Below are 48,944 nucleotides of genomic sequence, written 5' to 3'. Positions count from 1 at the left end.
AGCGCGCGGCGGCCGTCCGCACGGCCCCGCGGGCCGCGTCGGCCTCGACGACGTGCAGCGTGTCGGTGATCCGTCGGACGCGCGTCCAGGGGGACGGCCGTGCGGTGACGTCGGTCGCGGCGGTCGGGGGCGAAGCGTAGCGGACCAGGACGCGGTCCACCGGTGCTTCGGCCGCCTCCGGGCAGGTCGGGCCGGTGGGCCCGACGGCGGCCCCGCCGGGGCCGGCGGACGCGTCCTGGGCCCGCCGCCCGTCGTCCTCGGGACGCGCGTTGGCGTTGCGCACGACCGCGACGGGGCCGTCGGGGGTGGTGCGGACGCCCACGTCGAACCGCATCGCCGGCCTCGCGTCGGGCGCCGCGACCCACGCCGGGTGGTCCGCGGCGGTGAGGACGTCGACGTCCACGTTCCGGCGTTCGTCGGGGAGGGCGGTGCTGGCGACCGTGATCCGGGTCGCGCCCGCCGCGACGCCGGTCACGGTGCCGTCGTCCGCGACCGCCGCAACGGCCGGATCGAGGCTCGTCCACGCCAGTCCGGGGTCGGCGGCGCCGTCGGCCGTGACGTCGACGTCGAGGGTCCTGCGTTCCTCCACGAGCAGCTGGACGTGGTCGGGTGCGTCGATGCGGACGTACCCACCCCGCCCGTCGCACCCGACGACCCCGAGCGCGAGCAGGACCGCGAGGGCGGAGCGCCCGAGATACGGTGCGGTACGTCGCACGGTTGGCACGACCGCACCGTACCACCACGTCGATTCGGAGTATCGGTACGCGCACGGGCGCTCGGCGTCGGACTTCACGGTGTCGGGCCGCCCGGCGTGCGACACTCCGGGGATGGAGTTGAACCCCGCCGCCCACGATCCGCGCCGCCGGGCGTGGATCCTGGCGGCGGCCTCGCTCGGCGCGTTCGTCGCGACGTTCACCGGGACCGCCGTCAACGTCGCGCTCCCCACCCTCGCCAAGGCGTTCGACGTGCCGTTCGCGGCGGTGCAGTGGGTGGTGCTCGCCTACCTCCTTACCACCGCCGCGCTGATGCCGATCGTCGGCCGGATCGCCGACATGGTCGGCAAACGCGTCGTGCTGCTCGTCGGCTTCGCGACGTACGCCGGCGCGACCCTCGCCGCCGGCCTCGCCCCCGACCTCGCGTGGCTGATCGCGTTCCGCCTCGTCAACGGCGTCGGCAGCGCGATCCTGACCAGCATCGGGCTGGCGATCGTGACCGACGTCTTCCCCGCCGCGCAGCGCGGCCGCGCGATCGGCATCAACGGCGCGGTGTTGTCGGTCGGGGTCGTCATCGGCCCGACCCTCGGGGGGTTCCTCGTCGACCTCGGGTGGCGCTTCGTGTTCCTCGCCGGCGCCCCCGTCGCGTTGGCGGGCCTCGTGCTGGCGGCGTTCGCGGTCCCGCCCTACCCTGCGGGCGCACGGCAACGCTTCGACCTGCCCGGCGCACTGCTGCTCAGCGCCCTGCTCGCCAGCGGGTCGTTGGCGTTGACGCTGGCGCCGGAGCGCGGCGCGCTCGACCCGTGGATCCTCGCCGCGACGCTGGGTGTCGTCGTCGGGCTCCCGCTCTTCCTCGCGTGGGAGCGCCGCACCGCACAACCGGTGCTGGACCTCGCGCTCTTCCGCAACGCGGAGCTCACGATGGGCCTCGTCATCGCGCTCGGCGTGTTCGTGTCGATCGCCGGCACGATCTTCGTCATGCCGTTCTACCTCGAGGACGTCCTCGGGCTCGCGCCGCGGAACGTGGGGCTGTTGATGTCGGTCACCCCGATCCTGTTGGTGATCGTTGCGCCGCTCGCCGGCACCCTCGCCGACCGGTTCGGGGCGCGCCGCGTCACGGTCGCCGGCCTCGCGTTCGCCTTCGTCGGCTTCTCCCTCGTCGCGACCCTCGACGCGGACACGACCGCGTTGGGCTTCGTCCTGCGGTTCACGTTCGTCGGGCTGGGGATGGCGACCTTCCAAACCCCGAACAACACCGCCATCATGGGCTCCGCCCCGGACGGGCGGTCGGGCGTCACGGGGGCGTTGCTGGGCTTGACGCGAGCGTTCGGGCAGTCGGGCGGCATCGCCGTGCTCGGGACCTTCTGGGCGGCGCGCGTCGTCGCGCGCGCCGGCGGGGAGGCGGACACCGCGACGTCCGCCGTCCTGACGACCGCCCGCGTCGGCGCGGTGCACGACGTGATGCACGTCGTGCAGGTCCTCGTCGCCGCCTCGCTCGCCATCGCCGTGTGGGACCTCTGGCGCCGCTCCGCGCGACGGACCGGCGCGCCGGGCGTCACCCCCGCCGCGCACGACTGAGCGCCGGCCAGACGCGCTCCGGGAGCGGTAGGCTCGGGCCATGAGCCACCCCGACCCGCTCGACGCCGCCGCGCCGGTCGCCACGATCGACCTCGACGCGATCGCCGCGAACGCGGGCCGCCTCCGGGCGCGCCTCGAGGGAGGCACCGAGCTGCTCGCGGCGGTCAAGGCGGACGCGTACGCGCACGGGCTCGTGCCCGTCGCTCGCACCCTCGAGGGGGCGGGCGTCGGCTGGTTCGGGGTCGCGACGCCGCACGAGGCGCGCGCCTTGCGCGACGCCGGCGTCACCGGCCGCATCCTCCTCTTCGGACCGCTCCCCGAGACGGTCCTGGCGTCGCTGCTTCCGCGCGGCGTCGACCTGAGCGTCGCGACGACCGCGGACGTCGCCGCCGCCGCCCGGGCCGCCGCCCCCCTCCGGGCGGCCGGCGACCTTCCCCACGACGTGCCCCTCCACGTCGCGGTCGACACCGGCATGGGCCGCATCGGGCGCGGCCCCCACGACGCCGCCGCCGTCGCGCGCGCCGTCGCCGACGCGCCCGGCGTCCGCCTCGAGGGGGTGTGGACGCACTTCGCCCGCGCGGACGAGGCGGACCGGACCGCGACCCACGTGCAGCACGCGCAGTTCGAGGCGACGCTCGCGGCGGTGGCGGCCGACGGCCTCACGCCCCCCCTCCGCCACGCGGCGAACAGCGCCGCGACGCTCGCGCACCCCGCGACGCATCACGACCTCGTCCGGCCCGGGATCGCCGTCTACGGGCACGCCCCCAGTCCCGACCTGGCCGACGCCGCCGCGGACCTCACGCCCGCCCTGACGCTCGACGCGCCCGTCACGTTCGTCAAGGACGTCGCGGCCGGCACCGCCATCAGTTACGGGCACGCCTGGACCGCGCCGCGCGCGACGCGCATCGCGACCGTCCGGCTCGGGTACGCCGACGGCTACCCGCGCGGCGCGTCGAACCTCGGCGACGCCGCCCTCCCCGGCGGGGACGCCCCCGCCCGGGTCGTGGGGCGCGTCTGCATGGATCAACTGATGCTCGACGTCGGCGACGCGGACCTCGCGCCCGGCGACCGCGTCACGCTGCTCGCCGGGTCCGGGCCGGCGGACGCCGCGCGGCTCGCGGCGCGGCTCGGCACGATCCCCTACGAACTGCTCGCGCGGATCGGGCCGCGGGTGGTGCGCCGCTACCGCGGGGGGACGTCGGACGCGTCGGGGTCGAGCGACGCGACGCCCCCCTGAACGGAGGGCGCGACGTCGGACGTCGCGCCCTCCGCCGCGCCGTCGTCCGCCCCGTCGTCCAGGTCGTGCGGGAACGGCGTCCGGTGCAGCGTCACCCGGACGCGACTGACGCGACGTTCGTCCCCCTCGACGACCTCGAAGTCGGCGCCGTCGTGCGCCAGTCGGTCGCCGACCTGCGGGATCGAGCCGTACCGCGCGATCAGGAACCCGGCGAGGGTGTCGTACTCGCCCTCGTCCTCGAACACCAGCTGCAGCGCCTCCCCGACCTCCTCGAGGTTCGTGGTGCCCTGCACCAGGTACGTCCCGTCCCCCTGCCCCACGACGTCGGCGGCCTCCACCTCGTCGCTCTCGTCGTAGATCTCGCCGGTGATCTCCTCGATGACGTCCTCGAGCGTCACGAGGCCCGCCGTCCCCCCGAACTCGTCGACGACGACCGCGAGGTGCACCTTGCGCTGGCGCATGTCGCGCAGCAGGTTCAGGACCGACAGGGTCTCCGGCACGTACTGCGGGGGCCCCATCAGGTCCGCGACCGTGAGGCGCGCCAACGCCTCGGGCCGCCCGAGGTAGGGCAGCAGGTCCCGCGCGAGGACGATGCCGCGCATCTCGTCGATCGTCTCCTCGTACACCGGAAGGCGGCTGTAGCCGTGCTCGGTCACCAACGCCAACAGGTCCTCGAGCGGCGCGTCGGCGGCGACCGCCACGACGTCGACGCGGGGCGTCATGACCTCGCGCACCACGGTCTCCTCGAGATCGATGATCCCCTTGATCATCCGTTCCTCCTGCGCCTCGATGACGCCGGACTCCTCGGCGCTGCGGAGCATGAGGCGCAGTTCGTTCTCCGTAATCAACGGCGACGAGGCCGGCTCCAGCCGGACGCTGCGCAGCAGCAGCGTCGTGATCCACGTGAAGAAGCGCCCCACGGGGTACAGCACGACCGAGAGGACGTACACGGGACGGATCACGACGCGACTGAAGCCCACGGCGTTGTGGACCGCCAACGACTTCGGCGTGATCTCCCCGAAGATCAACACCAGGAACGTCATGAGGCCGGTGGCGTAGCCCACCGCGAGGGACTCCGCGAAGCCGACCTGGCGCGAGAGCTGGATCGACATCTGCGTCACGAGCGCGGTCGCTCCGATGTTCACCAGGTTGTTGCCGATCAACAGCGTCGTGATGAAGCGCGTCGGTTGCCGCTCGAGCAGGCCGAACACCCCGGTCGGGTCGAGGCCCTCCTCGCGCAACTGCCGGATCTTCCACGCCCCGAGCGCCGTCAGCGCCGTCTCCGAACCCGACATCAGGCCGGAGAGCGCCAGGAGCACCACCAACAGCGCCACCTGCCACGCCTGCACGCCCGTCTCGGGCGCGGCGGGCACCTGCGCCCACGCGACCAGCGGCACGCCGACGAGCAGGGCGACGCCCCACGCGACGAGGCCCGGACGCGCCGTACGCGTCCGACCGGCACCTGACGATCCGGAGGTGGGGGGGTGGGGGCTGCGCGGCGACCTTCGCGGGCGCCGCGGTCGACTGGGAGGCGAGTCTTCGTCCATGCCTGAGCGGATGCTAGCACGCGCGGTCGCCGGCGCGGTGCTCGGGGGTCGCTGCGGTATTCTCGTGGACCGGAGGACGGCCGTGGCCACCATCGCGATCGAAGGCCCCATCGGGGTCGGCAAGACCAGCCTGACGCACCTCCTCGCCGAACGCCTCGGCGCGCGGGTCGTGCTCGAGGTCGTCGAGGAGAACCCGTTCCTCGCGCGCTTCTACGAGGACCCCGACCGCTGGGCGTTCAACGTCCAGACCTTCTTTCTGCTGTCGCGCTTCCGCCAGTCGCAGGAGCAGGCGCAGGGCGACCTGTTCGCGGCGCACACCGTCGCGGACTACCTGTTCGACAAGGACCGCATCTTCGCCTCGTTGAACCTGCGCGGCGACGAGTGGGCGCTGTACGAGAGCCTCTACGCGTCGCTGCGACCCCGCCTCACGCCGCCCGACGTCGTCGTGCACCTCCGCGCCGACCCGGAGCTGCTGTTGCGCCGCATCGCGAAGCGCGGCCGTCCGTTCGAGACCCACATCGAGGCGGACTACCTCCGCCGGCTCGCCGCGGCGTACGACGCCTTCTTCGAGCACTACCCCCACCCGGTCGTCACGATCCCCGCCGCCGACGTGGACTTCGTCGGCTCCCGCGACGACCGCGAGGCGGTCCTCGCGGCCGTGCTCGCGCCGCTGAAGGCGGCCTGATGTACGTCGCGATCGCCGGGAACGTCGGCGTCGGCAAATCCACCCTCACGACCCGCCTCGCGGAGCGCTACGGCCTCGAACCGATCTTCGAGGCGGTCGACGACAACCCGTACCTGAGCGACTTCTACGCCGACATGCCGCGCTGGGCGTTTCACTCGCAGACCTTCTTCCTCGCCGAACGCCTCCGCCAGCACCTGCGCCAGGTGAACCCGGGGGAACGGGTCGTGCAGGACCGCACCATCTACGAGGACGCCGACGTCTTCGCGCGGGCGTTGTGGACGCGGGGCGTGATGGACGCGCGCGATTGGGCGGCCTACCGCCGCCTCTACGACGCGATCGCCGCGACGTTGCGCCCCCCGGACCTGCTGGTCTACCTCCGCGCGTCGCTCCCGACCCTGCAGGCCCGCATCGCCCGCCGCGGACGCGGCTACGAACGCGACATCGACGCGGACTACCTCGCGACGTTGAATACGCTGTACGACGCCTTCGCCGTCGGCTTCGGCGGCGCCCGCGTCGTCACCATCGACGCCGACGCCCTCGACTTCGTCGGGCGCGAGGCGGACTTCGAAGCGCTCTGCGCCGACCTCGAGCGGCACGGCCTGACGCCGCCGGTGATGCGGGGGTAGGGGTGCGCCTCCGCGACCTCCTCCACCGCGCCGGGCTGGGCGGCGACCCGTCGGCGTTCCCCGACGCCGTCGTGACGGCGGTGACGCAGGACGCCGCCCGGGTGACGCCCGGCGCGATCTTCGTCGCGCGGCGGGGCGCCCGCTTCGACGGGCACGCCTTCGTGCCCGACGCCGTCGCCGCCGGCGCGACGCTGGTCGTCGGGGAGCGCGACGTCCCCCCCACGGACGCGTTGGCGGGCGTGCCGTACCTCCGCGTCGACGACGCGCGCGGCGCCGTCGCCCACCTCGCGGCGACGCTGCACGGCCACCCCTCGCGCCGGACGCGGGTGATCGGCGTGACCGGCACCGACGGCAAGACCACGACGTCGGCGCTCGCCTGGTGGCTGCTGCAGGGCCCCGCCGGCGCCGCCCCGCCGGGCGGCGACGCGGCGCTGTTGTCCACCGCCCTCGTGCGCCTCGGGCACGACGCGCCCGGCCCGCCCGGCGGGTTCACGACGCCCGAAGCGAACGAAGTGCAGGCGTTCCTCGCCGCCGCCGTCGACGCCGGCGCGCGCCACGTCGTGCTGGAGTCCAGCTCGCACGGGCTGGCGCAACGGCGCCTCGACGCCGTCGCGTACGCCCTCGCGATCTGGACGAACCTCACGCCGGAGCACCTCGACTTCCACGGGTCGTTCGAGGCGTACCGCGACGCGAAGGGCGTCCTGATCGCGCGCGCGGCGCACGCGATCCTGTGTCGCGACGACGCGACGTACGACGTCTACGCCGCCCTCCCCACCCCCTCGACCAGCTACGGGGCCGACCCCCGCGCCGACTGGCGCCTCCTCGCCGCCGACCCCGCCCCCGGCGGCCAGACGGTGCGCCTCGCCGCGCCCGACGGCCGCGAGCACGCCGGGGTCCTCCCCCTCCCCGGCCGCCACAACGCCCTGAACGCCGTCGCGGCGGTCGCCGCCGCCGCGCACGAGGGCGTCCCCGCCGACGTCGCCGTCGCCCGCCTCGCGTCGTTCCCCGGCATCCCCGGCCGCATGCAGGTCGTGGCGTCCGACCCGTTCGCCCTCGTCGTGGATTTCGCGCACACGCCCCCCGCGCTCGCCGCGGCGCTCGCGACCGTCCGGCCGATGGCCGGCCCCGGGGGGCGCGTGCGGGTCGTGATCGGGGCGGCGGGCGAACGCGACCCCGGGAAGCGCGCGCCGCTCGGGGAGGCGGCGGTCCGGCACGCCGACGTCGCCTACTTCACCGAGGAGGACGCGCGGGGGGAGGACGTCGACGCGATCCTGGCCGCCCTCGCCGACGGCGCGCGCGCCGCGGGTGGCGCGGCGGGCGACGCCTACCACCTTCACCCCGACCGGCGCGACGCGATCCGGGCCGCCGTCGCCGACGCCGCCCCGGGCGACGTGGTGCTGCTCGCCGGGAAGGGCCCCGAAGCGACCCTCGAGCGGGCCGACGGTCCCCACCCGTGGGACGAGGCGGCGGAGGCCCGCGCGGCGTGGGCGGCGCTCGCGTCGCCGCCGTCGTGACCGGACGGGCGGGCCCCCATGGGGCGCGTTGGCTACAGTGAGCGCATGAACCTGCCCGCCTTCATCGCCGAGAAACGCGACGGGCACGCCCATGACGACGCGGACCTCGAAGCGTTCGTGCGGGGCGTCGCCGACGGCACCGTGCCCGACGAACAGGCGGCCGCCTGGTTGATGGCGGTCGTGTTCCGCGGCCTCACGGATCGCGAGACGGGGGTCCTGACCGAAGCGATGGCGGACAGCGGCGCGCGGCTGGACCTGAGCGACCTGCCGCACACCGCCGACAAGCACTCCACCGGCGGCGTGGGGGACAAGACGACGCTCGTGCTCGCGCCGCTCCTCGCGACGCTCGGCGCGACGGTCGCGAAGGCGTCGGGACGCGGCCTCGGGCATACCGGCGGCACGATCGACAAGCTCGAAGCGATCCCCGGCTACCGCGCGGCCCTCGACGAGGCGGCGTTCCGCGCGCAAGCGCGGGAGGTCGGGGTCGTGGTGGCGGGCCAGTCGGCCTCCATGGCTCCCGCCGACGGCGTCCTGTACGCCCTGCGGGACGCGACCGCCACGGTCGCGTCCCCGCCCCTGATCGCCGCGAGCGTCATGAGCAAGAAGCTGGCGGGGGGCGCCGCCTCGATCGTGCTGGACGTCAAGGTGGGGCGGGGGGCGTTCATGAAGGACCTGGAGGCCGGTCGCGACCTGGCGCGCCGCATGCGGGCGATCGGCGTGCACGCCGGCCGCAACGTCGCGGTCGTCCTCTCGGGCATGGAGCAACCGCTCGGCCGGACGGTCGGGAACGCCCTCGAGGTGCGCGAAGCGATCGAGACGCTCGAGGGGGGCGGCCCCCCGGACCTGCGCGAGCTCGTCCTCGTGCTGGCTCGCGAGGTGCTGGCCGCGTCCGGCCTCCCGGCCGACCCCGCCACCGTCGCCGCCCCGCTGGATGACGGACGCGCCCGCGCGACGTTCGACCGCTGGATCGCGGCGCAGGGCGGCGACCTGGCGCACCCCGACGCGTTGGCGCTCGCGCCGGACGCCGTGACGCTGGAGGCCGACACGGACGGCGTCGTCGCGGAGCTCGACGCCCTCGCCGTCGGTCGCGCCGTCCGGGCGCTCGGGGGCGGCCGCGCGACGAAGGGGGACGCCGTCGACCTGGGGGTCGGCGTGACGCTCGCGGCGAAGGTCGGCGATCCGGTGTCGGCCGGCGCGCCGCTCCTCACGATCCATCACCGGGACGGGCGCGGCCTCGACGCGGCCCGGACGGCGTTGACGGCCGCCGTCCGCATCGCGGACGCCGCGCAGGCGCCCCCCCTGATCCACGAGGTCCTCCCCGCGGGGGACGCACCGTGAGTCGCGCGACGCACGCGAGTTTCGGTTCCGAGCGCCGCGAGCGCTTCGCTCGGCACCTGGTCCTCCCCGAGCTCGGGCCGGAGGGACAGGCCGCCCTCGCCGAGGCGCGCATCCTCGTCGTCGGCCTGGGCGGACTCGGGGCGCCGGTCACGGCCTACCTGGCGGGCAGCGGCCTGGCGGGCCTCACGTTGGTCGACGGTGGCGAGGTTCGCCGCGCGGACCTGCACCGCCAGATCCTGTACCGAGAGGCGGATCTCGGCGCGCCGAAGGTCGACGTGGCCGCCGCCCGCGCCCGGGAGGTCGACGGCGCGCTGCACGTGACGCCGCACGCCACCACCTTCGGGCCCGACACCGGGCGTGACCTCGTGCGGGGGCACGACGTCGTCATCGACGCGACCGACAACCCGGCCACGCGCTACCTGGTGTCCGACGCCTGCGTCCTCGAGGACGTGCCGCTGGTGTTCGGCTCGGTCTCGCGCCTCGAGGGACAGGTCGCGCGCCTGGTGCGCGACCGCAGCGAGCACGGCGCGGACTGGCGACGCGCCCCCTGCTACCGGTGCCTCCACCCGACGGCACCCCCCCCCGACTCGATCCCCTCCTGCGCGGAGGCCGGCGTCGCCGGCCCCGCCGCCGGCGTCATCGGGTCCTGGATGGCGCTCGAGGCGCTCCGCCTCGCCGCCGGCACCGTCCCCGCCGCCCCCGAGGGCCTCCTCCATCTCGACCTGGGGACCTGGACGACGCAACGCATCCGCATCGGCCCGCAACCCGGGTGCGCCATCTGCGGCACCTCCCCCACGATCGACGCCCTTCACCTCGACGCGCAGGCCTGCCTGGCCGGCGACGGCTACCCCGGCTGACGACGCCCCGACGCCGCCGCACGTCACCCCGCCGCTCGATCGACGTCGGGATGCCGCGGTCTCCGTCACTGAGCGGCACCGGAACCGCTGGCTCCGTCGCGTCCGTTCCCGTGAGCGGAGCGCCACCTTGGAGCCCGTGCGGTTTCGTGTGGCCTCCGCCTCCCATCGTTCATGCAGGACCCGCGCGCCACGGAACCCCACGTGTCCCAAACGTCCTGAACCCATACATGACGTTGACCTGACCGGACGCGAGGGTGTAGACTTCTCTTTGCACCGCCGCGGGGTGGAGCAGTCTGGTAGCTCGTCGGGCTCATAACCCGAAGGTCACAGGTTCAAATCCTGTCCCCGCAACCAACCGCCGATGGGGCCCCGCGAGGGGCCCCTTCGCATGGCGCGAGGCCGAGCGGTGGTGCGGACGGGAGGACGTCGTGCGCGACGGACCTGACGAGGGCGCACCGCGCCCCGACACGAACGACCCCACCGAGAGACCGGCCCCCGACGCGGGGACGCCCGAGGCGCCCGAGGGCCCCGAGACCCCGACGCACGCCGGGTTCGTGGCGATCCTCGGGAAACCGAACGTCGGCAAGTCGACGTTGTTGAACACGATGCTCGGCGTGAAGGTCGCCCCGATCAGCGCGAAACCGCAAACGACGCGGCGGGGCGTGCGCGGCATCTGGACCGACGTCGACGCCCGCCGCCAACTCGTGTTCGTCGACACCCCCGGCCTGCATTCGGGGCGGACCGAGTTGGACCAGTTCATGACCCGCGAGATCCGCGGGGCGGTGGCCGACGTCGAGGTGATCCTGTGGGTCGTCGACCTGCGCCGTCCGCCCGGTGACGAGGACCGCGCCGTCGCCCGCCTCCTGGACGGACTCGATCCCGACACGCCGGTGTTCCTGGTCGGCAACAAGCTCGACGCAGCGAAGTACCCCGAGGAGGCGATGGACCTCTACGCCGACCTGGGCCGGACGCCGGCCCGTCGCTACGCGCTGTCGGCGCAACGCGACCCCGCGGCGGTGTACGCGTTGCGCGAGGACCTGCTGGACCTGATGCCGGAGGGCCCCTACTTCTTTCCCGACACGATCCGCAGCGACCAGACCCGCGAACAGTGGGCGGGGGAACTCATCCGCGAGAGCGCGCTGACGCACCTCCGGCAGGAGCTGCCGTACGGCGTGGCGGTCGAGGTGCGCGAATGGGTGGACGCCGACCCGGAGGCGGGCGACCCGCTGGTGATCCAGGCGGACGTGTGGGTGGAGAAGTCCCAGCACCGCCGGATCGTCATCGGGCACGGCGGCCGCATGATCAAGGAGATCGGGCGCACCGCTCGCAAACAGCTCGAGACCTTCCTCGACGAGCAGGTGTTCCTGGACCTCGAGGTGGTCGTGCGGCCCGACTGGCGGATGGATCCCGAGGCGCTCCGCGACCTCGGCTACCGGAGCTGACGGTGCCGCTGTTCGCGCGGTGGCGGCCGCTCGCCACGCTCCCCGCCCGCCGCGGGCGCGACGCCCAACCGGGCGTGTACGAGTTGGCCGACGACGCGAAACGCACGATCTACGTCGGGCAGTCCGGGCGGGACGTTCCGAACCGCATCCGTCAGCACCTGGCGGCCGGCGGTTGCGTCGCGGACCGCGCCGCCTACTGGCGCACGACGTACAGCGCGACCCCGAAGGCGGACGAAGCGGAGGCGCTCGCGGCGTACGCCGAACGCCACGGCGGGCTGCCCCCCTGCAACCGCGCGACGCAGGTCGTGCGGAGCGCCGACCGGCGCCTCGCCGAACGCCTCCGTAGCGACGATTGACGGCCGCGACGTGCGGCGTATCGCACGTTCCCTGCGGCCGCGCGCGTGCTACCGTTTTCCTCGGTTGAGGCGCGCACCGTGCGCGCCTCCGATCCTGCCCACTTGGAGGGACTCATGCGTACGACTTTTCTGACCGTTCTTTCCGCCCTCGTCCTCACCGGCGGCGCGGCCTTCGCCCAGAGCGCCTGGGTCGGCGCGAGCGCCGGCGCGCCCGGCGCCCACGCCCACGTCGGCGTGTCCGACGTCGGCATCGAAGGGCTCGGCGTCCGCGCGAACCTCGGCTACGCGTACGTCAGCCCCACCGGCTTCGAGCTCGGGGCGGACCTGATCTACGCCGCGCCGGTCGACACCGGCGACGTTCCCGCCACGCTGTACGTGGGCGGCGGCGCCTCGACGATCTTCGACACGAAGTTCGCCATCCACGGTCTCGCCGGTGCGGAGATCCTGCTGGCGGACCTCGGCCTCGACCTGGGCGGCAACGACGTCGGCGTGTTCTTCGAGGGCGGCCCGAGCTACGGCCTCGAGGTGTACGAAGGCTCCAGCGCCGACGACGAAGACGACCCCAGCACCGGCTTCGGCTTCCTCGGTCGCGTCGGGGTGAACTACCACTTCGACTTCTGAGGCTCGGCGCGCTTCGCGCGCCGACCCTGCGTCGACGGCCGGCCCTGCGGGGCCGGCCGTCGTCGTGAGCCCTGCACGCGTGCGGCGCGCCGCGCGGCTGCCGTTCCGTGGCTCAGCCGACGACCTGCAACAGTTGCTGCAGCCGTTTCGGGAGGGCCTCGACCTCGAGGCCCTTCTTCTTGACGCTGAACCCCGGCGGGTAGCGCGTCGCTTCGGCGGTGAACGGCAGCTCGCGGAGGGCGCGCGGGTCGTACTCGAGTTCGTCGAACGCCTCGTGGAACGACACCTGCACGTCGGTCATGTGCTCCGCGATCGAGGCGACGCCCTTCTGCCGCGCGATCAGGCGCAACTTCACGAGATCGAAGAACGCCGCGACCTCCGGGGGGAACGGACCCCGCGCCTCGCGGACCTCCTTCGCGACGCGCGCCACCTCGGCCAGGCCAGTGGCTTCGGCGAGGCGTCCGTACGTCGCGATGCGTTCGTCGTCGTCCGGCAGGTAGGTCGGTGTGAGGCGCGCGTCGACGTTCAGGTCGATCGCGACGGGCGGCGTCGCGTGCGTCGGGGCTTCGCCCTTGAGTTTCGCGACCTCCTCGGCGAGCAGTTCGGTGTAGACCTCCAGCGACACCGCACTGACGTGCCCGTGCTGCTCGGGCCCGAGGAGGTTGCCGACCCCGCGGATCTCCATGTCCTTCTCCGCGAGGCGGTGACCGGAGCCGAGGTCCCCCAACTCGTGGATGGCGTAGAGGCGTTTCTGGGCCTGCTCCTTGAGGCGCCCGGGGTACAGCAGGTACGCCCACGCCTCGGTGCGGCGGCGACCGACGCGCCCCCGCAACTGGTAGAGCTGCGCCAGACCGAGGCGGTCGGCGCGCTCGATGATCAACGTGTTCGCCCCCTCGACGTCGAGGCCGGACTCGACGATCGTCGTCGAGAGCAGCACGTCGAAGGCGCCCCCCTCGAAGTTCAGCATCACCGACTCGAGGTCGGCGGGATCCATCCGGCCGTGCGCCACCCCGATGCGCGCTTCGGGCACGAGCTGCTGCAACGTCTTCGCCCGCATCGCCATGGAGCCGATGCGGTCGTGGATGTAGTACGTCGTCCCGCCCCGCTCGAGCTCGTGCAGGATCGCGCTGCGGACCGTCACCGGGTCGTAGGGCTGCAGCACCGTCCGGATCGGTTTCCGGCCGGCGGGCGGCGTCATGATCTGGCTGACGTCGCGCAGGCCCACCAGACTCATGTACAGCGTCCGCGGGATGGGGGTCGCGGACAGCGAGAGCACGTCGAGGTTCGCGCGGAGGCTCTTGAGGCGCTCCTTCTGCCCCACCCCGAAGCGGTGCTCCTCGTCGATGATCAACAACCCCAACCGCGCGAAGCGGACCGCTTCGTTCAGCAGCCGGTGCGTCCCGATCACGACGTCGATCGTGCCGTCGCTCAGGCCCTCGAGCGTCGCGCGGGCTTCCGTGTCGCTGGCGAAGCGCGACAACAACGCCACCTCGACCGGGAGGCCGTCGAAGCGCGCGGCGAACGTATCGAAGTGCTGTTTCGCGAGGACCGTCGTGGGGACCAGCATGGCGACCTGCCGGCCGTTGGCGACGGCGCGCAGCGCCGCCCGGATCGCCACCTCGGTCTTGCCGAACCCCACGTCGCCGCTCACGAGGCGGTCCATGGGGATGCTGGACTCCATGTCGGCGAGGGTGGCCTCCACCGCGGTCGCCTGGTCCGGCGTGAGTTCGTACGGGAAGTTCGCTTCGGCCAGGCCCCGCCAGCTCTCCTGCTCGGGAAAGGCGGTGCCCTGCGTCACTTGGCGTTGCGCGTACGTCTTGATGAGTTCCGCTGCGAGCGCTTGCGCACTGACGCGCGCCTTCTCCTTGGCGCGCGACCACTCGTTCGTCCCCAACGTCGAGAGGCGCGGCGGTTCGTCGCTCGTGCCGGGGTGGCGCCGCAACAGCGGGAGCTGCTCGACGGGGAGGTAGAGCTTGCCCTCCCCGGCGTAACGGAGTTCGAGGTAGTCCCGCGCGACGCCCAACACCGACCGGGACTCGAGCCCCTGAAAGCGTCCGACGCCGTGGTCGGGGTGGATCAAAAAGTCGCCGACCGCGAGTTGGCTGGCGTCCTGCACGCTGCGGCCCGGCAGGCGCTTGAGGGCGCGGGCCCCCTGGTGGCCGTACAGCAGGTCCTCGCTCAGGACGACCTCGCGGCGGGCGTCGTCGCGGTACCCGCCCTCCGTCCGGCCCCCGAGCACGAGGCGCAGCGCGCCCGACGCGCCGGGCGGCCGCGCGCCGGCATCGGGCGGGGGGACGTGCGACGCCCACGCCGGATCGAGGTGCCCGAGGAGGCGCTCCTGGAGGTAGCGACCGGTGCGTTCGAAGCGCACCAGAACCGCGACGTCGAACCCGTCGCGCAACCACGTTTCGACGTCCGCCGCGGCGTCCTCGAGGCGGGCGCGGTAGTAGTCGAGCGGCGCGACGTCGCGCTCGCGTTCGGGGAGGTCCAACGGATCGCGCCCGAACGACGTGACGCGGCGCTCCGCAAGCCGCGCCCAGAGGGCGCGCGCGTCGGCCGCGTCGAGGACGCTTTCGACGAGCTCCGGGGCGTCGAGGAAGACCGGGCCGGGCAGGGCCTCCAGGACGGTCGACGTCCAGGCGTCCTCCTCGTCCTCGAAGAGCGGCGCGTCGCGCCGGGGGCGGAGCGCGAAGCGGTCGCGGGCGACGCCGTTCTCGCGGACCTCGTCGAGGTCGTCCCCGAAGAACCCCAAGCGAAGCTGCGGGCCGTCGGGGTCGTCCCCCAGGTAGACCGTCACGGTGTCGCCGTGCACCTGCACGCCGGGCGTCGCGTCGCGGGGGTACCCGAAGGCGTCGAGCCGGTCGAGCAGGTCGCTGCGGGGGAACGACGCGCCGGGCGCGAAGGCCAGCTCGTAGCGTTCGGGGTCGGCGGGGAACGCCCGGACGGCGTGCTCGAACGTCGCGATCACCAGGTCGCTGCGTTCCCCCCAGCCGTCCAGGTCGGGGTCGGTCGTGACCGGCGCCCCGAACGCCGCGGCGCCCTCGAAGAGGGGCGCACGCTCGGGCGTCGTCAGGACGACGCGCGGCCCCGCGTCCCGCGCGACGCGCGCGAGGCGCGCGACGGCGGGAAGGCCTGCGATCCGGCCGCCGTCCGCGGGGGCGGGCGGCGGGGCGGGCGTGCGCGCGGAGGGGTCCGGCGCCGCGGGGGGCGGGGGCGTCGTGCGGTCGCTCATCCTGGGTTGCTCATGCTGGGGGTGCGCAGGTTGGGGTCGCGCGCGAGGGTGCGTGCGCGGGGGCGCAAAGCCTTAGGGTAGCAGGCCGGCGCGCGCGGGCGGGCGTTCGGCCGACGACGCGCCCGCGACGCTAGCCTTCCTCCCCGTCGAGGGCGGCGCGGTACGCGTCGTTCTTCGCCACCCCGAGCGCGACCAGGGCGTCGCGTAGGGTCCGGCCGGTGACGCCGGCGCCGCGCAGCGCCGCGGCGTAGCGGTCCGCCTCCCCGGGGGGCGGACCCGGCGCCCCCTCGGGTGCGCCCCCGACCACCACGACGCACTCGCCGCGCGGCGGGTCGGCGGCGGTGGCGGTCGCGAGGTCCGCGAGCGACCCGCGGAGGGTGGTCTCGAAGCGTTTCGTGAGTTCGCGCGAGAGGCTCGCGGGGCGGTCCCCGCCGCAGGCCTCGGCGAGGTCGGCGAGGGTGCCGGGGACGCGCCCGGGCGCCTCGTACAGCGCCGTCGTCTCCGGGCGGGCGGCGAGCCGAGCGAGGCGGTCTCCGCGGTCTCGGCCCTTGCGGGGGAGGAACCCCTCGAAGGTGAAGCGGGCGACCGGGAGGCCGGACAGGACGAGGGCGGGCAGCACGGCGCTGGGGCCCGGCAACGCCTCGACGTCGTGCCCCGCGTCCAGCGCGAGGCGGACGAGGTCCGCGCCGGGGTCGCTGACGCCGGGCGTGCCGGCGTCGGTGACGTAGGCGACGGTCGCGTGCTCGGCGAGGAGGCCGGGGCCGCGCGTGGGGATCGTGTGGGCGTCGAGCCGCACGAGGGGGGTGGCGATCCCGTGCTCGCGAAGCAGCGTCGCGCTGCGCCGGGTGTCCTCCGCCGCGACGACGTCGGCGCCTCCGAGCACGTCGAGGGCGCGCAACGTCACGTCGCGCAGGGCCCCGATCGGCGTGGGGACGAGAACGAGGCGGCTCACGCCCCGCCGCCGGCGGGAACCGGGCGGCGGCGCGCGCGCGAGCGCCTCGGCGCGTTGCGGCGCAGAGCGGCCCGCAACGTCGCGCGCACGAGCTCCCCCTCGCCGACCGTCACGGTGACCACGGCACCGTCGGGGAGGCGGACGCCCTCCTCGAGGCGGACCACCTCGCCGCGGACGACGCCCCTATAGGCCCGCACGGGCCCTCCGGGCGGGGGCCGCGACCCGGAGGGGTCGTGCGGCGCGGGAGGCGCAGGAGACGCGGGAACGGCGGTGTCTCACGGGCGCAGGGTAGCAGGTCGCCGGCGCGCGGTCCGCCGCCCTTGATGCGTCGGTGGACGCGCGGGTACCGTACCCCCCATGGGTATCGAGACCTGGCTCACGTCGCCGTGGCCGTGGTGGCTGGCCGGCCCCCTCATCGGGGCGGTCGTGCCGCTGTTGTTGTGGATCGGCAACAAGGCGTTCGGCGTCTCCTCCTCGCTGCGGCACGCCTGCGCGATCCTGCCCGGCGGGCCGGCGTACTTCCGCTACGCCTGGCGCGACGTCGGCGGGTGGAACCTCCTCTTCGCCCTCGGGATCGTGCTGGGCGGCGCCGTCGCCGCCCTCGGCCAGGCCCCCCTCACCGTGGCGTCCGCCACGCGCGACGCGCTCGCGGCGTACGGCGTGACGCCCGACGGCGGTCTCGCCCCCGCCGCGCTCGCCTCCGCCGACGCGCTGCGCCGCCCCGCGGTCTGGGCGTTCCTGCTCGCCGGAGGCTTCCTGGTGGGGTTCGGGGCGCGGTGGGCGGGCGGCTGCACGTCGGGGCACGCCATCACCGGGCTCGCCACCCGCCAGCTCCCCTCCCTCCTCGCGGTGATCGGTTTCTTCGCCGGCGGGCTGGTCGGGACGCACCTGCTGCTGCCGGTCCTGCTGCCGGCGTTGACCGGCGGGGGTGCCGCATGACGACGCCGGGCCCCACCGCCACGCCGCACCCGCCCGACTGCGCGGAGACCCCGGCCGCGCGCCGCGGCCTCGGGGCGCGCGCGGCGCTCGCCTACCTCGCGGCCGGCGCGGCCTTCGGGCTGGTGCTGGTCCGCAGCGAGGTCGTCGCCTGGTGGCGCATCCAGGAGATGTTCCGCTTCGACGCCTTCCACATGTACGGCGTCATCGGCTCCGCCGTCCTCGTGGCGATGGTCGGCGTGACGCTCCTGCGCCGCTCCGGCGCGCGCGCCCTCGACGGGACCCCGATCGCCGTGCCCCCGAAGGAGGGCGGCCTCCCGCGCACCCTGGGGGGCGGCTCCGTCTTCGGGCTCGGGTGGGCGCTCGTCGGTGCCTGCCCCGGCCCCATCCTCGCCCTGGTCGGCGCGGGGCTCCCCGCCTTCGCCGTCGTGCTGATCGGGGCCCTGCTCGGCACCTGGACGTACGGCGCGACCCGCCGCCACCTGCCCCACTGACGCCCCACCCCCGAACAGGAGACCCCCATGCCCGACGCCCCGACCCCCGACCCGGCCACCACCCCCACCACCGCGACCGTCGCGATCCCCCCCGAGGAGAAGAAGCGCATCCTCAACCGCCTCAAGCGCCTCGAGGGCCAGGTGCGGGGCCTGCAACGCATGGTCGACGAGGACCGCTCCTGCACCGACATCCTGACGCTGCTCGCCGGCGTCCGCAGCGCCCTCGACGCGACCGGGGACGCCGTCCTGGAGCACTACGTCGAGCGCTGCCAGGCGGACTTCGCGTCGGGCCAGGGGGACCTCGGGGACCTGCTGGCCGCCGTCAAGCTGGCGCGCTGAGGGGCGCGGCGCGCGTCAGCGCGCCGCCAGCACCGGGTCGCGCGGCAGCGCCGCGACCCGCGTCCCGGGGTAGTAGAAGCGCAGGATCTGTTCCGCGGTGCGGCCCTGCCGGGCGAGGCCCATCGCCCCGTACTGGCTGAGGCCGACGCCGTGCCCCCAGCCGTCGCCGCGCACCGACAGGGGACCGGTCGACGTCACCCGCGTCGACTTGAGGCCCGCGCCGCGCAGGACCCGCGTGAGGCGCGGCCCCGCCAGCGTCACGGAACCCGCGGTCCCCTCGATCACCGCGCGACTCGCGCGGCCCGACGCGCTCGTCTCCGTGATCCGGAGGCGGGTCGGCGTCCCGACGTCGCGGCCCTCCGCCGCCAACGCCGCCGCCAGGCGGGCCGGGGCGAGGGTCGCCGTCCAGCCGCGGTGCGGGCTGGCGACGGCAACGTCCTCGCGCGTGCGGAGGTAGCTGCGGTCGTACCCCCACACCTCCGCCGCGGACGCCGTCCGCCCGCCGGAGTCGGCGTGGTAGTACGTCCGCGCCACCTCCCCGCCGGCGCGCACCACGCGCCCCTCCGTCGCGCGGACGGCGGCGTCGGTGCGGGGGTCCTCCGCCGCGACGCCGTCGTACACCTGGCACAAGAGGGTCGCGCAGATGTCGTACGGCGCCGCCGGATCGAGGTTCGCCACCGTGTACGTCCGCGCGGCGATCGCCTGCGCCTCGAGCGCCGCGGCCGGCCATTCGGCCGGCACCTCCGCCGGCACGACCCCCCGGAGGTACGCCTCGAGGTCCACGACGTTCACGAGGCGCAGCGCCCCGTCCGCCGCCTCGAGCCGCAACGCGCCGCGGTAGCGGCGGCCGTCGACCTCGATGACGCCCGACGCGGGCGCCAGCGTGAGCCACGGCCCGACGCGGAACCCCGCGGCGTACAGTTGGTCGCCGCGCACCTCCACCGGCCAGTCGAGTGGGGTGGCGCTGCGCCTCGCGGCGCGCTCGGTGCGCACCTCGTGCGGCCCGTCGATGCGCGCCTCGTAGCGCTCGACGTCCTCGGCGAGCAGGACGCGCAACGCCACGCTCCCCGCGGGCGGGGCGGGCGTCGCGGGCGCCTGCGCCGCGGCGATCGCGGCGCAGGCGGTCAGGAGGAGGACGACGAGCGCGCGCACGGGCGCTCAGGCGGTCGCGGCGTTCGCTTCGGCGAAGAGGCGGCGGAGCACCGTGTGGAGGATGCCGCCGTTCTTGTAGTAGTCGATCTCGACCGGCGAATCGAGGCGGGCGACGGCCTCGAAGCGGGTGACGGTGCCGTCCTCCGCCGTCGCGGTGACCGGCACGACCCCGCCCGGCTCGAGCGCGTCGTCGACGTGGATCGTGTACGTCTCCAGGCCGCTCAGGCCGAGCGCGTCGGCGCTCTCGCCGTCGCGGAACTGCAGCGGCAGGACCCCCATCCCGATGAGGTTCGAGCGGTGGATGCGTTCGTAGCTCGCGGCGATCACCGCACGCACCCCCAGCAGGTAGGTGCCCTTCGCCGCCCAGTCGCGGCTGCTGCCCATCCCGTAGTCGTGCCCGGCGAGCACGACGGAGGGGATGCCGGCCGCCTGGTAGCGCTGGGCGGCGTCGTAGATGAAGCTCACCTCACCGGTCGTGACGTCGGTCGTGTAGCCCCCCTCGGTGCCCGGCGCCAGCTGGTTCTTGAGGCGGATGTTCGCGAACGTCCCGCGCGTCATGATGCGGTCGTTGCCGCGCCGGGAGCCGTAGCTGTTGAAGTCGCGTTGCGCGACGCCCTTCTCGCGCAGGTAGCGACCCGCGGGGGTGTCGGGCGCGATCGCGCCGGCGGGACTGATGTGGTCGGTCGTGACGGAGTCCCCGACCTTCACCAGGACCCGCGCGCCCTCGATCGGGCGGATCGGCGCGACGTCGGGCGCCATGTCCTGGAAGAACGGCGGCTCCTGGACGTAGGTGCTGTCCTCGTCCCAGGCGTACAGCTCGCCGCCCTTCACGGGGATCGCGTTCCACGCCTCGTTGCTTTCCTCGATGCCGTCGTACATCCGGCGGAACGTCTCGGGGTTCATCGCCGCCTCGAGGTGCGCCGTGACGTCCTCGTGGGTCGGCCACAGGTCGCGCAGGTAGACCGGCTCGCCGGCGTCGTCCGTGGCGATCGGCTCGTTCACCAGGTCGACGTGCACCGTCCCGGCCAGCGCGTAGGCGACCACCAACGGCGGGCTCGCGAGGTAGTTCGCCTTGACGTGCGGGTTGATGCGGCCCTCGAAGTTGCGGTTCCCGGACAGGACGCTGGCGGCGACCAGGTCGCCCTCCTGGATCGCCTGCGCGACCGCGTCGGGCAGCGGCCCGGAGTTCCCGATGCAGGTGGTGCAGCCGTAGCCGACGAGGTAGAAGCCGACCTTCTCGAGGTGCGGCATGAGGCCGGTCTCGGTGAGGTACTCCGTGACGACCTTGCTGCCGGGCGCGAGGCTGGTCTTCACCCACGGTTTCGCGTGCAGGCCGCGCTCGGCCGCCTTCTTGGCGACCAGGCCGGCGGCCAGCATCACCGACGGGTTGCTCGTGTTCGTGCAGGACGTGATCGCGGCGATCACCACGTCGCCGTGCGTCAGCTCGTGCGTGCCGTTGGCATCCTCGAACGTCGCGTGCGACGCGAGCTCCGCCTCGCTCAGTTCGAAGCCGCGCTCCGCGGCGGGTTTCACGAGGTCCGCCTCGAACGTCGTCTTCATGGCGCTCAGGCGGATGCGGTCCTGCGGCCGCTTGGGGCCCGCGAGGCTCGGGTCGACGCTGCCGAGGTCGAGGTGCAGCACGTCCCGGAAGGTCGGCGTCGGCGCGCCCGGCTCGCGGAACAGGCCGTTGGCCTTGGCGTAGCGCTCGACCGCCTCCACCTCGTCGTCGAGGCGGCCGGTCTGCCGCAGGTAGCGCAGCGTCTCCGCGTCGGTCGGGAAGAAGCCCATCGTCGCGCCGTACTCCGGCGCCATGTTCGCGATCGTGGCGCGGTCCGGCACCGTCATCGCGTCCAGGCCGTCCCCGAAGAACTCGACGAACTTGCCGACCACGCCGTGCTCGCGCAGCATCTGCGTCACGACCAACACCAGGTCCGTCGCGGTCGCGCCCTCGGCGAGGCGGCCGGTGAGTTCGAAGCCGACCACCTCGGGCGTCAGCATGTAGATCGGTTGGCCGAGCATGACCGCTTCCGCTTCGATCCCGCCGACCCCCCACCCGACGACCCCGAGGCCGTTGATCATGGTGGTGTGGCTGTCGGTCCCGACGAGGCTGTCGGGGTAGACGACCTCGCCACCCTCCTCGGGGCGGCTCTGGACGCCCTTGGCGAGGTACTCGAGGTTCACCTGGTGCACGATCCCCGAGGCGGGCGGCACGACCCCGAAGTCGTCGAACGCCGCCTGCCCCCAACGGAGGAACTCGTAGCGTTCGCGGTTGCGTTCGAACTCGATCTCCGCGTTCTGCAGCAGCGCCAACGGCGAGTCGTACTGGTCGACCTGGACGCTGTGGTCGATCACCAGGTCGACGGGCACCTGCGGGTTGATGGTCTTCGGGTCGCCGCCCATCCGGTGCATCGCGCTGCGCAGCGCCGCGAGGTCGACGACGGCGGGCACGCCGGTGAAGTCCTGCAGCACCACGCGGGCCGGCATGAACGGCACCTCGTGCTTGGCGGGGTTCGTCGCGTCGTACGACGCGAGGTTCAGCACGTCCTCGCGGCGCACGACGAAGCCGTCCTCGTTGCGCAGCAGCGACTCGAGCAGCACCTTGACGCTGTAGGGCATGCGGTCGATGGCGCCGTGGCCCTGGTCCTGGAGGGTCGCGAGGCGGTAGTAGAACGCCTCCCCCGACCCGGTCTGGAAGGTGTGGCGGGCACCGAAACTGTTCACGGACATGGGAGCCTCCTGACGCGCGCCGGCGCGGCGGGCGCACGGGGTACGTGCCCCGAGTGTCGTACGCTTCTACGTGACGTGAAGGATACCGAGTCACATGCCCACCCCGCGTCGCCCGACCGGCCGCCGGACGCCCCCCGCGTCCGCGTGGTCCGCGACCGGACGCAGGCGACGCTCCTGCTCGACGCCCGCCACCGCGCCCACCTGGCGCCCTTCCTGGGGCGCGCCGCCACCGTCGGCGAAGCGGCCGACGCGTCGGGCGCGAAACCGAACACCGTCCTCAAACGCGTGCGCCGCCTGCACGACGCCGGCCTGCTCGAGGTCGTGGCCACCGAACCGCGGCGGGGCCGCCCCCGCCGCCGCTACCGGGCCGTCGCCGACGTGTTCTTCGTGCCGTTCGAGGCGTCCGCCGCCGACGACCTCGACGACGCCCTCGCGGACCGCGAGGCGTGGGTCGCGCGGCTGCTTCGGCGCAGCGTCGTGCGCGCCCGCAGCGAAGCGATCGGGACGTGGGGGACGCGCATCTACCGCGACGCCCGGGGGCGCGTCCAGGTGCAGATGGCGGTCCGCCCCGACGCCGACGTCGCCCCCCTCGACCCCGACGGTCCCGCCGTCCTGTCCGCCTGGCGGGAGGACCTGATGCTGGACTACCCCGACGCGAAGGCGCTCCAACGCGACCTGGTCGAGCTCCTGGGGCGCTACGAAGCGAAACGCGGCGCGCAACGCTACGTCCTGCACCTCGGGCTCGCCCCCGTCGCCGCGGAGGACACCCCGTGAGGCGCACGGCGGCGGCCCTCCTCGCCGCGCTGCTGCTCGGCGCGTGCGCCCCCGCCGCGCGCCCCGACGCCGGACCGCCCCCCACGGACGCGACCCCGACGGAGGCGACCCCGACGCCCACCGACGCGACCGCCACGCCTACGGACGCCACGCCCGCGGTCGAACCGCCCGAACCGACCGCGGTCGTGCCGAACGACCCGACCGACCTGGAGCGCGTCGCCTGGCTCGCGTGGCTGGAGATGGAGGCGGCCCGGCTCCGCACGGGCCGCTACGACACCGAGGCGTTGCTGGACCTGGCGCTGCCCAGCGGCGTGCGCTGGACCGTGACGCGCATCGCCGCCGACGACTACGCCCTCCGCGTCGACCGCGACGGCGACGCCGCCGCCTACCGGGTGGCGCCGGCCGGCGTCGCGCCGTTCGAGGGGCCGCGCGACTAGGGCGTGCTGCAGGCGCCACGGAGCCGCGCCGAAGCGCGTGCTACCTTCCAGGCAGACCGACGGCGCCGCCCCCGCGGCGCCGTCGCGCGTCCCCGCCCTTGCCTCAGGGAGGCCCCCGCATGCCGCACCACCCGCCGTTCGCCGCACCCCACCGCCGCCCCACCACCCGCCTCGCCCCCCACCTCGTCGCCATCCTCGCCGTCACCGTCGGGGCGCTCGTCGGGAGCGCCGTCGCGCAAACTCCGCCCCTCGAGCGGCTCGCGCCCATCGAGACCGTCCTGGCGCTCGGGGTGAGCGGCGACGCCGACCTCGCCGCGACCCTCGACGCGGACCTGCCCGACGCGCTCGCCGCGCTCGACGACGACGGCGACGCCGCGGCGGCGTGGGAGGCCCTCACGTCGTTCCTGACCGACCTGGCGGACGCCGGTGCGTTGGAGCTCGACGCCGCCGACATGGACGTCGATCTCGGCGCGCTCGGGGCGCTCGGGGGGCTCGGGGGGCTCACCCCGACCCTGCCCGGCGACGGCGCCCGGGGCGCTCTCGACGACGCCACCGCCACCCTCGAGGCGACCTGTCCCGGCCTGCAGGCGGCCGGCGACGCGTTGACGATGCGGGCCTGGGCGGAGGACCTGCTGCTCGCCGTCGCCGCCGACCGCTTCACGCCCATCCCCGGCGCCCTCGCGCTGGCGCGGGTCGAGGCGGACGCCGCCGCGACCGCCGCGGACCTCCACGACCTGCTCGTGTCCTGCTACGGCGGCGACGTGCTCGGGGACGTCGACGGCACCGAACTGCGCGTCCTGTTCGACGGCAGCGACCTGCCCCTCGTCGTCGCGCGCGACGGCCGGCACTACCTGGTCGGGACCCGACCCGACCTGGTGCGCGGTGCGCTGCGTCGACTCGGGGGTGCGGACGAGCCCTCCCTCGCCGACCAGCCGGTCGGCGACCTCCTGGAGGGCGGGCCCGGCGCGCGCCTCGCGTGGAACGCCGCCGGCCTCGCCGGCGTCGTCGAGGGGCTGGTCCCGAGCGGCATGACCCCCGACCTCGACGTCGCGCGGGAGCGCGCCGTGGCGCTGCTCCGGACCCTCGGGGCGGGCGGCGCCCGCCTCGACGTCGACGCGGGCGGCGCCACGATGCGCGGGGTGTTCACCCCCGACGCGGACGGCGGCGACGCGGCGTTCCACGCCCTCGCGACGTGCGAAGGCTGCGCCCTGGAGGGCGCGAGCGCCCTCCCCGGGGGCGGGGTCGCGGCGCAGACGTCGACGCTCCGTCCGGCCGCCTGGCTCGATTGGTTGGACGGCATCGCCCGCGACCTGACGGCCCCGACGGGCACGCCGGTCGGCGTCCGCGACCTGCTGGAGCAGCAGGCCGGCCTGGAGGTCGACGCGATCTTCGGCGACTGGATCGCCGGGGAGCTGCAACGCGTCCGCCTGGGCTCCCCCAACGACGACCTGGACGCCCTCGTGTTCGGGGCGCCCACCGTGTGGCGCATCCCCGCCACCGACGAGGCGGGCGCCCGCGCGGCGCTGGACGCCCTCGAGGCGGGCCTCGAGCGCCTGAACGAGCCGGGGAACGTCGGCGGGCAGCTGTTGGGCGAGTCGCTGGGCGACCCGCTGGCCGACGCGGTGCCCCTCCTGGCGCTCGAGCGGACCGACGTCGCCGGCCTCCCCGGCCTCCGCGTGCGGGTGGGCCCCAGCACCGACGTCGCGTTCGTGGTGCACGACGGTGCCGCCTGGATCGCGTCGCCCGCCTCCGCCCTGGCGCGCGCCCTCGCGGCGGACGGCGTCGCGACCGACGCCGCCGGCTTCGATGCGCTCCCCACCCCCGCCGGCGACCGGATCGGCTGGCGCTACGCCGACCCCCGCCCCGACCTGGCCGCCACCGCCGACCTGCTGGACACCCTCGCGCAACCGCTCGCGTTCGGGGCCTCGACGGCGCTCGCCGCGGCGCTCGACGAGGCGCGCGACGCACCCGAGACCCCCAGCGAACGCGGCCCGGGGGCGTTCGGGGGGCCGACCGACCTGGCGGACGCGATCCCGATGGTCGCCCAGCCCGGGGTGCTGGATGCGCCCCGCGATCCGCTCACGGCGGACGCGCCGATCGAGGCGCGGCGCGGCGACGGCGAGGTCGTCCTGGGGGGCGGGGCGTCGGTCGACCTGTACGAACTTCCCGACCTCCCCGACGGCGCCGAGGTGCGCGTCGAGCTGACGAGCGACGCGTTCGACACGTACCTCTACCTGTACGACGGCGCGACCGGCGAGCTGCTGCTGGAGAACGACGACGCGCCGGACACCCGCCGGTCGGAGCTGGCGTTCGTCGCCGACGGTCGCGCGTTGGTCGTGGGCGTCGGGGCGTTCTTCGACGGCGGGAGCGGACCCTACGAGCTCGCCCTCCGCGTCGAGGCGCCCGAGGGCGCGCCGGATGCGGGCGACGGCCCGACCGACGCGCCGACCGACGCGCCGGCGCTGCCCGACGCCGCCCCCGACCTGCGGACGCTGCTCCCCCTCGCGGAGATTCTGCCCGACGCCGTGCGCCTGCTCGAGGACCGCGCCGACGTCGGAGGTGGGGTCGTGACGCGCGAGGACGGCACGATCCGGCACGAACGGCGCATCGCCTTCGACTGGTGAGGGGCCCGGCCGGCGTCCGCCCCGCGCCGGTGGGCGGACCGCCACGCGAACGCGCCCCGGGGAGACCCCCGGGGCGCGTCGACGTGGGTGCGTCCGCTCAGGCGGAGGCGGGCAGGTGCTTGTCGATGCGGGCGGCGTAGGCGTTCTTCGGCATCGCGCCGACCATCGTGTCCACCACCTCGCCGTCCTTGAACAGCACGACGGTCGGGATCGACATCACCCGGTACTGCATCGCGGTCTTCGGGTTGTCGTCGACGTTGAGCTTGCCGACCTTCACCTGTCCCGCGAGCTCGTTGGAGAGCTCCTCGATCACGGGGCTCACCATCCGGCACGGTCCGCACCAGGGCGCCCAGAAATCCACCAACAGAAAGCCTTCGGACGCTTCGGTCTCGAAGTTCGCGTCGCTCAGTTCCAGCATGTGTTCGGTCATGGTCGTCTCCGCCTCCCAAGGGGGAAAAGTCGTACGGGGGGCGCGCCGGCCCCGCGTCCCGGTAGGGTACCGCCCGCACGCGCGACCCGTGTCAAATCGCCGACGAAGCCCGCCCCGCCTCGTCCCCCGCCCCGTCCTTCGCTTCGCCCCCCTCGGGCGGCGCGACCGCGCCGTCGGCGTCGATCCGCCACGTCGCGACGGCGTCCGCCGGCGCGCCGCGCGTGATGCGCGGCGTCGCGAGCCCCAACGCCCGGTAGCCGCCCTTCACCGCCGCGCGCACCAGCCCCCCGACGTGCGCCCGCTCGCCGTGCAGCGCCTGCGCCGCGGCGACCTCCGCCTGGACGTCCAGCGAGGGGCTGCTGCCGCGCGAATCGGTGCCGAACGCGACCGTCGCGCCGTGCGCGGCGTACGTCTCCCACGGGAAGCGTCCGGTGCCCAGCGCGGCGTTGGACCGGGGACAGTGCACGACGACCGACCCCGAGCGCTCGATGCGTTTCACGTCCGCCTCGTCGACCTGCACCCCGTGCACGAGGGTCGGGGCGGCCTCGAGCACCCCGAGCGCCTCGAGGTACCCGACCGGCGAGCGGCCCGACGGTCGGAACGCCCCCATCAGGTCGCCCATCAGCTCGCGCAACGGACCGTCGCCCGTCGCGTGGAGGCGCACCTCCGAGGGGGACTCCGCGACGTGGATCTGCAGCGGCAGGTCGTTCGCCTTCGCCAACTTCGCCAACTTCGTCAGCAGCGGCGCGGACACCGTGTGCGGCGCGTGGGGCGACAGCCCTACCCGCAGCCCGTCGGGTCGGGCCTGGGCGCGGAAGGCGCGCAGCTTCGCGACGACGTCGTCGAAGACGCGCTCCGCGTCGGCGGGGTCGGGCGCGACGACCTCCCAGTAGGCGACGCCCGTCAGGTTCGGTTGCTCCAGCAGCCACTGCATGACGGTTTCGTCGGCGACGACGTCCCCGAACGCCGCGACGCCGGACCGTCGCACCTCCGCCAGACCGACCTTCGCGGCCTCCAGCCCCCGACCGCCGGCGGCGCCGTGCGCCAGGACGGCGCGCACGAACGCCTCGTAGTCGCCCGGGGCGTACGGCATCGTGGAGAGGTCCAGGTGCACGTGGGCGTTCACCGGGGCGGGCGACAGGGCGAAGCCGTCGTCGCGGACGTCGGCGTCCGGCCAGCGGCGCGCCGCCTCGTCGTCCGACCCGACGTACAGCACGACGGCGTCGCCCGCCGCCTCCTGCACCACCATCACGCCCCCCTCGACCGGGTGCCCCAGGCCGCCGTACACCGCCCGCGCCCGCCGCCGCGTCCGGGTGAGCGCCACGTCAGACGGCGGTCGGCTGGGCCTGCGGGTCGCCGGGGGCCGCGCCGCCCTCGGGCGGCGCGGCGAGGAGCGCGTCGACGTCGGGTTCCGCCACGATCTCGTAGAGGCTGCCGCGCTGTTTCGGGACGTAGCCGGCCTCGACGATCTGCCGGACGATCTCGCGTTCGGGCGTCGCGCGGTGCTTCGCCCCCGCCTGGCTGACGACGTTCTCCTCGAGCATGGTGCTGCCGAAGTCGTTCGCGCCGAACCGCAACGCGGTCTGCGCGACCTTGTAGCCCATCGTCGGCCACGACGCCTGGTGGTTGTCGACGTTGTCGAGGAACAACCGCGCGGTAGCGACGTTGCGGAGGTACTCCGACGGACCGGCGCCCGGCGCCTTGCCGTCGATGCGGACGCCCTCGGTCTGCAACGTCCAGGAGATGAACGCGCTGAAGCCGTTGCCGTACGTCGCGAGCGCCCGGTCCTGCTGGTCGCGGATGCGTTGCAGGCTGGCGATGCGTTGCGCGAACGTCTCCCCGAAGCCGATCACCATCGTCGCGGTCGTGTAGAGCCCCAACGACTGGGCGGCGTCCATGACGTCGATCCACTCGTCGCTCGAGATCCGCGCGGGTGAGATGTGCTTCGCGTGGCGCACGTCGTCGACGAGCATCTCTCCGCCCCCACCGGGCAGGCCGTCGAGGCCGGCGGCGTGCAGCTCGGCCAGCACCTCGCGGGCGCTCATGCCGGTCATCTTCGCCATGCCCTTGATCTCCTCGGGGCTGAACGCCTCGACGCGGATCGTGGGGTGGTGCGTCTTGAGGTAGCGCATCAGGTCGAGGTACCACGAGAACGCGAGGGTCGGGTGGACGCCGCCCTGCATCAACACCCGCGTCCCGCCGACCGCCTCGAGCTCCCGCAGTTTCGCGCCGATCTGCTCGTACGACAGCACGTAGCTGTCGGCCTGCCGGCGGGTGCGGTAGAACCCGCAGAAGCTGCAGCCGATCGTGCAGACGTTCGAGTAGTTCACGTTGCGGTCGATCAGGTACGTCACGACCCCCGGGTCGGTGCGGAGGGCGCGCACCGCGTCCGCCGCCCCCGCGAGGGCGAAGAGCGGCACGTCGCGCAGCTCCGCCGCCCGTTCGGGCGTGAGGCGTTCGCCGCGCGCGGCGTGGGTCAGCAGGTCCATGCGGGAGAGGGTAGCACCGGCGCCCGGCCGGTTCGGTGCCCGAGGGAACCGGTCGCCGGGCCCGCGGTAGCGTGTCGGCGTGCCCGACCCCGTCCACCCGCGCCGCCTGGTCGGCGACGCGCCCCGCCCCTTCGACGCCGGCCTGGACGTCTTCCGCGCCCCGGCGAAGCAGGAGGCGGCGGTCGCGCGCCTCGCGCGCGACCCCGCCGCGTTCGTGTGGGTGGTGGAGCGGGGGGACGCGACGATCGGGTACCTCACCGTGCAGCCCCCCGACCCGGTCGAGCGGTGGGGGACGCTGCGGCGCGGTCCCGGCGGCGACGCGACGTACGAGATCGGCGCGATCGAGGTCGCGCCCCGCGCCCGCGGGGCGGGGCACGGGTCGGCGCTGCTGGACGCGGCCTTCGGTGGGGGGCGGTTCGACGACGCGGTGGTGCTGGCGGTGCTGTACGCCTGGCACTACGACCTCGCGCGCCGCGGCCTCGGGGCGCTGCAGGTCCGCCGGGCGCTGCAACGCTTCTACGCCCGCGTCGGCTTCGAGACGCGCGCGACGACCGATCCCGACATCACCGAGGATCCCGCGAACGCCCTGTTGGTCCGGGTCGGGCCGCACGCCCCCGCCGCCCTCGTCGCGGCGTTCGAGGCGCTCCGCGTGCGGCCTCCGGGCGACTGAGCGGCGCGGTATCCTGCCCCCGTACGCCGAATCGGTTCCCCAGGTCGTTCCCCAGGCCGTTCCCCAGGGGATTCCCGAGGGCGTCCCCGAGGAGGTCCCCGTGCAGGTCGCCGACGTCATGACGCGCGACGTGATTCACGCGCCGCCCCACGCGACGGTGGAGGCGGCGATCGCCCTGCTGGCGCGCCACGCCGTGCGGCACCTCCCGGTCCTCGAGGACGGCGTGCTGGTGGGCATCGTCAGCGACCGCGACCTGCGCGCGGTCGGGGGGGAGCACCCCGGCGCGCCGGTCGGTGCGGGGCCCCACACGCCCCTCGCGGAGGTGGCGCGCACGCCGGTGTGGACCGCGCACCCGCGCGACCCGGTGCAGGTGGCGGCGGCGACGATGCGCGACCAGCGCGTCGGCGCCCTCCCGGTCGAGGCGGGCGGCGCCCTCGTGGGGATCGTCGCGAGCAGCGACCTGCTCGCGGCGCTCCTCGCGATGACGGGGGCGGGCGGGGCGGCGACCCGCATCGAGGTCGACCTCCCCCACCGCCCCGGCGCGCTGGCGGAGGTCCTGCGCATCGTTGCGGACGCCGGCGTGCAGGTCCGCAGCGTCGTCACGCCGCGCAGCGACGCGACGTCGGCGCGCTTCGCGCTGCAGCTGGACACGATCGATGCGCGCACCGTCCGCGCCCGCCTGCGGCGCGCCGGGTTCGCCGTGTCCGACCCCGGCGCGGAGGACGGCGGGGCGTGAGGCACGACGTCGCCTTCGTCCACGCCCCCGAGCTGGCGGCGTGGCGGTTGGCGCCCGACCACCCGTTCCGGCCCGACCGCGTCGCGGTCCTCGAGGACCTGTTGCGCCGTACCGGCCTCCTGCACGACGCGCACGTGGTGCCCCCCGCCCCCCTGCCCGACGGGGCGTTGGCGGCGGTGCACGCCCCGGCCTACCTCGACGTCGTCGCCCGCGCGTCGCGCGGCGACGCGCCCGACGACCTGCTGCGCTGGGGCCTGGGGACGCCCGACACGCCGGTGTTCGAAGGGATGCACGAGGCGGTGGCGGGCGTGTGCGCCGCCACGACGCACGCCGTCGACCGGGTCCTGGACGGCGCCGCGGCGCGCGCCGCGGCGTTCGCCGGCGGCCTGCATCACGCGTTCGCCGACCGCGCGTCGGGGTTCTGCATCTACAACGACCTCGCCGTCGCGATTCGGCGCGCCCGCACCCGCGGGGCGCGCGTCGCCTACGTCGACGTCGACGCGCACCACGGCGACGGCGTGCAAGCGGCGTTCTACGACGACCCCGACGTCCTGACGTTCAGCCTCCACGAGTCGGGCCACCACCTGTTCCCCGGGACGGGTCACGGCTACGAACTCGGGCGCGGCGCGGGCCGCGGCTGGTCGCTCAACCTGCCGCTGGAGCCGTTCAGCGACGACGCGGCGGTCCTGGAGGCGTTCGATCTCGTCGCGCCCGAGGCGCTGCGCGCCTTCCGGCCCGACCTGGTGGTGCTGCAGGCCGGCGCGGACGCGCACGCCCGCGACCCGCTCGCCGACCTGTCGCTCACGCTGCGCGGCTACCGGGACCTCGTCGCGCGCGTCGTGGCGCTCGCCGACGCGTACGCCGGGGGGCGGATCGTCGTGACGGGCGGCGGCGGTTACGCCGCCTTCGACGTCGTGCCGCGCGCCTGGGCGCACGCCTGGGCGACGCTCGTCGACGCCGACCTCCCCGACGTCCTCCCCGACGCGTGGCGGACCCGCTGGGCGGAGGTGGCGGGCGCCCCCCTCCCCGCGTCGGCGTGGGACGATGACGAGGTGGGGCGCGTGCCCGCCGCGCAGCGGCGGGCGGCGGCGGACCACGACCGGGCGGTCGCCCGGCGCCTGCTGCGCATCGCCCACCCCCTCTGGGAGGCCGCGAGCGACCCGGCCGCGGGGAAGGAGACGACGTGAACATCGGATTCGTGGGGCTCGGCACGATGGGCGCCCCCATGGCGGGGCGCCTGCTGGCGGCGGGGCACGCCGTGACGGTGCACAACCGGACGCGCGAGCGCGAGGCGCCCCTCGCGGAGCGCGGGGCGGCGCGGGCCGCGACGCCCGCCGCCGCGGCGGCGGGGGCGGACCTCGTGATCACGATGGTGAACGACACGCCCGACGTGCGCGCCGTCGCGGAGGGCGAGGACGGCGTCCTCGCCGGGCTCGCGCCGGGCGCGACGTGGGTGGACGCGTCCACCATCGCGCCGGACGCCGCCCGCGACCTAGCCGACGCCGCCGCGGCGCGCGGCGCGCAGGCGCTCGACGCGCCGGTGAGCGGCGGCTCGGAGGGGGCGAAGCAGGGCACCCTGTCGATCATGATCGGTGGGGACGCCGCCGTCCTGGAGGCGGTCCGGCCGGCGCTCGAGGTGCTGGGCTCGACGTTGACGCACGTCGGGCCGGCGGGCGCCGGCCAGATCGCGAAGGCGGTGAACCAGGTGGTGATCGCCGGGACGTACGCCGCGGTGGCGGAGGGGCTCGCGCTGGCGCTGGCGGCGGACGTCGACGAGGCGAGGGTGCTCGAGGCGATCTCCGGGGGGGCGGCGGGGTCGTGGGGCCTCACGCACCGCGGACCGAACATGCTGGCGGGCCGCTACCCGCTGGGCTTCCGGACGCGGCTGCACCGCAAGGACCTCGGCATCGCCCTCGCCGCCGCGGAGGCGCTCGGGGTCCCGCTCCCGTTGGCGGCGCAGGTGGAGCAGGCGGAGGTGCAGTTGATCCGGCGGGGGTACGGCGACGAGGACGTGAGCAACGTCGCGCGCCTCGCGCGGGAGGCGGCGGGGGTCGACCCGGGATCCGGGGAGGCCTGACGCCTCAGGCGGGCCGGCGGGCGAACGCCCAGACGCGTTCGTCCTCGTCCCGGGCGGGGTCGGCGCCGGGGTAGGTGACGACGTCCACGTCGGCGAACCCGGCCGCGCGCAGGAGGCGGCGCAGGTCGCCCGGGTCGTAGGGGCGCTCGACGTGCACCTCGGTGAACGGGCCCTCGGGGCCGTCGCAGTGCGCCTCGACGGTGGCGAGGTCGGTGACGGGGTCGTAGTGGTGCGTCCAGCGGTAGTACACGTCGTCCGCCCAGCCCTCCGCGCGGCCGCCCCACAGGTCGCGGAGCCCCGCCCGGGTGTTCGCGTCGAACGCGAACACCCCCCCGGGCTCCAGGTGGGCGTGCACCCCGCGCGCCGTGGCGAGGAACGCCGCGTCGTCGAGCAGGTTGTTGAGCGCATCGAAGACCGAGTAGATCAGGGCGTAGCGGCGCGGCAGCGCCAACGCGGTGGCGTCCCCCACGTGGAACGTCACGTCCGGGAGTCGCTCGCGTGCGACGGCCAGCATGGCGGGGGCGCGGTCGAGCCCTTCGACGTCGAACCCGCGGACCACGGCGGGCCGGGTGGCGTTGCCGGTGCCGCAGGCGAGGTCGAGGAGCGGCCCGCCGGCGAAGCCGCGGCGGGTCGCTTCGCGGACGAGGAAGACGAACCAATCGTCGTACGCGACGTCGCTCATGAGGGCGTCGTAGACGCCGGCGAGGCGGGTGTAGGGGGCGGCGCGCACGGCGTCAGGGTACCCGCCGGCGCGGTCCGTGGCGGGCGGAACCGTGGTCCGCCGCCCACTCGCGCGGCGGGAACGCCGGTAGCGTGGGGGCGCCCCGCGCGCCGCGTCTCCGCACCCCCGCTGCCCCCCCGGCGGAGACCCGCGCGGGGCACGTGTGTGGGCACGCCGAGCGGGCCGGAGGGGGGCGCCGCCGTCAGGGGATCGTGAGGACGACCTTGCCCGCCGTCGCGTTCGCGCGGAGCTGCGCGTGCGCCTCCTCGACGTGGCGGACGTCGAACGTCGCGTGGATGGGGAGGCGCAGCCCACCCCGCGCGACGTCCGCACCGAAGCGCGCTTGGAACGCGTCGCGCAACGCGATCTTGTCGTCGAGGGGTCGACCGCGGAGCGTCGTGCCCTTCACCGTGAGGCGTTTGCGCATCATCACCCCGACGTCGAGGGTCGCCTCGCGGCCGCCCAGCGTCGAGATCCACACGAGCCGCCCCCCGACGTCGAGCAGCTCCAGGTTCGCGGCGGTCGTGGCGGCCCCCACCGGGTCGAGGATCACGTCGACCCCGCTCCACGCGTCGCGCAACCGCGCGGGCCAGGCGGGGTCGTGACGGTCGAACGCCCACGCCGCTCCGAGCCCCCGGCACAGCGGCGCCTTCGCGCCGCTGGACGTGGTGGCGACCTCCGCCCCGAGGGCGCGCGCCTGGAGGATCGCGGCGGTTCCCACGCCGCTCGCGCCGGCGTGGATCAACGCCCGCTCGCCGGGCCGCAGGCCGGCCTCGAGCACGAGGTTGGAGAACGCCGTGAGGTGCGCTTCGGGCAGGGCGGCCGCCTCGACGTCGGTGAGGCCGTCGGGGGTCGGCATCAGCATGCGGACCGGCACGGCGGCGCGTTCGGCGTACCCGCCGCCGGCGAGGAGCGCGTGGGCGCGGTCGCCGGGCCGCCAGCCGGACCCTTCGGGGGCGGTGAGGACCTCGCCGGCGACCTCGAGGCCGAGGATCTCGCTGGCGCCGGGTGGGGGCGGGTAGCGGCCCGCGCGTTGGGCGAGGTCGGCGCGGTTGACGCCGGCGGCGCGGACGCGCAGCGTCGCGTCGCCCGGCCCCGGGACGGGGTCGGGCACGGCCCGCCACGCGAGGGGGCCGGGGGCGCCGTGGATCGCCTTCACGCCCGCGGTCTACCACGAATCGGGGGGCGGTCGGGACGCGCGTCGGGCGCCTGCGGGGTGCGGGTGGGTCGCCATCCGGGACGCGGGGGGCGGCGACGGGGTAGCGTGCGCGGCATGATCGGAGTCGATTTGGGGACCACGCACGTCCGCGTGCACGTCAAGGGGCGGGGCGTCGTCCTGCGCGAACCGGCGGTCATCGCGATGTCGCAGGACACCGGCGACGTCATGGCGATCGGCGAGGAGGCCTACAAGATGCTGGGGCGCACGCCGGGCTCCATCACCGCGGTCCGGCCGATGCAGGACGGCGTGATCGCCGACTACACGTTGACGGAGAAGATGCTGAAGGGGTTCGTCGGGAAGGTCCTGACGGGCCCCAGCCGCTTCCTGCGCCCCACCATCATGGTGTGCGTCCCGTCGGAGATCACCGACGTCGAGCGGCGGGCGGTGCTGCAGGCGGTCCACGAGATCGGGGCGCGCAAGGCGCTGCTGATCGAGGAGCCGGTCGCCGCCGCGATCGGGGCGGGCATCGACATCGCGGAACCGGTCGGCGCGATGGTGATCGACATGGGCGGCGGGACGACCGACGTCGCGATCCTGAGTCTAGGGGGGATCGTGAACGCGAAGAGCGTGCGGGTGGCCGGCAACGCCTTCGACGCCGACGTCGCGGCGTTCGTGAAGGAGAAGCACGAGCTGTTGATCGGGGACCGCACCGCGGAGCAGATCAAGCGCGAGGTGGGGGCCGCCATGCTGGATCCCGACGTGCCGCCCGCGACGACGCAGGTGCGGGGGCGGGGGCTGATCGACGGCATGCCGAAGACCGCCACCGTCACGTCGACCGACGTCGTCGAGGCGATCGAGGGGTCGCTGGAGAAGATCGCGGAGACGCTGCGCAAGGTGCTCGAGACCGCGGAACCGGAGTTGGTGAGCGACGTCATCGATCGCGGCATCGTGCTGACCGGGGGGGCGGCGCAACTGCGGCACGTCGACCGCTACTTGAGCGCGGTGTCCGGCATTCCGGTCGGCCTGGCGGAGGACCCGGAGGACTGCGTGGTGGTGGGGACCAGCCGGGCGCTGGACATGGCGGACGTCCTGGAGGACGCGCGCCGGCGCGGCACCGAGTTCCACTGACGCGCGTCCCCACGACCCCGGTGCGCGGGCGTCGGGGCGTCCGCACGAGCGCGGCCCCGCCGAAGCGGGGCCGCGTGGGCGTTCGGGGGGTGGGTCAGCCGGCCTGCAGGTCGACGAGGGTCATTTCGAACGTCAGCGCCTGCCCCGCGAGCGGCGGGTTGGCGTCGAGCGTGATGCTGGTGTCGTCGAGGGCGGCGACGGTGACGGGCACCGCTTGGCCGTCCTCCTGCTGGAGTTGCAGCGGCGTACCGAGCTCCACCTCGAGGTCCTCGGGCAGGTCGCTGCGCGGCACGTCGAGCATCAGGTCGTCGCGCCGTTCGCCGTAGGCGTCGTGCGGTTCGAGGCGGGCCTTCTTCGTTTCGCCGACGCTCATGCCGACGACCGCCGCTTCGAAGCCGGGGATGACCTGGCCGGACCCGAGGGTGACGGTGAGGGGGTCGCGCCCCTCGCTGCTGTCGAACACGGTGCCGTCGTCGAGGGTGCCGGTGTAGTGGACGTGCACGGTATCGCCGGATTTCGCTTCGCTCATGCAGCCTCCTCGCGGGCGTTCCGCCCGCGTCGATGCGTCGCGCGGGGACCGCATCGTCCCGGCGCCGACGCGAGGGTGGCACGAACCGGCCGCCGTCCGTGTCGGCCGGCCGGCACGGACGGCCCCGCCGGCGCCGAGCGCGTCAGAACCCGACGGCGAGGCCGTCCTTGCGGGGGTCGCTGCCGGCGACGTAGCCGCCGTCGGGGAGGCGCCGAACGAGTTGCGCGCCGCCGAACGCGAAGCCGTGCTCCGGGGCGGCGCGGGTGACGTCGTGCCCGAGGTCGCGGAGCGCGTCGACGGTGGCCTGTCCGACCGAGGCCTCCAGGGCGACGGTGCGGCCCTCGACGACCCGCCAGCGCGGCGCGTCGGCGGCGGCCTGCGGGTTCTGGCCCCACAGGACGGTGCGGAGCACCATCTGGACGTGCCCTTGCGGCTGCATGGGGCCGCCCATCACCCCGAAGCTCATGTCCGGGGCGCCGCCCCGCGTCAGGAAGGCGGGGATGATGGTGTGGAACGGCCGCTTGGCGGGCCCCACCTGGTTGGGGTGCCCCGGCTGGAGCGTGAAGCCCGCCCCGCGGTTCTGCAGCGAGATGCCGGTGCCGGGCACCACGACGCCCGACCCGAAGCCGTAGTAGTTGGACTGGATGAACGACACCATGCGGCCCTCGGCGTCGGCGGCGGTGAGGTACACCGTCCCGCCGCGCTTCGGCACGCCGTACGCCGGGTCGCCCGCCCGCGTGGGGTCGATGCGCGCGGCGCGTTCGGCGAGGTACCCGTCGTCCAGCAGGGCGTCCGGCGGCACGTCGAGGTGGTCGGGATCGCCGACGTAGCGATGCGCGTCGGCGAACGCGAGTTTCATCGCTTCGATCTGCAGGTGCAGGGCGGCGGCGGAGTCCGGGTCGTGGTCGGCGACGTCGGTGTGGCGGAGGATGCCGAGCGCGAGGAGGGCGGCGAGGCCCTGGCCGTTGGGGGGGATCTCGTGCAGTTCGTGCTCACCGTAGGCGGTCGAGATCGTGCCGACCCACTCCGCGCGGTGGGCGGCCAGGTCGGCCTCGGCGAGGGGTCCGCCGCCGGCCTGGACGTGCGCCGCCATGCGCTCGGCCAGGGCCCCCCGATAGAACGCTTCGCCCTCGGTCTCGATGATCGTCTCCAGGGTCGCCGCCTGGTCGGGAAAGCGCCAGGTCTCCCCCGCGTGGGGCGCGCGGCCGCCGGGCAGGAACGCGTCGGCGAAGTCGGCGCGGCCCGCGAAGGTGCCCTCGGCGGTGGCCCACGCGCGCGCCGTGATGGGGGACACCGGGAAGCCGTCGCGGGCGTAGTGGATCGCGGGTTCGGCGATGCGGTGCAGGGGCAACGACCCGAAGCGGCGGTGCATCTCGATCCAGGCGGAGACGGCGCCCGGCACCGTGACGGTGGCCTCCCCGCGCAGGGGGATGGCGTCCAGGCCTTCGAACCGCTCGGGCGTGAGCGCCGTGGGGCTGCGCCCGGAGGCGTTCAGGCCGTGCAGGGACCGGCCGTCCCAGAGGATCGCGAAGGCGTCGCTGCCGAGGCCGTTGCTGGTGGGCTCGACCACGGTGAGGGTCATGGCGGCCGCGATGGCGGCGTCGACGGCGTTCCCGCCGTCGGTCAGCATGCGCAGGCCGGCGGTGGCGGCCAACGGCTGGCTGGTGGCGACGACGTTGCGCGCCAGGACCGGCATGCGCTGCGAGGGGTAGGGGGTGGAGGGATCCATGCGGCTCCTAGGGGTGCGCGTCAGCGCAGGAAGAGGACGCCGACGACGCCGCCGGCGACGATGAGGAGGGCGGGGTGAACGCCGAACCGGGCGGCGGCGACGAAGGCGACGAGGCCGAGCCCCCAGAGGGCCCAGTTGGCCAGCCACTGCGGGGGGGCGCCGAAGGCGCGGGGCGCGAACTCCCACACGACCAACGCCAAGAGCGCGATCACGACCGGTCGGACGCCGCGCAGGAACGCTTCGAACGCCGGCGCGTCGCGGTAGCGGAGGTACAGGCCGCCGAGCGCGATCATGGCGAGGATCGTGGGGACCGTGACGCCGACCAGGCCGGCGGCGGCGCCGGGCCAGCCGGCGACCTTGAACCCCACGTACCCCGCCATCTTCGTCGCGATGGGGCCGGGCAGCGCGTTGCCGAACGCGAAGGCGTCGAGGAACTCGTCCTTCGTCAACCACCGCTGGACGTCGACGACCTCCTCTTGGATGAGCGGGATCATCGAGGGGCCGCCGCCGAAGCCGAAGAGGCCTACCTTGGCGAACGACCACAAGAGGTGCAGGGTGTCCATGGTCGGTGCGAGTGTACCCGTCGCCCCGTCCGCCTCAGCGGCGGACCCGGCTGAACAGGCGCACGCCCTCCTCTCCGTAGTCGCGGCGGATGGCGTCGGTCTGCGCGTCCATGACCCCTTTGAGGCGCCGGAGTTCGGCGACGGGGTCGGCGTGGTCGTCGACGCGGAGGTTGTGGTGGAGGCGCGGTTCGGGGGAGGCGGCCAGCAGGGCGGCGGACTGCTTGCCGCGCTTGTCGCCGCCCGCGGCTTGGCCGGCCTCGAGGACGCGCAGGAGCCGCTCGCCGATCTCGCGGTCGCGGTCCGCCTCGGCGGCCTCGAGCATGGCGTCGACGACCTCGGGGCCGGCCAGCATGTTGCCGGCCACGCTGACGCCGTCGCCGGCGCGGGACCCGGCCCAGGGGACGCAGTCCGCTCCGGTCGCCGCGTGGGCGCCGGTCGCGTCGACGCCGTGCAGCTGGCGGACCGGGCGGGCGTCGTCCACGGACAGCAGCGCGTCGATGGCGGTGGCGACGGGCATGCCGCGACCGACGAGGGCCAGGGTGCGCTCACCGAGGGTGGTGTCGACCCGCGCTTGGGTGGCGACGGCGCCCTGGAGGGAGACGTACGGGACGAGGGCCCCGACGTTCGGGCGGGCGGTGGCGACGGCCACGCCGTACCCACCGCAGGTGCCGCGGAGGCAGACGGAGAACGTGGCGAGGTCCAGCGCGGTGGGGGCGCGAAGGGGGGCCATCAGGCGTCCCTCGGGTCGAAGGCGTCGCGCAGGCCGTCGCCGAAGAGGTTGAAGGCGAGGACGGTGACGAAGATCGACAGGCCGGGCCAGATCGCCATCCAGGGCGCTTGGACGAGGAAGTTCTTGGCGGTGTTCAACATGCCTCCCCAGCTGGGCGTCGGGGGTTGGACGCCGAGGCCCAGGAACGACAGGGACGATTCGGCGATGATCGCCTGGGCGATGGTGACGGTCGCCTGCACCAGGATCGGTGCGAAGGCGTTGGGCAGCACGTGGCGCGCCAGGATCCGCCCGTCGCCCGCCCCGAGGGCGCGCGCGGCCTGGACGTACTCGGCGTTCTTCACGGCCAGCACTTGGCCGCGCATGAGTCGCACGAAGGTCGGCGTGACGGCGATCCCGATGGCGATCATGGCGTTCTGCAGGCTGGGGCCCAACGCCGCCGCCAGGGCGACGGCGAGGATCAGGAACGGGAACGACAACAGCGCATCGGTGAGGCGCATGACGACCTCGTCCAGCCAGCCGCCGTAGAACCCTGCGATCAGGCCGAGCGGCACGCCGGCGAGGAGCGCGATGGCGACCGAGATGACGCCGGCGACGAGGCTGGCGCGCGCGCCGAAGAGGACGCGCGATAGGACGTCCCGGCCGATCTCGTCCGTCCCGAACCAGTAGCTGCCCGAGGGGGCCTGCCGGACGGAGAGGAAATCGGTGGCGGCGGGGTCGTGGGGGGCGATCCAGGGGGCCAGGACGGCCAGCGTCACGAAGAGGAGGACGACGGCGCCGCCGACGAGCGCGATGGGGCGGGACCGGAGGCGGCGCATCGGGCGGCTCGTCCACCACGCGGTCCACGTGCGGGTCGGGCGGGGCAGGGCGCCGGTCATGCGCGGGACCCGGAGATGCGGGGGTCGAGGACGGCGTAGAGCACGTCCACCGCGAGGTTGATGGCGATGTAGGACGTGGCGGTGAACAGGACGACGCCTTGGACGACGGCGTAGTCGCGGTTGAAGACGGCGTCGACGATCAACTTCCCGAAGCCGGGGATCGTGAAGACCTGCTCGGTCAGCACGGCGCCGGAAAGGAGCGTGCCGAGCTGCAGACCGAGGATGGTGACGACGGGGATGAGGGCGTTGCGCATGGCGTGCCGCACGACGGTCGTCCAGCCGCTCGCGCCCTTGGCGGTGGCGGTGCGGACGAAGTCCTGCGAGAGGACCTCGAGCATCGAGGAGCGCATCTGCCGCATCAACACCGCGGCCAGTCCGGTCCCGAGGACGAACGCGGGCATGATCATGCGCCGGAGGTTCTCGAGCGGGTCCTCCAGGAAGGGCACGAAGCCGGACGCCGGCAACCACCCCAGTTGGACGGAGACGAGCAGGATCAGCATGATCCCCAGCCAGAAGTTGGGGATCGACAACCCCGAGAGGGCGACCACCGTACCGGCGACGTCCCAGCCGGTGTTCTTCCTCGTCGCGGCGATGGCGCCCGCGGGGATGGCCACGGCGACGGCGACGAGGATGGAGAGGACGGCGAGTTGCACCGTGACGGGAAGCTTGGTGAGGATGAGGGAAGAGACGGGCTCGCCGGTCCGCATCGAGACGCCGAGGTCGCCGCGAGCGAGTTGGCCGAGCCAAGCAACATATTGAACGGGGATCGGCTCGTCGAGCCGGTACTTCGCGCGGATGAAGGCGATCACCTGCGGGTCGCGTTCCTCGCCGGCGAGGATGACGGCGGGGTCGCCGGGAAGCGACCGCTGGATGCCGAACACCATCACCGTGACGATGAGGAGGGTGGGGATCGCGGTCAGGGCACGCTGGGCGACGAAGGCAAGCACGGGTCTCCTCGAAGGGCGAGGGGTGGGCCGAAGCCCACCCCTTCGCCGGTGGAGCGCGGACGTCAGTCGAGCGTGACGCCTTGGAAGCGGATGATGCCGTCGGGGTAGGCCTCGAAGCCCTGCATCGCGGCGGTGTGCGGGAAGAACAGTTGCTGGTGGTAGAGGTAGATCACGTGGCGGTTGGGCAGGTAGCGCTCCGCCGCGGCCTCGTACAGCGCGTAGCGGTCGTCGAAGCCGCTGGTGACGCGCGCTTCGTTCAGGAGGCGCGAGGTCTCCTCGTCGCACACGCCGTGCTCGTTCAGGTTGCCGTCGCACGTCTGGAACGAGTGGATGTTGCCGTCGGGATCGAGGCGTCCGGACCAGCCGACCTGGAAGGTGTCGTACTCGCCCTGCTCCCACAGGTCGAGGGCGGTCGCGAACTCCGTGGCGCGGACGGTGACGTCGAAGCCGGCTTCGGCGGCGAGCGCCTGGACGACCTCGCCGATCTGGACCGACTGCGGGTTGTTGGCGACCATCATCTCGAAGGCCACGCGGTCGTGGCCGGCCTCGCGGAGCAGCTCACGGGCGCGCTCGACGTCGCGTTCGGCGATCGGGTAGGCGTCGACGTACCAGGGGCTGCTGGGCGGGACCGCCTGGTTCCCGACGATGAATTCGCCGCCGAAGACGACGTCGTTGATGACCTCGCGGTCGATGGCGAGCTCGAACGCTTCGCGGACGCGCGGGTCGGTCGCCATCGGGTCGTCGCGCGGTTCCGGGTTGGCGACGTTGACGGTGATGCCCTGGTAGCCGAGGCTGGCGGCGGAGGGCAGGGTGAGGTCGGGATCGTCGCGGATGATCCCGAGGTCGGTGGGGGCGGCGCGCTCGATGACCTGCAGGTCGCCGGCCTGCAGGTTGGCGAGGCGGACGCTGGTGTCGGGGATCGGGAGGAACACGACCTCGTCGATCGCGATGGCGTCGGCGTCCCAGTAGCCGTCGAAGCGCTCGAGCGCGATGCGGTCCTGCGCCACGCGCTCGACGAACTCGAAGGGGCCGGCGCAGACGGGCGAGCGACCGAAGTCCTCGCCGAGCTCCTCGGCGGCGGCCGGCGAGATCATCATGCCGCTGCGGTCGGCGAGGAGCGCGATGAGCGGCGCGAACGGCTCGCTCAGGTTCAGGCGCACCGTGTCGTCGTCGACGACGTCGATCGATTCGACCTGCGCGAGTTCGCTGGAGCGGTTGGAGCCGGGGAGGGTCTTGGAGCGCTCGAGGTTGTACTTGACCGCCTCGGCGTCGAGCGGCGTGCCGTCGTGGAAGACGACGCCGGGGCGCACGTCGATGGTGACCGAGAGGCCGTCGTCGGCGACGTCGTAGCCGGACGCGAGTTGCGGGAAGATCTCGAGGTCGGGCGTGATCTCGAAGAGTTTGTCGCACAGGCTGGCGAAGACGATGCGGCCGACGTAGGTGCGCCCCAGGTCGGGGTCGAGGACGTCGGGGTCCTCGGCGAGACCGACGCGCACGGTTTGCGCGGCGGCGCTACCGAGGAGCGCGATCAGGGCCGTGCCGAGGAGGAGTCGGAACAACGGACGCTTCATGGGGCCTCCCTCGCGGACCGCGGGACGGGGCGGTCCGATCGTGGCGCCGGACCCCCGGACGCGCCGGATGCGCGGGGGGAGCCGCGACGTGCGCAGACTCTACGGGGCGTCCTCGCGCAATGTCAACGATGACGACGTATTTTTATTGCATTGCGTGCTAGAACACCAATCGTCGTACATCTTTGCGCAGGCGACGCGGAGCCCTTCGCTCGCGTCGCGGAAGGGTAGGCTCGGCCCATGGCGCTCGACCCCTTGGATCAACGCATCATCATGGCCCTCGAGGACGACGGGCGTCGTCCCTACCGCGAGATCGCCCGCGACCTCGACGTCGCGGAGGCCACCGTCCGCTCGCGCGTGCAGCGCATGACTCAGGCCGGCTGGATCCGCATCTCCGCGGTCGGCGACCCGGTCGCGCTGGGCGTGCCGGTCAACGCGATCACCCTCGTGCGGACCCGGGTCGGTCGCTCCAACGCCGTGGCCGAGGCGCTGACGGAGCTGCCCAACGTGCGCTTCGTCGGCAGCAGCTTCGGCTCGGCCGACCTCATCATCCAGACGCTGCACCCGAGCGTCGCCGCCCTCCACGAGTTCGTGGCGGAACGCCTGCCGACGGAGGTCGAGGGCATCGAAAGCACCGAGACCTTCCAGCTCGCCCGCGTCCACAAGAGCAGTTGGGATTGGCGCGCCTGGTTCGAGCAGGACGGCGCGACCGAACCGGTCTGACGCACGCCCGTCGTTCAGGCGGCCCCGGTCGCGTCGTCGTCGGGGCCCGACGTTCGTTCGGCCCCCCCGCCCGGGGCCCCCTCCGGAGGCTCGGGCGTGACGGCCCGACCGATGCGCCGGACCTGAAGGAGGCCGAGGGCGTAGCCGAGGGCGAGGGCGGCGGCGGTCCCGACCAGCGTGCCGGCCCCCTGGCCGGTGGCCCAGGCGAAGGCGAGGAACCAGGCGGGGACGGCCAGCAGCAGCCCGCCGAGGAGGGCGGCCGACAGGCCGGCGCGGCGGACGGTCGTCAGGGTCGGGCCGTCGGCCGTCGAGGGGTCGGCCGGCGCGTCCGCACGATGGGGGGCGCCGTCGCGCCAGCGGGCGGCGGTGCGGGCTGCGGCCTGCGTGCCGCCGACCGCGGCGGCGACGCCGATCGCGAGGTGCAGGTAACTCGCGGTGAGCAGGGTCGCCGCGACGACGCCGCTGGGGGCGTCCTGACGGCCGGCGAGGGTCACGACCGCAGCGACGACGCCGCCGGCGGCGAGGACCTGCGCGGCGAAGGCGGCGGCGTGAACGAGGCCGAGCTTCGCGGCGGCGTCGCGGGCCGTGAGGTCGGGCGCGGCGAGGTAGCGGCGGAGCGCCGCGACGCGCGGGCGGGCCGGCGGGTCCGGCGTCGTCACGCGGGCGGGGTCAGTGGGCGGCGTCGGGCTCGCCGTCGTCCGTCTCGCCGGCGATCCAGAGGCCGAGGAACACGAACGCGGCGGCGGCGGCGGTGAGGCCGCCGAGCACCAACGTCGAGTAGACGAGGATGGACGTGAGCGTGCTCATGGGGCCTAGTGTACCCCGTCGGCGGCGGGGTCGGGGACGCCGGGGAGGGCCCCGGCGCCGGGGCGGGTGGCGCGCAGGAAGCGGGTGGTGAGGAGGGTCGCGGCGGTCGCGAGGCCGATCACGAGGCCGATCCACAGGCCGCGCCCCGCGAGGTCGGCGGCGAACGCGAGGGTCACGCCGCTGCCGAGGCCGACGACGCCGTACGACACGAAGCTGAGGAGCATGGGGACGCGGGTGTCGCGCAGGCCGCGCAGCGCGCCGGACGCGGTGACTTGGACGCCGTCGACGACCTGGAAGATGGCGGCGATGCCGAGGAACGTCGCGGCGAAGCGGACGGTGGCGGCGTTGCCGGGGGCGGTGGGGTCGAGGAAGGCGGCGACGACGAGGTCGGGCGCGAAGCGGAAGACGAGGGCGGTGAGGCTCATGAAGGCGACGGCGACCCCGATCCCGGTGAGGCCGGCGCGGCGGACGCCGGTGCGGTCGCGGGCGCCGGCGGCGCGGGCGACGCGGACGCCGGTGGCGTTGGCGAGGCCGACGGGGACCATGAAGGTCACCGAGGCGGCCTGGATGGCGATCTGGTGGCCGGCGAGCGCGTCGGGGCCGAAGGTCCCCATGAGGACGGCGGTGATGGCGAAGAGGGCCGCTTCGAAGCCGAGGGTGAGGCCGATGGGCCAACCGAGCGCGAAGATCTCGCGGAGCACGCCGGGGTCGGGCCGGCGGAGGCCGCGCAGGACGCGGTAGCGGGGGTGGCGGAGGGCGACGTAGGCGAGGAGGGCGGTCGCCATGGCGGTGTAGACGAGGGCGGTGGCGACGCCGGTCCCGACGAGACCGAGGGCGGGCAGGCCGTAGCGGCCGAACATGAGGGCGTCGTTCGCGACGACGTTCGCGCCGATCCCGAGGATCAGGGTGACCATGATCGGGCGGGCGTCGCCGATCCCCTCGAGGAACCCGCGGGCCGCGACGAGGGCGAGGGCGGGGAGGTAGCCGAAGGCGACGGTCCCGAGGTAACCGCCGGCGAGGGCGGCGGTGTCGGGGTCCTGCCCGAGGTGCTGCAGCAGCGGACCGACCTCGCGGAGGCCGAGCGTGATCGGGACGCCGAGCAGCAGCGCCAGCCACAGGCCTTGGCGGGCGGTGCGGCCGGCCCGGTCGGGGCGGTCCGCGCCGAGCGCGCCGGAGACGAGGGGGGCGACGGCGAAGAGGACGCCCATGCCGAGGATGAGGGTGCTTTGGTACACCACGCCCCCCAGCGCGATGCCGGCGAGCGCGTCGGGACCGAGGCGGCCGGCCATGACGGTGTCGACGGTGTTCATGCCGATCTGCGCGAGTTGGGCGGCGATCAGGGGGCCGGCGAGGGCCAGCAGGTCGCGCAGTTCGCGGATCGGGAGGGGGCGGGCGGGGCGACGCACGCCCGCGAGGCTACCGCTTCCGCGGGGACGCGGCGTACGGCGGTCGGTCGGGGTAGCCTGCGGGCATGATGCGCATCGTGGCCGCGATGGTGGTCGTGGGGATCTTGGGGGTCGTCGGGTGGTTCGCCGCCTCGAGGGGGGGTGGCGCGGAGGCCGAGGCGCCGCCGGCGCCGGCGACGGTGCTGCTGAGCGCGTCGGACGCGGGCGTCCCGTCGGAGGTGGATGCGGCGCTGGCGGCGGGCGCACCGACGTCGGCGACGGACGCCTTCGGGCGGACGCCGTTGATGCGGGCGGCGGCGGCGGGGCACGACGACGTGGTGCGGCGGCTGCTGGCGGCGGGCGCGGACGTGAACGCGCGGTCGGCGGGGGGCTGGACGGCGTTGATGTTCGCCGCGGACGCCGCCCCGAGCGCCTCGACGGCGCTGTTGCTGCTGAACGCCGGGGCGGACCCGCACGTCCGCGACGCCGACGGCGTGCGGGCGGTGGACCTGGCGGCCGACCACCCGCCGGTGCGGGGGAGCGGGCTGTACGGGCGCCTGGTGGAGCTGAGCGACGGCTTCGACGCGATCGCGGAGCTGCGGGGCGGGGCGCCCTTCGCGGAGGGCTGGCCGTCGATGTACGTCGTGCCGATCGACGGCGCGACGCTGTCGTCGCGCGCGAGCCACCTGCCGGGGGCGCCGCGCCGCTACCGCAACGGGACGCACGAGGGCTTCGATTTCTACGACGGGACGGTGAGCGTCGAGATCGCCTACGGCACGCCGCAGCGGGCGGTGGCGGCGGGAACGGTGATCCGGGCGGACGTCGACTACGCGCCGCTCACGCAGGCGCGCTACGACGCGTTGATCGAGGAGGCGACGTCGTCGCTGACGACGCCGCCCGACGTGCTGGACGCCTTGCGGGGGCGGCAGGTGTGGATCCGCCACGCGGGCGGGTTCGTCAGCCGCTACGCGCACCTGTCCGGCGTCGCCGAGGGCGTCGTCGAGGGTGCGCGCGTGGCGCAGGGGGCGACGGTCGGCTTCACCGGGAACTCCGGGACGTCGGAGGCGGCGGCGGGGACCGAGGCGGGTCCGCACCCGCACGTCGAGATCTGGCGGGACGACACGTACCTGGGGGCGGGCATGGAGCCGCCGGAGATCTACGCGGTCGCGGCGCAGGTGTTCGGGCTCGACGCGTTGCCGCCGTTCACCGACGGCGGCCTGACCTTCTGAGGCGTCGCGCACGACCCGGACGCGGACGCGCGGCGGGCTTCGGCCCGCCGCGCGTCGTCGTGGGGCGAGGACGCCGCTCAGTTGGCGTCGATGGCGATCTTCTTGACCTTCGCTTCGTGCGCCTTGGGCAGCGTGAGCGTCAGCAGGCCGTCGTGGACGCGGGCCGCGACCGCGTCGGCGTCGACGCCGTCGGGGAGGCGGAAGGTGCGGCTGACGGTGCCGCGCGGGAGGCCGCGCCGCCAGTAGCGGCGGTCCTCGCCCTCGTGGGCGGGCAGGTCGGCGCGGACGGTCAGGTCGCGGTTCTCGAGGGCGACGTCGAGGTCGTCGGCGGCGAGGCCGGGGACGGCCATCTCGAGGACCCACGCCTCGTCGGTCTCGTAGAGGTCGGTCGGGACGTCGGGGCCGGCGGCGGCCGGCGCGGCGGCGCCCTGCGCGAGGTCGAAGAGCCGGTCGACGGCGTCGAACATCGGGTCGCGGGTCAGGGTGCGGGGGGTCTGCATGCGGACGAGTGCCATGGAATCCCTCCTCGAAGGTGGTGTGGGCGCGGGGGCGGACCCCCGTCGCCGTTCCCCACCAAGATAAAACCTTAGTGTGAGCGTGTCAAGTTTTCCAAGCGACAGGCCGAGGATTCCTTGCGGGGCCGCTCAGTCGCCGTCGCCCGGCACGTCCCGCCCGTTCGGTACGTCGAACCCCGCACGCGTCTCGCTTCGGTAGTACGCCTCGATCGCCGCCGGGATCTCCGCGACGTCGTCCACCAGCTGGAACAGCTGCAGGTCGCGCGCGTGAATCGTGCCCTCGCGCACCAGCGTGGCCTCCATCCACTCCACCAACCCCTGCCAGTAGGCGACGTCGACCAGGTACACCGGGAACGGCTTGATCTTCAGCGTCTGAATCAACGTCAGCGCCTCGAACAGCTCGTCGATCGTGCCGAACCCCCCCGGGAACGCCACGAACGCCGTCGCGTACTTCACCAGCATCACCTTGCGCACGAAGAAGTACGTGAAGTCCAGCGCGTCGGTCTGGAAGCGGTTCGGACTCTGCTCGTGCGGGAGGGTGATGTTCACCCCCACCGACCGGCCGCCCGCCTCGAACGCCCCCCGGTTCGCGGCCTCCATGATGCCCGGCCCCCCACCGGTCAACACCGCGTACCCCTGCCCCGCCAACGCCTCGGCCAGGCGACGCGCCTTGGCGTACGCCTCCCCGTCCGCCGCGAGGCGCGACGAGCCGAACACCGTCACCGCCTTGCCGACGTCCGCCATCGCCTCGAACCCCTGGGCGAACTCGCCCAGGATGCGGAACATCCGCCAGGAGTCCTCCGCCAAGGCGTCGATCACGTACTGCGTTTCGCGTGTGCTCATGCGCAACGATACCCGCCGACCCGCCCCACCCCCGTGCGCGGGGGCGTCACCCCAGCCGCGTCACGAGCGCCGCGAGGTCCGGCTCGAGCGCGTCCGGTGCCGCCGTCCGCAACGTCGCGGCGTCGTGCGTCCCCCACGTCACGCCGTACGTCGCCAACCCCGCCGCCCGCCCCGCCTCGAGGTCGTGCACCGTATCCCCCACCATCCACGTCCCCTCCGCCGCCACCGCCCGCAACGCCGCCCACACGACGTCCGGCGCCGGCTTCGCCGGCAGGTCGTCGGTCCCCTGCACGTGATCCAGGTACGGCGCCAACCCCACCGCCTCCACCAGGTCGCGCGCCATCGCCGTCCGCTTCGTCGTCGCCACCGCCGTGCGCAGCCCCCGCGCCCGCAGGGCCGCCAGCGTCTCGAGCGCCCCCGGGAACGGCGCGGTGGTGTCCAGGAACCGCTCGGGGTAGATCCGCCGGTACGCCGCCGCGACGTCCGCCACCCGGTCCGGCGCGAACGCCGCGATCATCGCCTCCAGCGGCCGCCCCACCTCGGCGCGCACGGCCCCCGCACGCGGGGCGGGCAGGCCCCGATCCACGAACGCCGCCCGGAAGCTGGCGACGATGTCGGGCAGGCTGTCGATCAGGGTGCCGTCGAGGTCGAACACCACGGCGCGGGGGCGCATCTGGCTCACGCCGCCAGGCTACCCCGGCCCGCACCCCGCGTCACACGTCCAGGTGCGCCACCGTCACGCCGTGCCCCCCCTCGTAGGGGACCGCATCCTCGTACCGCGCGACCCGCGCCTCCCCCCGCAGCGTCTCCCGGACCGCGTCCCGCAGCGCGCCGGTCCCCTTGCCGTGCAGGATCCGCACCGTCGGGACGCGCAGGGCGTGCGCCTCCAGCACGAACTCGCGCACCTTCT

General features: G+C 74.6%; 49 protein-coding genes and 1 tRNA gene. 24 read left to right on the top strand and 26 right to left on the bottom strand.

Annotated elements, in window-relative coordinates:
- A partial coding sequence (locus tag RI554_00570; protein ID MDR9390502.1) for an Ig-like domain-containing protein occupies positions 1 to 724 on the bottom strand: 724 nt, incomplete at its 3' end.
- A gap of 103 nt (positions 725 to 827) precedes the next feature.
- Between RI554_00570 and RI554_00565 the strand changes: the two genes are divergently transcribed.
- On the top strand, positions 828 to 2,291 hold the full coding sequence (locus tag RI554_00565; GenBank protein ID MDR9390501.1) for an MFS transporter: 1,464 nt from the start codon (positions 828 to 830) through the stop codon (positions 2,289 to 2,291).
- A gap of 40 nt (positions 2,292 to 2,331) precedes the next feature.
- Positions 2,332 to 3,528, top strand: a complete 1,197-nt coding sequence (gene alr, locus RI554_00560; protein ID MDR9390500.1) for an alanine racemase — start codon at positions 2,332 to 2,334, stop codon at positions 3,526 to 3,528.
- Here alr and RI554_00555 read toward each other — a convergent pair.
- Positions 3,474 to 4,925 carry a hemolysin family protein gene (locus RI554_00555; protein MDR9390499.1) on the bottom strand — a complete coding sequence of 484 codons (1,452 nt, stop codon included), beginning with the start codon at positions 4,923 to 4,925 and terminating at the stop codon, positions 3,474 to 3,476. The two genes, alr and RI554_00555, sit on opposite strands and share 55 nt — an antisense overlap.
- Positions 4,926 to 5,157: 232 nt before the next feature.
- Here RI554_00555 and RI554_00550 point away from each other — a divergent pair, with 232 nt between their 5' ends.
- The 9 genes from RI554_00550 (at position 5,158) to RI554_00510 (ending at position 12,514) form a co-directional block, all read left to right on the top strand.
- Positions 5,158 to 5,760, top strand: a complete 603-nt coding sequence (locus tag RI554_00550) for a deoxynucleoside kinase (GenBank protein ID MDR9390498.1) — start codon at positions 5,158 to 5,160, stop codon at positions 5,758 to 5,760.
- Positions 5,760 to 6,386 (top strand): deoxynucleoside kinase, encoded by a 627-nt coding sequence (locus tag RI554_00545; protein ID MDR9390497.1) that lies wholly within the window; start codon positions 5,760 to 5,762, stop codon positions 6,384 to 6,386. The genes RI554_00550 and RI554_00545 overlap by 1 nt, the downstream gene beginning before the upstream one ends.
- 2 nt (positions 6,387 to 6,388) lie before the next feature.
- Positions 6,389 to 7,900 carry a UDP-N-acetylmuramyl-tripeptide synthetase gene (murE, locus tag RI554_00540; GenBank protein MDR9390496.1) on the top strand — a complete coding sequence of 504 codons (1,512 nt, stop codon included), beginning with the start codon at positions 6,389 to 6,391 and terminating at the stop codon, positions 7,898 to 7,900.
- Between the two features lie 45 nt (positions 7,901 to 7,945).
- The gene (locus tag RI554_00535) at positions 7,946 to 9,238 is read left to right on the top strand and encodes a thymidine phosphorylase (protein MDR9390495.1); all 1,293 of its coding nucleotides are present in this window, start codon (positions 7,946 to 7,948) and stop codon (positions 9,236 to 9,238) included.
- Positions 9,235 to 10,095, top strand: a complete 861-nt coding sequence (locus RI554_00530; protein MDR9390494.1) for a HesA/MoeB/ThiF family protein — start codon at positions 9,235 to 9,237, stop codon at positions 10,093 to 10,095. Before RI554_00535 ends, RI554_00530 begins: the two co-directional genes overlap by 4 nt.
- Before the next feature lie 277 nt (positions 10,096 to 10,372).
- Positions 10,373 to 10,449 (top strand) — tRNA-Met (locus RI554_00525).
- A 74-nt stretch (positions 10,450 to 10,523) separates the two neighbouring features.
- Positions 10,524 to 11,537, top strand: a complete 1,014-nt coding sequence (gene era, locus RI554_00520; GenBank protein ID MDR9390493.1) for a GTPase Era — start codon at positions 10,524 to 10,526, stop codon at positions 11,535 to 11,537.
- A gap of 2 nt (positions 11,538 to 11,539) precedes the next feature.
- A complete protein-coding gene (locus RI554_00515) occupies positions 11,540 to 11,893 on the top strand; it encodes a GIY-YIG nuclease family protein (GenBank protein MDR9390492.1) in 354 nt (117 codons plus the stop codon).
- Positions 11,894 to 12,007: 114 nt separating this feature from the next.
- Positions 12,008 to 12,514 (top strand): hypothetical protein, encoded by a 507-nt coding sequence (locus tag RI554_00510; GenBank protein MDR9390491.1) that lies wholly within the window; start codon positions 12,008 to 12,010, stop codon positions 12,512 to 12,514.
- Between the two features lie 112 nt (positions 12,515 to 12,626).
- Here the strand turns inward: RI554_00510 and mfd are convergent, their stop codons facing one another.
- The 3 genes from mfd to RI554_00495 form a co-directional block, all read right to left on the bottom strand.
- The gene (gene mfd, locus RI554_00505) at positions 12,627 to 15,746 is read right to left on the bottom strand and encodes a transcription-repair coupling factor (GenBank protein MDR9390490.1); all 3,120 of its coding nucleotides are present in this window, start codon (positions 15,744 to 15,746) and stop codon (positions 12,627 to 12,629) included.
- Between the two features lie 130 nt (positions 15,747 to 15,876).
- Positions 15,877 to 16,698 carry a 16S rRNA (cytidine(1402)-2'-O)-methyltransferase gene (gene rsmI / locus RI554_00500; protein MDR9390489.1) on the bottom strand — a complete coding sequence of 274 codons (822 nt, stop codon included), beginning with the start codon at positions 16,696 to 16,698 and terminating at the stop codon, positions 15,877 to 15,879.
- Positions 16,695 to 16,895, bottom strand: coding sequence for a hypothetical protein (locus RI554_00495; GenBank protein ID MDR9390488.1), 201 nt, complete (start codon positions 16,893 to 16,895; stop codon positions 16,695 to 16,697). Before RI554_00495 ends, rsmI begins: the two co-directional genes overlap by 4 nt.
- 160 nt (positions 16,896 to 17,055) lie before the next feature.
- On the opposite strand from RI554_00495, the gene RI554_00490 reads away from it, so the two are divergent.
- From RI554_00490 to RI554_00480, 3 genes are read left to right on the top strand one after another with little or no spacing between them, the layout of a single operon-like run.
- Complete coding sequence (locus RI554_00490; GenBank protein MDR9390487.1) at positions 17,056 to 17,637, top strand: YeeE/YedE thiosulfate transporter family protein; 582 nt, start codon at positions 17,056 to 17,058, stop codon at positions 17,635 to 17,637.
- Complete coding sequence (locus RI554_00485; GenBank protein MDR9390486.1) at positions 17,634 to 18,128, top strand: YeeE/YedE thiosulfate transporter family protein; 495 nt, start codon at positions 17,634 to 17,636, stop codon at positions 18,126 to 18,128. Before RI554_00490 ends, RI554_00485 begins: the two co-directional genes overlap by 4 nt.
- A gap of 27 nt (positions 18,129 to 18,155) precedes the next feature.
- A complete protein-coding gene (locus RI554_00480) occupies positions 18,156 to 18,467 on the top strand; it encodes a metal-sensitive transcriptional regulator (protein ID MDR9390485.1) in 312 nt (103 codons plus the stop codon).
- A gap of 15 nt (positions 18,468 to 18,482) precedes the next feature.
- Here RI554_00480 and RI554_00475 read toward each other — a convergent pair whose 3' ends face one another.
- Positions 18,483 to 19,619: a SpoIID/LytB domain-containing protein gene (locus tag RI554_00475; GenBank protein ID MDR9390484.1), complete on the bottom strand. Its 1,137-nt coding sequence runs from the start codon at positions 19,617 to 19,619 to the stop codon at positions 18,483 to 18,485.
- A 6-nt stretch (positions 19,620 to 19,625) separates the two neighbouring features.
- Positions 19,626 to 22,340, bottom strand: a complete 2,715-nt coding sequence (acnA, locus tag RI554_00470; GenBank protein MDR9390483.1) for an aconitate hydratase AcnA — start codon at positions 22,338 to 22,340, stop codon at positions 19,626 to 19,628.
- Positions 22,341 to 22,421: 81 nt separating this feature from the next.
- On the opposite strand from acnA, the gene RI554_00465 reads away from it, so the two are divergent.
- The 3 genes from RI554_00465 (at position 22,422) to RI554_00455 (ending at position 26,181) form a co-directional block, all read left to right on the top strand.
- Positions 22,422 to 23,120, top strand: coding sequence for a hypothetical protein (locus RI554_00465; GenBank protein ID MDR9390482.1), 699 nt, complete (start codon positions 22,422 to 22,424; stop codon positions 23,118 to 23,120).
- Positions 23,117 to 23,557, top strand: coding sequence for a hypothetical protein (locus tag RI554_00460; GenBank protein ID MDR9390481.1), 441 nt, complete (start codon positions 23,117 to 23,119; stop codon positions 23,555 to 23,557). Before RI554_00465 ends, RI554_00460 begins: the two co-directional genes overlap by 4 nt.
- 119 nt (positions 23,558 to 23,676) lie before the next feature.
- Positions 23,677 to 26,181 carry a hypothetical protein gene (locus RI554_00455; protein ID MDR9390480.1) on the top strand — a complete coding sequence of 835 codons (2,505 nt, stop codon included), beginning with the start codon at positions 23,677 to 23,679 and terminating at the stop codon, positions 26,179 to 26,181.
- Between the two features lie 97 nt (positions 26,182 to 26,278).
- Here the strand turns inward: RI554_00455 and trxA are convergent, their stop codons facing one another.
- From trxA to RI554_00440, 3 genes are all read right to left on the bottom strand, one after another.
- Positions 26,279 to 26,611 (bottom strand): thioredoxin, encoded by a 333-nt coding sequence (gene trxA, locus RI554_00450; GenBank protein ID MDR9390479.1) that lies wholly within the window; start codon positions 26,609 to 26,611, stop codon positions 26,279 to 26,281.
- Positions 26,612 to 26,702: 91 nt separating this feature from the next.
- Positions 26,703 to 27,935 (bottom strand): amidohydrolase family protein, encoded by a 1,233-nt coding sequence (locus RI554_00445; GenBank protein ID MDR9390478.1) that lies wholly within the window; start codon positions 27,933 to 27,935, stop codon positions 26,703 to 26,705.
- A 1-nt stretch (position 27,936) separates the two neighbouring features.
- Positions 27,937 to 29,100 carry a CofH family radical SAM protein gene (locus tag RI554_00440; protein MDR9390477.1) on the bottom strand — a complete coding sequence of 388 codons (1,164 nt, stop codon included), beginning with the start codon at positions 29,098 to 29,100 and terminating at the stop codon, positions 27,937 to 27,939.
- A 79-nt stretch (positions 29,101 to 29,179) separates the two neighbouring features.
- On the opposite strand from RI554_00440, the gene RI554_00435 reads away from it, so the two are divergent.
- The 4 genes from RI554_00435 to RI554_00420 all read left to right on the top strand — a co-directional run bounded on the left by RI554_00435 (position 29,180) and on the right by RI554_00420 (position 32,583).
- The gene (locus RI554_00435; protein ID MDR9390476.1) at positions 29,180 to 29,770 is read left to right on the top strand and encodes a GNAT family N-acetyltransferase; all 591 of its coding nucleotides are present in this window, start codon (positions 29,180 to 29,182) and stop codon (positions 29,768 to 29,770) included.
- A gap of 100 nt (positions 29,771 to 29,870) precedes the next feature.
- Positions 29,871 to 30,506, top strand: coding sequence for a CBS and ACT domain-containing protein (locus tag RI554_00430; GenBank protein ID MDR9390475.1), 636 nt, complete (start codon positions 29,871 to 29,873; stop codon positions 30,504 to 30,506).
- Positions 30,503 to 31,693, top strand: coding sequence for an acetoin utilization protein AcuC (locus tag RI554_00425; protein MDR9390474.1), 1,191 nt, complete (start codon positions 30,503 to 30,505; stop codon positions 31,691 to 31,693). The genes RI554_00430 and RI554_00425 overlap by 4 nt, the downstream gene beginning before the upstream one ends.
- Entirely contained in the window at positions 31,690 to 32,583 is an 894-nt protein-coding gene (locus RI554_00420) for an NAD(P)-dependent oxidoreductase (GenBank protein ID MDR9390473.1), read from the top strand. The genes RI554_00425 and RI554_00420 overlap by 4 nt, the downstream gene beginning before the upstream one ends.
- Positions 32,584 to 32,587: 4 nt before the next feature.
- Here the strand turns inward: RI554_00420 and RI554_00415 are convergent, their stop codons facing one another.
- Together RI554_00415 and RI554_00410 are read right to left on the bottom strand one after the other, a co-directional pair.
- Positions 32,588 to 33,313, bottom strand: coding sequence for a methyltransferase domain-containing protein (locus RI554_00415; protein ID MDR9390472.1), 726 nt, complete (start codon positions 33,311 to 33,313; stop codon positions 32,588 to 32,590).
- A gap of 193 nt (positions 33,314 to 33,506) precedes the next feature.
- Positions 33,507 to 34,463 (bottom strand): NAD(P)H-quinone oxidoreductase, encoded by a 957-nt coding sequence (locus RI554_00410; GenBank protein MDR9390471.1) that lies wholly within the window; start codon positions 34,461 to 34,463, stop codon positions 33,507 to 33,509.
- Between the two features lie 114 nt (positions 34,464 to 34,577).
- Here RI554_00410 and RI554_00405 point away from each other — a divergent pair, with 114 nt between their 5' ends.
- Positions 34,578 to 35,591: a rod shape-determining protein gene (locus tag RI554_00405; GenBank protein ID MDR9390470.1), complete on the top strand. Its 1,014-nt coding sequence runs from the start codon at positions 34,578 to 34,580 to the stop codon at positions 35,589 to 35,591.
- A 94-nt stretch (positions 35,592 to 35,685) separates the two neighbouring features.
- On the opposite strand, the gene RI554_00400 is transcribed toward RI554_00405, so the two are convergent.
- From RI554_00400 to RI554_00370, 7 genes are all read right to left on the bottom strand, one after another.
- Positions 35,686 to 36,120 carry a peptidylprolyl isomerase gene (locus tag RI554_00400; protein ID MDR9390469.1) on the bottom strand — a complete coding sequence of 145 codons (435 nt, stop codon included), beginning with the start codon at positions 36,118 to 36,120 and terminating at the stop codon, positions 35,686 to 35,688.
- A 142-nt stretch (positions 36,121 to 36,262) separates the two neighbouring features.
- Positions 36,263 to 37,849, bottom strand: coding sequence for a gamma-glutamyltransferase family protein (locus RI554_00395; GenBank protein MDR9390468.1), 1,587 nt, complete (start codon positions 37,847 to 37,849; stop codon positions 36,263 to 36,265).
- Between the two features lie 20 nt (positions 37,850 to 37,869).
- On the bottom strand, positions 37,870 to 38,412 hold the full coding sequence (locus RI554_00390; GenBank protein ID MDR9390467.1) for a chromate transporter: 543 nt from the start codon (positions 38,410 to 38,412) through the stop codon (positions 37,870 to 37,872).
- 34 nt (positions 38,413 to 38,446) lie between these two features.
- The gene (locus tag RI554_00385; GenBank protein ID MDR9390466.1) at positions 38,447 to 39,142 is read right to left on the bottom strand and encodes a DUF1028 domain-containing protein; all 696 of its coding nucleotides are present in this window, start codon (positions 39,140 to 39,142) and stop codon (positions 38,447 to 38,449) included.
- Positions 39,142 to 40,017 (bottom strand): ABC transporter permease, encoded by an 876-nt coding sequence (locus RI554_00380; protein MDR9390465.1) that lies wholly within the window; start codon positions 40,015 to 40,017, stop codon positions 39,142 to 39,144. Before RI554_00380 ends, RI554_00385 begins: the two co-directional genes overlap by 1 nt.
- Complete coding sequence (locus RI554_00375; protein ID MDR9390464.1) at positions 40,014 to 40,964, bottom strand: ABC transporter permease; 951 nt, start codon at positions 40,962 to 40,964, stop codon at positions 40,014 to 40,016. The genes RI554_00380 and RI554_00375 overlap by 4 nt, the downstream gene beginning before the upstream one ends.
- A 62-nt stretch (positions 40,965 to 41,026) precedes the next feature.
- On the bottom strand, positions 41,027 to 42,535 hold the full coding sequence (locus tag RI554_00370) for an ABC transporter substrate-binding protein (GenBank protein MDR9390463.1): 1,509 nt from the start codon (positions 42,533 to 42,535) through the stop codon (positions 41,027 to 41,029).
- A 237-nt stretch (positions 42,536 to 42,772) separates the two neighbouring features.
- Here RI554_00370 and RI554_00365 point away from each other — a divergent pair, with 237 nt between their 5' ends.
- Positions 42,773 to 43,255 (top strand): Lrp/AsnC family transcriptional regulator, encoded by a 483-nt coding sequence (locus RI554_00365; GenBank protein ID MDR9390462.1) that lies wholly within the window; start codon positions 42,773 to 42,775, stop codon positions 43,253 to 43,255.
- A 14-nt stretch (positions 43,256 to 43,269) separates the two neighbouring features.
- Here RI554_00365 and RI554_00360 read toward each other — a convergent pair whose 3' ends face one another.
- Genes RI554_00360 through RI554_00350 form a run of 3 tightly spaced genes read right to left on the bottom strand, consistent with a single transcriptional unit; the run spans position 43,270 to position 45,468 of the window.
- Entirely contained in the window at positions 43,270 to 43,914 is a 645-nt protein-coding gene (locus RI554_00360) for a hypothetical protein (GenBank protein ID MDR9390461.1), read from the bottom strand.
- 10 nt (positions 43,915 to 43,924) lie between these two features.
- On the bottom strand, positions 43,925 to 44,062 hold the full coding sequence (locus RI554_00355; GenBank protein MDR9390460.1) for a hypothetical protein: 138 nt from the start codon (positions 44,060 to 44,062) through the stop codon (positions 43,925 to 43,927).
- Positions 44,063 to 44,067: 5 nt separating this feature from the next.
- Positions 44,068 to 45,468 carry an MATE family efflux transporter gene (locus RI554_00350; GenBank protein ID MDR9390459.1) on the bottom strand — a complete coding sequence of 467 codons (1,401 nt, stop codon included), beginning with the start codon at positions 45,466 to 45,468 and terminating at the stop codon, positions 44,068 to 44,070.
- Between the two features lie 65 nt (positions 45,469 to 45,533).
- Between RI554_00350 and RI554_00345 the strand changes: the two genes are divergently transcribed.
- On the top strand, positions 45,534 to 46,676 hold the full coding sequence (locus RI554_00345; protein ID MDR9390458.1) for an ankyrin repeat domain-containing protein: 1,143 nt from the start codon (positions 45,534 to 45,536) through the stop codon (positions 46,674 to 46,676).
- A 77-nt stretch (positions 46,677 to 46,753) separates the two neighbouring features.
- Here the strand turns inward: RI554_00345 and RI554_00340 are convergent, their stop codons facing one another.
- The 4 genes from RI554_00340 to RI554_00325 form a co-directional block, all read right to left on the bottom strand.
- Entirely contained in the window at positions 46,754 to 47,191 is a 438-nt protein-coding gene (locus RI554_00340; GenBank protein MDR9390457.1) for an Hsp20/alpha crystallin family protein, read from the bottom strand.
- Positions 47,192 to 47,320: 129 nt separating this feature from the next.
- Entirely contained in the window at positions 47,321 to 48,034 is a 714-nt protein-coding gene (locus RI554_00335) for a TIGR00730 family Rossman fold protein (GenBank protein ID MDR9390456.1), read from the bottom strand.
- Between the two features lie 46 nt (positions 48,035 to 48,080).
- Positions 48,081 to 48,707 (bottom strand): HAD-IA family hydrolase, encoded by a 627-nt coding sequence (locus RI554_00330; protein MDR9390455.1) that lies wholly within the window; start codon positions 48,705 to 48,707, stop codon positions 48,081 to 48,083.
- Between the two features lie 40 nt (positions 48,708 to 48,747).
- Positions 48,748 to 48,944: Smr/MutS family protein (locus RI554_00325; GenBank protein MDR9390454.1), on the bottom strand; the 197-nt coding region annotated here is incomplete at its 5' end.

Source organism: Trueperaceae bacterium (genome assembly GCA_031581195.1).
Lineage (GTDB): Bacteria > Deinococcota > Deinococci > Deinococcales > Trueperaceae > SLSQ01.
Note: the sequence above shows the minus strand (reverse complement) of the source record. Positions and strands in the feature narration are given on the sequence as shown.

What these genes read in the sequence shown, in the direction of transcription:
- RI554_00565 (MDR9390501.1), top strand. Translation starts at nt 828, where the DNA reads ATGGAGTTGAACCCCGCCGCCCACGATCCGCGCCGCCGGGCGTGGATC.
- alr (MDR9390500.1), top strand. Translation starts at nt 2,332, where the DNA reads ATGAGCCACCCCGACCCGCTCGACGCCGCCGCGCCGGTCGCCACGATC.
- RI554_00545 (MDR9390497.1), top strand. Translation starts at nt 5,760, where the DNA reads ATGTACGTCGCGATCGCCGGGAACGTCGGCGTCGGCAAATCCACCCTC.
- RI554_00535 (MDR9390495.1), top strand. Translation starts at nt 7,946, where the DNA reads ATGAACCTGCCCGCCTTCATCGCCGAGAAACGCGACGGGCACGCCCAT.
- RI554_00510 (MDR9390491.1), top strand. Translation starts at nt 12,008, where the DNA reads ATGCGTACGACTTTTCTGACCGTTCTTTCCGCCCTCGTCCTCACCGGC.
- mfd (MDR9390490.1), bottom strand. Translation starts at nt 15,746, where the DNA reads ATGAGCGACCGCACGACGCCCCCGCCCCCCGCGGCGCCGGACCCCTCC.
- RI554_00490 (MDR9390487.1), top strand. Translation starts at nt 17,056, where the DNA reads ATGGGTATCGAGACCTGGCTCACGTCGCCGTGGCCGTGGTGGCTGGCC.
- RI554_00485 (MDR9390486.1), top strand. Translation starts at nt 17,634, where the DNA reads ATGACGACGCCGGGCCCCACCGCCACGCCGCACCCGCCCGACTGCGCG.
- RI554_00480 (MDR9390485.1), top strand. Translation starts at nt 18,156, where the DNA reads ATGCCCGACGCCCCGACCCCCGACCCGGCCACCACCCCCACCACCGCG.
- RI554_00455 (MDR9390480.1), top strand. Translation starts at nt 23,677, where the DNA reads ATGCCGCACCACCCGCCGTTCGCCGCACCCCACCGCCGCCCCACCACC.
- trxA (MDR9390479.1), bottom strand. Translation starts at nt 26,611, where the DNA reads ATGACCGAACACATGCTGGAACTGAGCGACGCGAACTTCGAGACCGAA.
- RI554_00440 (MDR9390477.1), bottom strand. Translation starts at nt 29,100, where the DNA reads ATGGACCTGCTGACCCACGCCGCGCGCGGCGAACGCCTCACGCCCGAA.
- RI554_00405 (MDR9390470.1), top strand. Translation starts at nt 34,578, where the DNA reads ATGATCGGAGTCGATTTGGGGACCACGCACGTCCGCGTGCACGTCAAG.
- RI554_00400 (MDR9390469.1), bottom strand. Translation starts at nt 36,120, where the DNA reads ATGAGCGAAGCGAAATCCGGCGATACCGTGCACGTCCACTACACCGGC.
- RI554_00395 (MDR9390468.1), bottom strand. Translation starts at nt 37,849, where the DNA reads ATGGATCCCTCCACCCCCTACCCCTCGCAGCGCATGCCGGTCCTGGCG.
- RI554_00390 (MDR9390467.1), bottom strand. Translation starts at nt 38,412, where the DNA reads ATGGACACCCTGCACCTCTTGTGGTCGTTCGCCAAGGTAGGCCTCTTC.
- RI554_00385 (MDR9390466.1), bottom strand. Translation starts at nt 39,142, where the DNA reads ATGGCCCCCCTTCGCGCCCCCACCGCGCTGGACCTCGCCACGTTCTCC.
- RI554_00380 (MDR9390465.1), bottom strand. Translation starts at nt 40,017, where the DNA reads ATGACCGGCGCCCTGCCCCGCCCGACCCGCACGTGGACCGCGTGGTGG.
- RI554_00370 (MDR9390463.1), bottom strand. Translation starts at nt 42,535, where the DNA reads ATGAAGCGTCCGTTGTTCCGACTCCTCCTCGGCACGGCCCTGATCGCG.
- RI554_00365 (MDR9390462.1), top strand. Translation starts at nt 42,773, where the DNA reads ATGGCGCTCGACCCCTTGGATCAACGCATCATCATGGCCCTCGAGGAC.
- RI554_00355 (MDR9390460.1), bottom strand. Translation starts at nt 44,062, where the DNA reads ATGAGCACGCTCACGTCCATCCTCGTCTACTCGACGTTGGTGCTCGGC.
- RI554_00345 (MDR9390458.1), top strand. Translation starts at nt 45,534, where the DNA reads ATGATGCGCATCGTGGCCGCGATGGTGGTCGTGGGGATCTTGGGGGTC.
- RI554_00340 (MDR9390457.1), bottom strand. Translation starts at nt 47,191, where the DNA reads ATGGCACTCGTCCGCATGCAGACCCCCCGCACCCTGACCCGCGACCCG.
- RI554_00335 (MDR9390456.1), bottom strand. Translation starts at nt 48,034, where the DNA reads ATGAGCACACGCGAAACGCAGTACGTGATCGACGCCTTGGCGGAGGAC.
- RI554_00330 (MDR9390455.1), bottom strand. Translation starts at nt 48,707, where the DNA reads ATGCGCCCCCGCGCCGTGGTGTTCGACCTCGACGGCACCCTGATCGAC.